This is a genomic window from Caulobacter sp. FWC2 (genome assembly GCF_002742625.1).
Lineage (GTDB): Bacteria > Pseudomonadota > Alphaproteobacteria > Caulobacterales > Caulobacteraceae > Caulobacter.
In genome coordinates, this window is record NZ_PEBF01000001.1 from 5,057,971 (window position 1) to 5,113,748 (window position 55,778).

General features: G+C 67.9%; 52 protein-coding genes and 1 tRNA gene (1 of these 53 running past the window's edge). 19 read left to right on the forward strand and 34 right to left on the reverse strand.

Going from position 1 to position 55,778, the window contains the following annotated elements; genetic code table 11:
• The 5 genes from CSW62_RS23835 to CSW62_RS23855 form a co-directional block, all read left to right on the forward strand.
• Positions 1 to 99: the 3' portion of an acyl-CoA dehydrogenase family protein gene (locus CSW62_RS23835; RefSeq protein WP_099581951.1), read on the forward strand. Its footprint begins 1,065 nt before the window's first position; 99 of the gene's 1,164 nt are visible here — the last part of the coding sequence; its start codon lies beyond the left edge, outside the window; it ends in the stop codon at positions 97 to 99.
• Positions 96 to 473, forward strand: coding sequence for a hypothetical protein (locus CSW62_RS23840; RefSeq protein WP_099581952.1), 378 nt, complete (start codon positions 96 to 98; stop codon positions 471 to 473). The genes CSW62_RS23835 and CSW62_RS23840 overlap by 4 nt, the downstream gene beginning before the upstream one ends.
• 64 nt (positions 474 to 537) lie before the next feature.
• Complete coding sequence (locus CSW62_RS23845) at positions 538 to 1,743, forward strand: acetyl-CoA C-acetyltransferase (RefSeq protein WP_099581953.1); 1,206 nt, start codon at positions 538 to 540, stop codon at positions 1,741 to 1,743.
• 20 nt (positions 1,744 to 1,763) lie between these two features.
• The gene (locus CSW62_RS23850) at positions 1,764 to 3,962 is read left to right on the forward strand and encodes a 3-hydroxyacyl-CoA dehydrogenase NAD-binding domain-containing protein (protein WP_099581954.1); all 2,199 of its coding nucleotides are present in this window, start codon (positions 1,764 to 1,766) and stop codon (positions 3,960 to 3,962) included.
• Between the two features lie 131 nt (positions 3,963 to 4,093).
• Positions 4,094 to 4,744, forward strand: coding sequence for a hypothetical protein (locus tag CSW62_RS23855; RefSeq protein WP_099581955.1), 651 nt, complete (start codon positions 4,094 to 4,096; stop codon positions 4,742 to 4,744).
• Between the two features lie 107 nt (positions 4,745 to 4,851).
• Here CSW62_RS23855 and CSW62_RS23860 read toward each other — a convergent pair whose 3' ends face one another.
• From CSW62_RS23860 to hemC, 6 genes are all read right to left on the reverse strand, one after another.
• Positions 4,852 to 5,151, reverse strand: coding sequence for a hypothetical protein (locus CSW62_RS23860; protein WP_099581956.1), 300 nt, complete (start codon positions 5,149 to 5,151; stop codon positions 4,852 to 4,854).
• Positions 5,152 to 5,224: 73 nt separating this feature from the next.
• A tRNA-Thr gene (locus CSW62_RS23865) sits at positions 5,225 to 5,300 on the reverse strand.
• A 39-nt stretch (positions 5,301 to 5,339) separates the two neighbouring features.
• Positions 5,340 to 6,884, reverse strand: coding sequence for a heme biosynthesis protein HemY (locus tag CSW62_RS23870; protein WP_099581957.1), 1,545 nt, complete (start codon positions 6,882 to 6,884; stop codon positions 5,340 to 5,342).
• Complete coding sequence (locus CSW62_RS23875; RefSeq protein ID WP_099582444.1) at positions 6,881 to 7,774, reverse strand: COG4223 family protein; 894 nt, start codon at positions 7,772 to 7,774, stop codon at positions 6,881 to 6,883. Before CSW62_RS23875 ends, CSW62_RS23870 begins: the two co-directional genes overlap by 4 nt.
• 45 nt (positions 7,775 to 7,819) lie before the next feature.
• Positions 7,820 to 8,506: a uroporphyrinogen-III synthase gene (locus tag CSW62_RS23880; protein ID WP_099581958.1), complete on the reverse strand. Its 687-nt coding sequence runs from the start codon at positions 8,504 to 8,506 to the stop codon at positions 7,820 to 7,822.
• A 3-nt stretch (positions 8,507 to 8,509) separates the two neighbouring features.
• Positions 8,510 to 9,478: a hydroxymethylbilane synthase gene (gene hemC, locus CSW62_RS23885; RefSeq protein ID WP_099581959.1), complete on the reverse strand. Its 969-nt coding sequence runs from the start codon at positions 9,476 to 9,478 to the stop codon at positions 8,510 to 8,512.
• A 71-nt stretch (positions 9,479 to 9,549) separates the two neighbouring features.
• Here hemC and tsaD point away from each other — a divergent pair, with 71 nt between their 5' ends.
• From tsaD to CSW62_RS23920, 7 genes are all read left to right on the forward strand, one after another.
• Positions 9,550 to 10,653: a tRNA (adenosine(37)-N6)-threonylcarbamoyltransferase complex transferase subunit TsaD gene (gene tsaD / locus CSW62_RS23890; RefSeq protein ID WP_099581960.1), complete on the forward strand. Its 1,104-nt coding sequence runs from the start codon at positions 9,550 to 9,552 to the stop codon at positions 10,651 to 10,653.
• The gene (locus CSW62_RS23895; RefSeq protein WP_099581961.1) at positions 10,650 to 11,645 is read left to right on the forward strand and encodes an NAD(P)H-dependent glycerol-3-phosphate dehydrogenase; all 996 of its coding nucleotides are present in this window, start codon (positions 10,650 to 10,652) and stop codon (positions 11,643 to 11,645) included. Before tsaD ends, CSW62_RS23895 begins: the two co-directional genes overlap by 4 nt.
• A 17-nt stretch (positions 11,646 to 11,662) precedes the next feature.
• Positions 11,663 to 11,947: a YciI family protein gene (locus CSW62_RS23900; protein WP_099581962.1), complete on the forward strand. Its 285-nt coding sequence runs from the start codon at positions 11,663 to 11,665 to the stop codon at positions 11,945 to 11,947.
• Positions 11,917 to 12,315, forward strand: coding sequence for a Rieske (2Fe-2S) protein (locus tag CSW62_RS23905; protein ID WP_369827534.1), 399 nt, complete (start codon positions 11,917 to 11,919; stop codon positions 12,313 to 12,315). The genes CSW62_RS23900 and CSW62_RS23905 overlap by 31 nt, the downstream gene beginning before the upstream one ends.
• 51 nt (positions 12,316 to 12,366) lie before the next feature.
• On the forward strand, positions 12,367 to 12,933 hold the full coding sequence (locus tag CSW62_RS23910) for a type VI secretion system tube protein Hcp (RefSeq protein ID WP_099581964.1): 567 nt from the start codon (positions 12,367 to 12,369) through the stop codon (positions 12,931 to 12,933).
• A 57-nt stretch (positions 12,934 to 12,990) separates the two neighbouring features.
• The gene (locus tag CSW62_RS23915) at positions 12,991 to 13,767 is read left to right on the forward strand and encodes a class I SAM-dependent methyltransferase (RefSeq protein ID WP_199170683.1); all 777 of its coding nucleotides are present in this window, start codon (positions 12,991 to 12,993) and stop codon (positions 13,765 to 13,767) included.
• A 127-nt stretch (positions 13,768 to 13,894) separates the two neighbouring features.
• Positions 13,895 to 15,691: a HAMP domain-containing methyl-accepting chemotaxis protein gene (locus CSW62_RS23920; RefSeq protein WP_099581965.1), complete on the forward strand. Its 1,797-nt coding sequence runs from the start codon at positions 13,895 to 13,897 to the stop codon at positions 15,689 to 15,691.
• Positions 15,692 to 15,808: 117 nt separating this feature from the next.
• Here the strand turns inward: CSW62_RS23920 and moaC are convergent, their stop codons facing one another.
• Genes moaC through moaA form a run of 5 tightly spaced genes read right to left on the reverse strand, consistent with a single transcriptional unit; the run spans position 15,809 to position 18,584 of the window.
• On the reverse strand, positions 15,809 to 16,279 hold the full coding sequence (gene moaC / locus CSW62_RS23925) for a cyclic pyranopterin monophosphate synthase MoaC (RefSeq protein WP_099581966.1): 471 nt from the start codon (positions 16,277 to 16,279) through the stop codon (positions 15,809 to 15,811).
• A gap of 13 nt (positions 16,280 to 16,292) precedes the next feature.
• On the reverse strand, positions 16,293 to 16,844 hold the full coding sequence (gene moaB / locus CSW62_RS23930) for a molybdenum cofactor biosynthesis protein B (protein ID WP_099581967.1): 552 nt from the start codon (positions 16,842 to 16,844) through the stop codon (positions 16,293 to 16,295).
• Between the two features lie 10 nt (positions 16,845 to 16,854).
• On the reverse strand, positions 16,855 to 17,301 hold the full coding sequence (locus CSW62_RS23935; RefSeq protein ID WP_099581968.1) for a molybdenum cofactor biosynthesis protein MoaE: 447 nt from the start codon (positions 17,299 to 17,301) through the stop codon (positions 16,855 to 16,857).
• Complete coding sequence (locus CSW62_RS23940; RefSeq protein ID WP_099581969.1) at positions 17,298 to 17,537, reverse strand: MoaD/ThiS family protein; 240 nt, start codon at positions 17,535 to 17,537, stop codon at positions 17,298 to 17,300. The genes CSW62_RS23935 and CSW62_RS23940 overlap by 4 nt, the downstream gene beginning before the upstream one ends.
• Before the next feature lie 3 nt (positions 17,538 to 17,540).
• Positions 17,541 to 18,584: a GTP 3',8-cyclase MoaA gene (gene moaA / locus CSW62_RS23945; protein WP_099581970.1), complete on the reverse strand. Its 1,044-nt coding sequence runs from the start codon at positions 18,582 to 18,584 to the stop codon at positions 17,541 to 17,543.
• 29 nt (positions 18,585 to 18,613) lie between these two features.
• Between moaA and CSW62_RS23950 the strand changes: the two genes are divergently transcribed.
• Positions 18,614 to 19,234 carry an NTP transferase domain-containing protein gene (locus tag CSW62_RS23950; protein ID WP_099581971.1) on the forward strand — a complete coding sequence of 207 codons (621 nt, stop codon included), beginning with the start codon at positions 18,614 to 18,616 and terminating at the stop codon, positions 19,232 to 19,234.
• A 47-nt stretch (positions 19,235 to 19,281) separates the two neighbouring features.
• Here CSW62_RS23950 and CSW62_RS23955 read toward each other — a convergent pair whose 3' ends face one another.
• From CSW62_RS23955 to CSW62_RS23975, 5 genes are all read right to left on the reverse strand, one after another.
• Positions 19,282 to 19,506, reverse strand: a complete 225-nt coding sequence (locus CSW62_RS23955; protein WP_099581972.1) for a hypothetical protein — start codon at positions 19,504 to 19,506, stop codon at positions 19,282 to 19,284.
• Positions 19,484 to 19,921 (reverse strand): hypothetical protein, encoded by a 438-nt coding sequence (locus CSW62_RS23960; protein ID WP_099581973.1) that lies wholly within the window; start codon positions 19,919 to 19,921, stop codon positions 19,484 to 19,486. Before CSW62_RS23960 ends, CSW62_RS23955 begins: the two co-directional genes overlap by 23 nt.
• 155 nt (positions 19,922 to 20,076) lie before the next feature.
• Positions 20,077 to 20,592 (reverse strand): helix-turn-helix transcriptional regulator, encoded by a 516-nt coding sequence (locus CSW62_RS23965; protein ID WP_099581974.1) that lies wholly within the window; start codon positions 20,590 to 20,592, stop codon positions 20,077 to 20,079.
• A gap of 62 nt (positions 20,593 to 20,654) precedes the next feature.
• The gene (locus CSW62_RS23970; protein WP_099581975.1) at positions 20,655 to 22,844 is read right to left on the reverse strand and encodes a xanthine dehydrogenase family protein molybdopterin-binding subunit; all 2,190 of its coding nucleotides are present in this window, start codon (positions 22,842 to 22,844) and stop codon (positions 20,655 to 20,657) included.
• Positions 22,841 to 23,371 (reverse strand): (2Fe-2S)-binding protein, encoded by a 531-nt coding sequence (locus CSW62_RS23975; protein WP_099582446.1) that lies wholly within the window; start codon positions 23,369 to 23,371, stop codon positions 22,841 to 22,843. Before CSW62_RS23975 ends, CSW62_RS23970 begins: the two co-directional genes overlap by 4 nt.
• 153 nt (positions 23,372 to 23,524) lie before the next feature.
• Between CSW62_RS23975 and CSW62_RS23980 the strand changes: the two genes are divergently transcribed.
• Together CSW62_RS23980 and CSW62_RS23985 are read left to right on the forward strand one after the other, a co-directional pair.
• Entirely contained in the window at positions 23,525 to 23,839 is a 315-nt protein-coding gene (locus CSW62_RS23980) for an MliC family protein (RefSeq protein ID WP_369827535.1), read from the forward strand.
• Positions 23,840 to 23,867: 28 nt separating this feature from the next.
• Positions 23,868 to 24,761: an NAD(P)-dependent oxidoreductase gene (locus CSW62_RS23985; RefSeq protein WP_099581977.1), complete on the forward strand. Its 894-nt coding sequence runs from the start codon at positions 23,868 to 23,870 to the stop codon at positions 24,759 to 24,761.
• A 97-nt stretch (positions 24,762 to 24,858) separates the two neighbouring features.
• Here the strand turns inward: CSW62_RS23985 and CSW62_RS23990 are convergent, their stop codons facing one another.
• The 4 genes from CSW62_RS23990 to CSW62_RS24005 form a co-directional block, all read right to left on the reverse strand.
• Positions 24,859 to 26,499, reverse strand: coding sequence for an MFS transporter (locus CSW62_RS23990; RefSeq protein WP_099581978.1), 1,641 nt, complete (start codon positions 26,497 to 26,499; stop codon positions 24,859 to 24,861).
• A gap of 74 nt (positions 26,500 to 26,573) precedes the next feature.
• On the reverse strand, positions 26,574 to 29,282 hold the full coding sequence (locus CSW62_RS23995) for a PAS domain-containing sensor histidine kinase (RefSeq protein ID WP_099581979.1): 2,709 nt from the start codon (positions 29,280 to 29,282) through the stop codon (positions 26,574 to 26,576).
• Between the two features lie 102 nt (positions 29,283 to 29,384).
• Positions 29,385 to 30,068: a Fe2+-dependent dioxygenase gene (locus tag CSW62_RS24000; RefSeq protein ID WP_099582447.1), complete on the reverse strand. Its 684-nt coding sequence runs from the start codon at positions 30,066 to 30,068 to the stop codon at positions 29,385 to 29,387.
• Positions 30,069 to 30,209: 141 nt separating this feature from the next.
• Positions 30,210 to 32,552 carry a TonB-dependent siderophore receptor gene (locus tag CSW62_RS24005; RefSeq protein ID WP_099581980.1) on the reverse strand — a complete coding sequence of 781 codons (2,343 nt, stop codon included), beginning with the start codon at positions 32,550 to 32,552 and terminating at the stop codon, positions 30,210 to 30,212.
• A 210-nt stretch (positions 32,553 to 32,762) separates the two neighbouring features.
• Between CSW62_RS24005 and CSW62_RS24010 the strand changes: the two genes are divergently transcribed.
• Positions 32,763 to 33,395, forward strand: coding sequence for a LysE family translocator (locus tag CSW62_RS24010; RefSeq protein ID WP_099582448.1), 633 nt, complete (start codon positions 32,763 to 32,765; stop codon positions 33,393 to 33,395).
• A 72-nt stretch (positions 33,396 to 33,467) separates the two neighbouring features.
• The gene (locus CSW62_RS24015) at positions 33,468 to 34,166 is read left to right on the forward strand and encodes a ribonuclease T2 (protein WP_099581981.1); all 699 of its coding nucleotides are present in this window, start codon (positions 33,468 to 33,470) and stop codon (positions 34,164 to 34,166) included.
• 73 nt (positions 34,167 to 34,239) lie between these two features.
• On the opposite strand, the gene CSW62_RS24020 is transcribed toward CSW62_RS24015, so the two are convergent.
• The 10 genes from CSW62_RS24020 to mutS all read right to left on the reverse strand — a co-directional run bounded on the left by CSW62_RS24020 (position 34,240) and on the right by mutS (position 46,368).
• Positions 34,240 to 35,076, reverse strand: coding sequence for an alpha/beta fold hydrolase (locus tag CSW62_RS24020; RefSeq protein ID WP_099581982.1), 837 nt, complete (start codon positions 35,074 to 35,076; stop codon positions 34,240 to 34,242).
• Positions 35,077 to 35,201: 125 nt separating this feature from the next.
• Positions 35,202 to 35,465 carry a hypothetical protein gene (locus CSW62_RS24025; protein WP_099581983.1) on the reverse strand — a complete coding sequence of 88 codons (264 nt, stop codon included), beginning with the start codon at positions 35,463 to 35,465 and terminating at the stop codon, positions 35,202 to 35,204.
• A gap of 126 nt (positions 35,466 to 35,591) precedes the next feature.
• On the reverse strand, positions 35,592 to 37,730 hold the full coding sequence (gene pnp / locus CSW62_RS24030; RefSeq protein ID WP_099581984.1) for a polyribonucleotide nucleotidyltransferase: 2,139 nt from the start codon (positions 37,728 to 37,730) through the stop codon (positions 35,592 to 35,594).
• 312 nt (positions 37,731 to 38,042) lie between these two features.
• Complete coding sequence (gene rpsO / locus CSW62_RS24035; RefSeq protein ID WP_099581985.1) at positions 38,043 to 38,312, reverse strand: 30S ribosomal protein S15; 270 nt, start codon at positions 38,310 to 38,312, stop codon at positions 38,043 to 38,045.
• 14 nt (positions 38,313 to 38,326) lie between these two features.
• Positions 38,327 to 39,259 carry a tRNA pseudouridine(55) synthase TruB gene (gene truB / locus CSW62_RS24040; RefSeq protein ID WP_099581986.1) on the reverse strand — a complete coding sequence of 311 codons (933 nt, stop codon included), beginning with the start codon at positions 39,257 to 39,259 and terminating at the stop codon, positions 38,327 to 38,329.
• Between the two features lie 2 nt (positions 39,260 to 39,261).
• The gene (gene rbfA, locus CSW62_RS24045; protein ID WP_099581987.1) at positions 39,262 to 39,756 is read right to left on the reverse strand and encodes a 30S ribosome-binding factor RbfA; all 495 of its coding nucleotides are present in this window, start codon (positions 39,754 to 39,756) and stop codon (positions 39,262 to 39,264) included.
• Positions 39,757 to 39,905: 149 nt separating this feature from the next.
• Positions 39,906 to 40,442: a hypothetical protein gene (locus CSW62_RS24050; RefSeq protein WP_143324450.1), complete on the reverse strand. Its 537-nt coding sequence runs from the start codon at positions 40,440 to 40,442 to the stop codon at positions 39,906 to 39,908.
• 79 nt (positions 40,443 to 40,521) lie between these two features.
• Positions 40,522 to 40,689 (reverse strand): hypothetical protein, encoded by a 168-nt coding sequence (locus tag CSW62_RS26675; protein ID WP_199170684.1) that lies wholly within the window; start codon positions 40,687 to 40,689, stop codon positions 40,522 to 40,524.
• Positions 40,690 to 40,748: 59 nt separating this feature from the next.
• Positions 40,749 to 43,571 (reverse strand): [protein-PII] uridylyltransferase, encoded by a 2,823-nt coding sequence (locus CSW62_RS24055; RefSeq protein ID WP_099581989.1) that lies wholly within the window; start codon positions 43,569 to 43,571, stop codon positions 40,749 to 40,751.
• 79 nt (positions 43,572 to 43,650) lie between these two features.
• Entirely contained in the window at positions 43,651 to 46,368 is a 2,718-nt protein-coding gene (gene mutS / locus CSW62_RS24060; protein ID WP_099581990.1) for a DNA mismatch repair protein MutS, read from the reverse strand.
• 130 nt (positions 46,369 to 46,498) lie between these two features.
• On the opposite strand from mutS, the gene CSW62_RS24065 reads away from it, so the two are divergent.
• Positions 46,499 to 46,981: an energy transducer TonB gene (locus tag CSW62_RS24065; protein WP_099581991.1), complete on the forward strand. Its 483-nt coding sequence runs from the start codon at positions 46,499 to 46,501 to the stop codon at positions 46,979 to 46,981.
• On the opposite strand, the gene dnaJ is transcribed toward CSW62_RS24065, so the two are convergent.
• From dnaJ to CSW62_RS24080, 3 genes are all read right to left on the reverse strand, one after another.
• Complete coding sequence (gene dnaJ / locus CSW62_RS24070) at positions 46,978 to 48,135, reverse strand: molecular chaperone DnaJ (RefSeq protein WP_099581992.1); 1,158 nt, start codon at positions 48,133 to 48,135, stop codon at positions 46,978 to 46,980. The genes CSW62_RS24065 and dnaJ overlap by 4 nt on opposite strands.
• Before the next feature lie 160 nt (positions 48,136 to 48,295).
• Positions 48,296 to 50,194, reverse strand: coding sequence for a molecular chaperone DnaK (gene dnaK, locus CSW62_RS24075; protein WP_099581993.1), 1,899 nt, complete (start codon positions 50,192 to 50,194; stop codon positions 48,296 to 48,298).
• Positions 50,195 to 50,523: 329 nt separating this feature from the next.
• Complete coding sequence (locus CSW62_RS24080; RefSeq protein ID WP_099581994.1) at positions 50,524 to 53,211, reverse strand: M1 family metallopeptidase; 2,688 nt, start codon at positions 53,209 to 53,211, stop codon at positions 50,524 to 50,526.
• Between the two features lie 92 nt (positions 53,212 to 53,303).
• Here CSW62_RS24080 and CSW62_RS24085 point away from each other — a divergent pair, with 92 nt between their 5' ends.
• A complete protein-coding gene (locus CSW62_RS24085) occupies positions 53,304 to 53,915 on the forward strand; it encodes an alpha-ketoglutarate-dependent dioxygenase AlkB (protein WP_099581995.1) in 612 nt (203 codons plus the stop codon).
• Positions 53,916 to 53,986: 71 nt separating this feature from the next.
• Here the strand turns inward: CSW62_RS24085 and dnaA are convergent, their stop codons facing one another.
• A complete protein-coding gene (dnaA, locus tag CSW62_RS24090) occupies positions 53,987 to 55,471 on the reverse strand; it encodes a chromosomal replication initiator protein DnaA (protein ID WP_099581996.1) in 1,485 nt (494 codons plus the stop codon).
• Positions 55,472 to 55,778 lie beyond the last annotated feature (307 nt).

Sequence of the window (55,778 nt, forward strand, 5' to 3'; positions counted from 1 at the left end):
GAGTACCCGATCGCGCGCATGTACAAGGACAGCCGCATCCAGCGCATCTACGGCGGCACGAACGAGATCATGAAACTCCTGATCGCGAGGACGCTGTGATCGTACCGCTCATCCTGCTGCTGGCCGGCCCAGCCGCGGCTCAACCCGTTCCGGACGCCCGCGCGGCCGTGGTCTGCGTGCGCGCCGCGCCCGGTCCGCGCCCGCTGACCTTCTCCGGCGAACTGGTTGGCAAGCGCCCGCAACCCGGCGCGTTCAAGCTGCCGCTGACGCCGCCCGGCAAGGACGTCTGCAACACGCTGCTGCGCTCCAAGATCGCCACGTGGAAGCTGGAGGTCACGACCTCGGGCTTCACCGCCTGCTCGCTGCCACCGCCCGACTTCGGACAGCGTACGTATTACCGCGCCAAGGCCGCCGCCAGCGGCCTGAAGTGCGAGCCCATCGGCAAGTACCCGATCGGCAACTGGAAACCATAAGGCCGGCCCCCAAGGACCGCGCTTTCAACGACACGAACACCACTTCTCGGGAAGGAGCCATTCCATGGCTGACGCTTACATCTTCGACGCCGTGCGCACCCCGCGCGGCAAGGGCAAGAAGGACGGGTCTCTGCACGAGATCACCGCCCTGTCGCTGGCCACCCAGGTCCTGGAAGCCCTCCGCGACCGCAACAACCTCGACACCAAGTACGTGGACGACGTCGTCCTGGGCTGCGTCGCCCCCGTCGGCGAGCAGGGTTCGGACATCGCCCGCACCGCCGTCCTGACCGCCGACTACGCCGAAAGCGTCGCCGGCGTGCAGATCAACCGCTTCTGCGCCTCGGGCCTGGAAGCCGTGAACATGGCCGCGGCCAAGGTCGCCTCGGGCGAAGCCAGCCTCGCCATCGGCGGCGGCGTCGAGAGCATGAGCCGCGTGCCCATGGGCAGCGACGGCGGCGCCTGGCCGACCGACCCGTCGTCGGCCTTCAAGACCTATTTCGCCCCGCAAGGCGTCTCGGCCGACCTGATCGCCTCGCTGTACGGCTTCTCGCGCGATGACGTCGACGCCTATGCCGTCGAGAGCCAGAAGCGCGCCGCCGCCTCGTGGGCCGACGGTCGCTTCAAGAAGTCCGTCATCGGCGTGAAGGACCAGCTTGGGATCACCATCCTGGACCACGACGAGACCGTGCGCGGCTCGACCACCATGCAGACCCTGGCCTCGCTGAACCCGTCGTTCACGGGCATGGGCGAGATGGCGTTCGACGCCGTCGTCACCCAGCGCTATCCGCAGGTCGAGAAGATCAACCACGTCCACCACGCCGGCAACAGCTCGGGCATCGTCGACGGCGCCGCCGGCGTCCTGATCGGCACCAAGGAAATGGGCGAGGCTCTTGGCCTGAAGGCGCGCGGCCGCATCAAGGGCGCGGCCTCGATCGGCTCGGAGCCCTCGATCATGCTGACCGGCCCCTCGCTGGTCACCGAGAAGCTGCTCAAGAAGCTGAAGATGGAGGTCTCCGACATCGACCTCTATGAGCTGAACGAAGCCTTCGCCGCCGTCGTCCTGCGCATGATGCAGGCGCTGGACATCCCGCACGACAAGATGAACGTGAACGGCGGCGCCATCGCCATGGGCCACCCGCTGGGCGCCACCGGCGCGATGATCCTGGGCACCATGCTCGACGAGCTGGAACGCTCGGACAAGGAAACCGCCCTGATCACCCTGTGCGTCGGCGCCGGCATGGGCACCGCCACCGTCATCGAACGCGTCTAAGACTCAAGGACCTGACACCTATGGAAAACTTCAAGATCGAGGTCGATTCCGACGGCGTGGCCCTGGTCACCTTCGACGTGCCCGGCCGCTCGATGAACACCCTGACCGCTTCGGTCATCAAGGAGATCGGCGACGTCGTCGACCGCATCAAGAGCGACGAGGCCATCAAGGGCGCCGTCATCACCTCGGGCAAGACGACCGGCTTCTGCGCCGGCGCCGACCTCGGCGAACTGGGCGGCAGCGGCGGCCTGGGCGGCGGCAAGCCGGGCGAAGAGGGCCTGAAGGCCGCCTTCGAAGCCGGCTTCGCGCTGAACAAGGCGTTCCGCGCCCTGGAGACCTGCGGCAAGCCGGTGGCCGCGGCCATCAACGGCCTGGCCATGGGCGGCGGTCTCGAGATAACCCTGGCCTGCCACTACCGCGTGGTCGCCGACAATCCGAAGATCCAGCTGGCCCTACCGGAAGCCAAGGTCGGCCTGCTGCCGGGCGCCGGCGGCACCCAGCGTCTGCCGCGCCTGATGGGCGTGATGGCTGCAGCGCCCTACCTGCTGGAAGGCAAGTCGATGAAGCCGGCCGAGGCCCTGGCCAACAAGGTCGTGCACGAAGTCGTCCCGGCCGATCAGGTGGTCGAGGCCGCCAAGACCTGGGTCAAGACCAAGGGCGACCCCGTCGCTCTGTGGGACAAGAAGGAGTTCAAGCTCCCGGGCGGCGGTCCCTACACCCCGACCGGCAGCCAGGTCTTCGTCATGGGCAACGCCATGCTGCGCAAGCAGACCTACGGCAACTACCCGGCCCAGCTGAACATCATGAAGGCGGTCTATGAAGGCACCCAGGTGCCGTTCGACGCCGCCCTGCGGATCGAGACCCGCTACTTCCTGAAGACCATGATGACGCCCCAGGCCAAGGGCATGATCCGCACCCTGTTCCTCTCCCTGCAGGAGCTGGGCAAGGGTTCGGGCCGTCCGGCCAATGTCCCGCACTATGACGTCAAGAAGGTCGCCGTCCTGGGCGCCGGCATGATGGGCGCGGGCATCGCCTATGTCCAAGCCATGGCCGGCATCGAGAGCGTGCTGATCGACCAGACGCAGGAAGCCGCCGACAAGGGCAAGTCCTACGCCGAGGGTCTGGTCAAGAAGGCCGTCTCGCGCGGCAAGATGACCGCCGAGAAGGGCGAGGCCATTCTGGCCCTGATCACCCCGACCACCGACTACAGCCTGGTCAAGGGCTCGGACCTGGTCGTGGAAGCCGTGTTCGAGAACCGCGACGTGAAGGCCGAAGTGACCAAGAAGGCCGAGGCCGAACTGGCCGAGACCGCCATCTTCGGCTCCAACACCTCGACCCTGCCGATCACCGGCCTGTCGAAGGCCAGCGTCCGCCCGGCCTCGTTCATCGGCATCCACTTCTTCTCGCCGGTCGACAAGATGGGTCTGGTCGAGATCATCATGGGCGAGCAGACCAGCCAGGAAGCCCTGGCCAAGTCGATCGACTACGTCCTGAAGATCAAGAAGACCCCGATCGTCGTCAATGACAGCCGCGGCTTCTACACCAGCCGCTGCTTCGGCACCTTCGTGCAGGAAGGCCTGGAAATGCTGGCCGACGGCATCGCGCCGGCCATCATCGACAATGTCGGCCGCGCCACGGGCATGCCGCGTGGTCCGCTGGAGATGAACGACGACGTCGCGCTGGACCTCGGCTACAAGGTCACCCAGCAGACCAAGAAAGACCTCGGCGACAAGTTCGAGGACCGTCCGTTCGCCCCGATCATCGAGAAGATGGTGGTCGAACTGCAGCGCTTCGGCCGCAAGAACGGCAAGGGCTTCTACGACTATCCGGAGAACGGCCCGAAGGTCCTGTGGAAGGGCCTTTCCGACCTCGCCCCGGTGAAGATCGCCGACGCCGACCAGGCGCTGATCCACGAGATCCGCACCCGCCTGCTCTACCGCCAGGCCGTCGAAGCCGCCCGTTGCTTCGAGGAAGGCGTCATCGTCGACCCGCGCGAGGCCGATGTCGGCGCCATCCTGGGCTGGGGCTTCGCGCCCTGGACCGGCGGCCCGATCAGCCTGATCGACGGCGTCGGCGCCAAGGCCTTCGTCGAGACCTGCGACGCCCTCGCCCAGAAGTACGGCAAGCGCTTCGCGCCGCCGGCCCTGCTGCGCGAGATGGCCGAAAAGGGCGAGACCTTCTACGGCCGCTTCGGCGTCAAGGCGCAGGCGGCGGCGTAAGCTTCCAATCGCATCGCTGAAACAAGGAAAGGCCCGGTGGAAACATCGGGCCTTTTTCTCGTCCCGTAGGGCCACGCTCGCGCCGCATCGCGCCCATACCCATATCCAGCGCCGCAGCGCCTGGAGACATCATGAGTACGGCGATCGCCATCGGAACCTGGCGGCGCCCCTCACGGCGGGATCTGCGGCGCAACCTCACAGCCTTGGGCCTCGTTCTGGCCGCCCACGTCCTGGTGCTGCTGGCCCTGGTCTCCGGCGCGCGCTGGCTGCCGCAACTGGTCGAACCGCAAGTCATCGAGGCGCAGCTGCTCGACGCGCCGTCCCGCCCCGCCGATACGCCCGCCCCTGCCCCGGTTACGCCGGAGCAGATCCATCGAAGCCCTGTCCCGCCCGCGCTGCCCTCGCCGACGATCACTCCGGCCCCGCCCACGGCGGCCAAGCCCTCGGGCCCGCCAGCGATCGTCGCCCCGCCTGGCTTTACGGCCCGCAAGCTGGTCGAGCAGAGCGACCAGACCCGCGACAGCCTGCGCGAAAGCCTGGGTTGCCGGCACGAGAAGACCGTCGCCCTGAACCGCGACCAGAAGGCCGCCTGCGCCGAGGCCGACGGCCAGCGCTCGCGCACCGCCCCGATATACGCCGCCATCGACCCGGACAAGAAAGCCGCCTTCGACGGCGACTGCGCCAAGGACGACGACTGGTGCCTCTATCGCGTCGGCAAGGGGCCGTATCCGGGGATCTTCGCCCTGGGCAAGAAGAAGAAGCGCAAGGGCTGGGACGACTGAAGGCCCGCTAGAGCGTTTTCCGACGAAGTGGGTATCGGTTCGTCGTCAGAAAACGCGTTAAACAAAGGGCTAGAGCATTTCGCCGATCCAGTTGGATCGAAAATGCTCTAGGACTTGCTGACGTCCATGCCCAGGGTCGGGCCGATGCCATCGGGATGGTCGCCGAAATAGTGGCTCCCGCCTCGCTTTTTCGCCAGCGCTTCCAGACGGCCCCGCAAGCCGTCGTCCAGCTGCAAGGTCGGCCCGTCGGCCGGATCCTCGCCCTCATCCAACGGAATCGCCGCCGCGATCACCTGCCTGAGCCGCTCGCCAAACCGCGCATCGTCGGCGCTGCCCTCTTCGGGCGGGGCGTCGAGAAAGCCCATGACTTCCTCGAGGGCGGTATCGTCGTCGACGCGATCGGACATGCGGAACTCCTTCGAGACACGAACGGAGCCGTCGTGGCGAGAGTTCCGGATTTCAGAGGGGAAAGAAGAAAAGTGGTGCCGCCTAGGTGACTCGAACACCTGACCTACGCATTACGAATGCGTCGCTCTACCGGCTGAGCTAAGGCGGCCCACGGACGCTTGGGGGGAAACCCGAAGCGAAGGAGGGCCTACTTAGCGGGACGCGAGCCACTTGCCAAGCGCCGTCTTGCACCAGAATTGCGACGGGGCGCTGGGCCGCCTTCCGGAGGGTCGGAAATCGGCGGCGCGTCGAACACGCCGGGGTCGTCCGGGATGGGCATCAGGGCGCCGCCGGTCTCGGCTGCGCGGATGAACGGCGTCGACGCCGCGTAGTCCGGATAGGCCGAGGGCAGCTCGGGCAGGTCGTTCATCGTCCGCTCGCGACGCTCGTGTCGCGGATGGATCAGCTGGCCGGTCTCGCCGTAGCTGCCAACCAGACGGGCCCAATCCTCGCGGCGATAGGCGAAGGCGCGGCCTTCGGGGTCGAGGTCGGACCAGTCAGGCTCCTGGGGGGCCTCGATACCCCGGGCGATCCAGGCGCGGGCCTCGTCGGCCTCGCTGTTGGCGGCGGCGACGCGAGCCATCAGGCCGGCGAAGCGGGCCGTGGGCGCCTCCGCGTCTAGCAGGCGGGCAGCGGCGCGGGCGGCGACGGGATCGCCGCCGATCAGGGCGCTCTCGACCCGCAGGATGCGGCTCTCGCGAGACTCGGGCTTCATGGCGGCGAGAGAGGCCAAGCGCTGGGCGCGGGCCTTGGGGGTCTCGTTGGTCTTCAGGTCGCGATAGGCCAGCCACAAGGCCGGGTGCGGCTCGGCCTTCCAGGCGGTCTCGATCAGCTGGCCAGCCTTGGCGACCTTGCCGTCGTCGGCCAGAAGGCGGGCGGCCATCACTACTCCGGGGGCGAAGTCGGGCTTCAGCTTCACCGACTGGATCGCGAAGTCGAGCGCCTGTCCGCGGACCTTGGGCTCGACGCTATTTTCCAGGCTGGCGGCCGAAGCGGCCAGAAGCGCGGCGCGGCTACGGTCGGCGACGACCGGCGAGACGATCTTGCGCTCCAGGGCGCCCTGGACGAGGTCCAGCGCCGAGGACCAGTCGCCGAACTCCAGCCGGGCCTCCAGCAGGGCGCGCCAGGCCCAGCGAGCTGTGCGGGCCAGGCCGTAGGCAGTCTCGGCGTGACGGATGGCGGTCGGGCGGTCGCCCTCGGCCTGCGCCGCCTGCATCAGCCCACGCAGGCCGGCCAGACGCATCTCGGGGAAGCCGAGCATCGCGTTGTAGGCGCTCTTGGCAGCGCCCATGTCGCCGGCCGCCTCGGCCGCCTGGGCGGCCAGCACGCGCACCAGAGCCGGAGCGTCCTCGGAGAGTTCAGCGGACTTCTGGGCCAGGCGGCGGGCCTCGGAACCGTCGCCGGCGGCGACCGCGAGGAAGCCGCGCGACAGGGCCTCGATCGCCGACTTGCGTTTGGCCTCGGCGCGGGCCCGGGCGGCGCGGCGCGGGGCCTCGACGATCCAGATGACGCCCCGCCAGAGCAGGGTGAACAGCAGAGCGGACAACAGGGTCAGCAGGGCCGCCGCCGCTGCAGTCATCTCGATGCGCCAGCCCATCCAGTCCAAAGCCGCGCGGCCGGGCTCGCCGGTCAGGGCCAGGACCGTGACCGCGACGGCGGCGACAAGGAAAAGGGCGAAGGCGACGCGGGTCATGGCTGCCCCTGGGCGCCGGTCCGCGCGACGCGAGACAGGTCGGTCAAAGCGTCGGCGCGGATGGCCGCCACGTGGCGGTCGATCTCGATGCGGCGGTTGGCGGCGTTGATCCACGGCGCCAGCACCACGCGGGCGGCGTCGGGCAGCGGGTCCAGAGCCTCAACCGCGCCCTCGACATCGCCGTCGTCCAGCAGGATCTGGGCGCGGGCCAGCATGGCGTCCGGCGTCGAGCCGGTGGTCGAACCGACGTGGCGGATCGAGACGATGCTGGAGAGGGCGTAGCGGATCCGCGAGAATAGGTCGGCGTCCGGGCCAGGATTGCGCGAGGCGCTGGCGGCGCGGCCAGCGAGCGCGCCGAACTGCACGGCCAGGCCGGCGCGAGTCGGGGCGCCCTTGGTCGCCAGTTCGCTCAGCGCGCGAAGGTCGGGCGAAGGCGGCAGCACGCGCTGCAGACCGGCCAGTTCCTGGCCGAACGGGCGCGAGGTCTCGGTGGCTTCCGCGAGCGCGGAGACCGCCAGGGCGGCGGTCGCGGCGTCGGTCACGCTTTTCTGGCTGGATTCCAAAGCAGCGATTCGGCCGTCCAGGCGCTCGAAATCGGCGGCCGGCGGCGCCACGGCGCTGGTCCCGGCGTCGACCGGCAGGGCCGAGCCCGTGGCGACGCGGTCGGCGACGGCGTGCGGGCTGGGTTCGGCGGAGACCGCGCCATCGGCCGGAGCGGGCCTGGCCTTGAACAGAGTCGGGCCGTAGTGCGCGACGCCCGCGCCCAGGGCGACGCACAGCACGCAGAGGATCAGCCAGATCCACACGCCGGGGCCCATGACGCGGCGACGGGCGTACAGCGCCGGATCGCTGGGGGCGACGATTTCAGCAGGATCGGGAGCGGCGTTCATGAGGTCCATTCGTGCCCCAGGCGGCGACGCTTCGCAACGTCGTGCTTAGCTATTGAGCAGCTCCAGGAGGGCGGATTCGTCCGGACGCGGCGCGAAGGTCACAGACCCGGGTTCGGCGATGCCGCGCAGAGGGGCGGCGACGGCCTCGGAAAGGCAGAGGAAGCGCAGCGCGGACGCGGGCCGTTCGCGCAGGATCGCCGCCAGGGCCCGGGCCGCGCGGGGCGAATGCAGCAGCGCGGTGGCGGGCGCCTTCAGCCGCGCGAGGGTCTCGTCGGACGGGGCGCGCTCGAGGGTTTCGTAGACCGCCACACCCTTGGCCATCACCCCCCGGCCGCGCAGCATGCCGACGAGGTCGCCGGCCGGCTCCCGAGCCCCCGCCCAAAGCACCGGCCCAGAGGCCCCGCCGGCGATCAGTTCGCAGAGATCCTCGACATCGCCGTCCGCGCTGGAGACGGACGCGAAGCCCTCCGCTTGCGCCGCCTTGGCCGTGGCCCGGCCGACCGCGAACACTGGCACGCCGCGAGCGTCCGACAATCGCGCGAAGGCCTCGACGCCATTGGCGCTGGTGAAGGCCAAGGCGGTGACGTGGGAGAGATCGAGTTCGGCCTGCAGCGCCTCGACCGCCAGCAGGGGGTCGACGAGGGCCTCAAAGCCCAGGCCCCGCACGCGCTCGGCGGTGGCCAGGGCGCCGGGACGGGCGCGGGTGATCCAGACCGGCGCGCCCGCGCTCATGCCCTACTCCGGCAGCAGGATGGCGTCGCCGCCTTCGAGTCGGACCTGGGCGCCCAGGTCCAAGCCCAGGGCGCGGGCCTCGGTGATGTCATCCGCGCCCGACAGGATCGTCTCACCCTGGCGGCGGAAGCGCTGAGCGCCGTCCGGGGTCAGGGCCTCGACGATCAGGGTCAGGCGCGAACCGTCGAGCACGGCGCGGGCGCCGATGGCCGTCCGGCACGAGCCTTCCAGCGCGTAGAGCGCGCCGCGTTCAGCGGCGACGGCAAGGGTGGTTTCGCGGCAGCTAACGGCCTGCAGCCAGGGCGCATGGGCGTCTTCCAGGCGGGTCTCGATGACCAGGGCGCCCTGGCCCGGCGCCGGCGGGGCGGCGTCGGGGTCGAGCCAGCTCTTGGTGATGTGACCCAACCCCAGGCGGTTCAGGCCCGACTGGGCCAGCAGGATGGCGTCGGCCTCGCCGCGCTCCAGCTTGGCCAGGCGGGTGTCGACATTGCCGCGCAGCATGACGATCTCGAGATCGGGCCGCACGTGCAGGGCCTGGGCTTGGCGACGCAGGGAGGCGGTGCCCAGGCGCGCGCCCTTCGGCAGGTCTTCCAGCCGCTCGCAGATATTGCTGATGAAGGCGTCACGCGGGTCTTCACGCTCGGGCGTGGCGGCCAGGATCAGGCCCGGCGGCAGCTCGGCCGGCATGTCCTTCAGCGAGTGGACGGCGCAGTCGATGCGGCCGTCCAGCAGGGCTTCCTCGATTTCCTTGGTGAAGAGACCCTTGCCGCCGATCTCCATCAGGCGGCGATCCTGGATGCGGTCGCCGCTGGTGACGATCGGGATCAGCGGAGCGGCCGCCTCGATTTCTTCCTGGGAAGCGTCGAACGGAACGCCCAGCGCATGCGCGATCCGCGCCTGCATCAGCCCCGACTGGGCCAGGGAGAGCTTGGAGCCACGCGCCCCGATACGGATGGGAGGTTGCCGGGACACGGTCGGAACGTTACCTGCGGAGACAAGATTTCATCTTCGCTGCTACAGGAGCGGCGGGAAGCCCGCAACGAATGACTATCCTTACGGATTCTGCACTCACCATCCTCGGCCTGGAGACCAGCTGCGACGAGACCGCGGCCTCGGTCGTGCGCCGGGAGGCGGACGGTACGGTGACGGTGCTGTCGTCCGTAATCGGCACCCAGTTCGAACAGCACGCGCCGTTCGGCGGCGTGGTGCCCGAGATCGCCGCTCGCGCCCATGTGGAGTCGATCGACGCCATCGCCGCCGAGGCCATGCGCGCCTCGGGTCTGGGCTTCGATCAACTGGACGGCGTCGCCGCCACGGCTGGTCCCGGCCTGGTCGGCGGGGTCATGGTCGGCTTGGCGTTCGGCAAGGCCGTGTCGCTGGCGCGCGGCGTGCCGCTAGTCGCGGTCAATCACCTGGAAGGCCACGCGGTCTCGGCGCGCCTGGGCGCCGACATCGCCTATCCGTTCCTGCTGTTGCTAGTCTCCGGCGGCCATTGTCAGTTGCTGGAAGTCTCCGGCGTGGGAGCCTGCAAGCGCCGGGGCACCACGATCGACGACGCGGCCGGCGAGGCCTTCGACAAGATCGCCAAGAGCCTTGGCCTGCCCTATCCCGGCGGTCCGGCGCTGGAAAAGCTGGCGGTCGGCGGCGACGCGGCGCGCTATGCCCTGCCCCGCGCCCTGCTGGGCCGCAAGGATTGCGACTTCTCGTTCTCGGGCCTGAAGACGGCCGCCGCGCGGATCGCCGAGACCCTGACCACCGACGACGAGCGCCGCGATTTGGCCGCCGCCGTCCAGGCCGCCATCGCCCGCCAGCTGTCCGAGCGGGTCGACCGGGCCATGAAGCTCTACAAGGAAGGCCACGGGCCGGAAGACCTGCGCTTCGTCGTCGCCGGCGGCGTGGCCGCCAATGGCGCGGTGCGCGCGGTCCTGCTGGCCGACTGCGGGAAGAACGGCTTTTCGTTCGCCGCCCCGCCGCTGGCCTATTGCACCGACAACGCCGCCATGATCGCCCTGGCCGGGGCCGAGCGGCTGGCGCTGGGGATTTCCGACGACCTCGACGCCGTGGCCCGTCCGCGCTGGCCGCTGGACGAAGCCGCGGCGCTGGCCAACCCCGCCAACGCCTACGGACGCAAGGGAGCCAAGGCATGACCTTCCACCATGTAGGCGTCATCGGCGCCGGCGCCTGGGGCACGGCCCTGGCCCAGGTCTGCGCTCGCGCCGGTCTCCAGGTCACCTTGCAGGCCCGGGAGCCCGAGGTCGTGACGGCCGTCAACGAACGCCATGAGAACGCGGTGTTTCTTCCAGGCATCGCGCTGGAGCCATCGATCAGGGCGGTCACCGACCTGGCCGGCCTCGCCGACTGCGATCTGATCCTGGCCGTGGCCCCCGCTCAGCACCTGCGCGCGGCCCTCACCGCCTTCGCCCCCCACCACAAGGCCGGGGCGCCGATCCTGCTATGCTCCAAAGGCGTCGAGCAGGGCTCGCTGAAGCTGATGACCGAGGTGGCGGCCGAGGTCCTGCCCGGCGCGCCGATCGCGGTGCTTTCAGGGCCCAGCTTCGCTGGCGAAGTGGCGCGGAACCTGCCCGCCGCCGTCACCCTGGCCTGCGAGGACGAGGCCTTGGGCCGCGCCATCGCCGAGGCCATCGCCATCCCGACCTTCCGCCCCTACACGGCCAACGACCTGATCGGGGCCGAGGCCGGCGGAGCGGTGAAGAACGTCCTGGCCATCGCCTGCGGCATCGTCGAGGGCAAGGGCCTGGGCCGCAACGCCCACGCCACGGTGATCACCCGCGGGTTCGCCGAACTGACCCGCCTGGCCGTAACTCTCGGGGCCAAGCCCGAAACCGTCGCTGGCCTCTGCGGCTTGGGCGACCTCGTCTTGACCTGTTCCAGCCCGCAGTCGCGCAACATGAGCGTCGGCCTGGCCCTGGGCCAAGGCCTGACCCTGGAACAGGCCCTGGCCGGCAAGGTCTCGGTCGCTGAAGGGGTCGCCTCCGCCCCGGCCGTCCGCGCCCTGGCCCGCAAGGTCGGGGTCGAGGTTCCGATCTGCGAAGCCGTCGCCGCCATCCTGGCCGGCGAGGTCGAGGTCGACGCCGCCATCGCGGGCCTGCTCTCGCGACCGCTCAAATCCGAAGCCTGAACAAAAAGGATCGCCGCATGGCCCTCTTCGTCGTCTACTGCAAGGACAAGCCCGGCGCCCTCGAGACGCGCATGGCCACACGCCCGACCCATCTCGACTATCTGAACGGCGCGGGCCTGGTGAAGGCCGCCGGCCCGCTTCTGGACGACGCCGGTTCGCCCATCGGCTCGATGCTGATCGTCGAGGCCGAGGACCGCGCCGCCGCTCAGACCTTCGTCGACAACGACCCCTACACCCTGGCCGGCCTGTTCGAGAGCGTCGAGATCCAGGGATGGCGCGTGGGCGTCGGCTCGATCGGCTGAGGTTGCGCACCGACCCGGAAAACCCCGCCCGCCCCGCGCCGGGGACGGTGCTTTGCGCGCTGGACGAGATCGCCTCGCCCGGCTCGAAGGGCTTCCGCTGGCGCGAGGGCGACGCGATGTTCGCCGGCTTCGTGGTGCGTAAGGACGAACTGGTGGTCGGCTATCTCGACAGCTGTCCGCACGCCGGCTGGCCGCTGGCGGGCTTCGCCGGCCGCTACCTGACCCGCGAGAACGATCTGATCCTGTGCGCTGGCCACGCGGCCCTATTCAAGATCGAGGACGGGGCCTGCGTGGCGGGACCCTGTCCTGGCGACAAGCTGTTCCCCTGGCCCGTCCAGGTCCGCGACGGCCAGATCATCGTCGCCTGATACTCGCCAATAGGCTTAAGGTAAGGGACAAACAACCGCGAGGCTCGAACCATGGATCTGATTCTGCTAGAGCCCGGCGATCAGAGCCTGTTCAGTAGCCTTAGCGGACCCGACTGGAGCCAGGGCGAATCGCTGATCGATCCAGGCTGGGAGTTGGCCAATATCGGTCAATGCATCGAACTGGTGTCCATGCACCAGGGCATGAAGCAGCAGATCAGCACTGATGTCTCGGCCAACGCCAGGGTCTCGGGCCGGCCGATCATCACTGAGTTCACCTGCGTCAAGTACGTCGACAAGACCTCGGTCAAACTCTACGAACACTGCCTCAGCGCCAAGCCCATAGGGATCGGCGCCGGACAGCCCACCAAGCTCTACGTCGCGCGAAATTCCGGCGACAAGACCGCGAACATCATCACCGTGTCCCTTCGCGACGCAATCGTCAGCGAGATCCAGCTTCAGTCGCACCCCGACGACATGCCAACCGAGCAGTTCAAGCTGAATTTCACCGAGATCCTCTGGACCTATACGATCCAGAATACCGACCTAGCGGCGGCGGGGACTATCTCGGCCGGCTGGAGCCTGACCAGGAACAGGCCGATCACGGCGTTCACCGACTGAGCCCTTCCTTAAGACCTTCCGGCGCAAATTCCCCGCAACCGATTGTAGGGAACGACCATGGCCGCCGCCGACATGCACTTCGACGCCGAGACCGTCACCCACCGCGCCGGTCTGGCGAAGCTGCGCTCGTTGACCAAAATCAATCCGCGCCTGGCCACTACCCTGGCCAGGACCATGCTGGGCGGCCAGCGCGATCCGGCCGTGGTCGACGCGTTCAACGCCCATGCCGAACAGGCCGGCTTCGAGTTCACCTCCACCTGGGCCAGCAACAACATCCCGTTCGTGGCCCCGTTGCTGCGCGACTTCGCCGGCAAGCGTCCGGCCGGCGAAAGGATCCGCTACATGGAGATCGGCGCCTATGAGGGCCGCAACCTGGCCTTCATGGACTGGCTGCTGCCCGAACGCCTGGCCGTCACGGTCATTGATCCCTGGTTCGACGAGGCCCTGAACCCGGAGGAGAAGTACCACGCGGTCGAACCGCGCTTCCGTCGCAACATGGCCAAGTGCGGCTTTAAGAGCCTGGACACCCACAAGGGTTTCTCGACCTACGTCCTGCCCCAGATGCTGGAGCGGAACGAACAGTTCGACCTCATCTATGTCGACGGCAGCCACACGGCCCTGGCCGTGCTGATCGACCTGTGCTTCTGCGCCAGCCTGCTGAGCGTGGGCGGCATGATGGTGCTGGACGACTACTGGCACGATATCAGCGAGATCGGCGGGCCGGGCGTGAAGCAGGCCGTCGACCAGTTCCACGCCGCTTTCGGCCGATACTTCGAGGTCGCCGCCGTCTACAGGCAGGTCGCGCTCGTCAAGACCGCCGAGATCCCGCGCTAGGGCGACCATTGATCGCCGAACGCGACGTTATGTCGCCGTTACGACACAGCGACTGTTAACACCCGTTAGACATGTCGTCCCGCATTCTTTCCCGCGAGATTTGCGATGCGTCGCGGGGAGATACCACATGGCGTCATTGGCTCAGAAGGTCATTGGAGCAGCGGCCGGCGCCGCGCTGCTTTGCGCGGCCACCGCCGGGACGGGCCTGTGGGTGGCGATGCGCCTGGACTCGGCCCTGACCCGGTCCGAGGCCTCGGCGAAGATCCTCAGGCTGCACATGCACGCCGACATGATGCACGACGCCCTGCGCGCCGACGTCATGGGCGGGATCATGTCGTCCGATCCGGACCTGGGCGTCGACCTCAAGGCCGTCCGCGCCGACCTGACCGAACACGTTCAGGCCTTCAAGGCCGACATCGCCACCAGCGACAAGCTGGCCGAGGACCCGGCCGTGAAGGCCGCGCTCGCCGATGTCGCGGCCCCGCTGGCGACCTATATCGCTTCGGCCAGCGAGATCGTCGGCCAAGTCGACACGGACGCGGCCGCCGCCCGAGCCAAGCTTCCCGGCTTCGCCAAGCAGTTCTCGGCGCTTGAAACCAAGATGGAGGAGGCCTCGGCCAAGATCGAGGCCGCCGCGACCGGCGACGCGAATGCGGCCAAGTCGATGAGCCTGCTAGGCCAGATCGTGATGGGCGCGCTGCTGCTGATCGCCGCCGCCTTCGCCGCCGTTCTGATGATCGCCGCCCAGAGAGGCCTGGTCGCGCCGCTGACGCAGATCACCAGCGCCCTGCGCCGCCTGGCGGCCGGCGACCTCTCCGTCGCGCTGCCCCGGGCGCACAGCAAGGACGAGATCGGCCAGATGACCGACGCCCTGCGGACCTTCCACGACACCATCGAGGCCCGCCGCAAGGAGCTGGAGGCCGCCGACGTCCGCGACACGCTGGAGATCGAGCGCCGCGACGCCGAGAAGCGCCGGGATGAGGCCGAGGCCACTCAGAAGGCCGTTGTCGACAGCCTTGGTCGGGCGCTGAAGCACATGTCCGAGGGCGACCTCTCACACCGGATCGACCAGACCTTCCCGGCCGGCTACGAGAAGCTGCGCGTGGACTTCAACATCGCTGTCGAGACGCTGTCGGGCGTCATCGCCGCCTCTCTGGGCGCGGTGAAAGCGATCCATCGCGGAACCGCCGAGATCACCGCTGCGGCCGACGAACTGTCGGGCCGCACCGAGAACCAGGCCGCCAGCCTCGAAGAAGCCGTCGCCGCCCTCGACGAGATCACCAGCACCGTGCGCCTCACCGCCGAGGGCGCCAGCCGCGCGCGCAAGGTGGTCGAACGGGCCCGCAGCGCCGCCGACGCCTCGGGCTCGATCGTCACCCAGGCGATCGAGGCGATGGGCGCGATCGAGAAGTCTTCGGCCCAGATTGGTCAGATCATCGGGGTGATCGACGAGATCGCCTTCCAGACCAACCTCCTGGCTCTGAACGCGGGCGTCGAGGCCGCGCGGGCCGGTGAAGCCGGTCGCGGCTTCGCGGTCGTGGCCCAGGAAGTCCGCGCCCTGGCTCAGCGCTCGGCCGACGCCGCTCGGGAGATCAAGTCCCTGATCAGCGCCAGCACGGTCGAGGTCGGACAGGGCGTGGAATATGTCGGCAAGGCCGGCGAGGCCCTGCGCGCCATCGCCGACGAGGTGGATCAGATCGACAGCTTGGTAGGCGACATGGCCGCCTCGACCCAGGAACAGGCTCGCGGCCTGGCCGAGGTCAACACCACGATGAACCAGATGGACCAGGTCACCCAGCGCAACGCGGCGATGGTGGAAGAGACGACGGCGGCCAGCCATGCCCTGGCGGAGGAGGCGACGCGGTTGGCCCAGCGGATGGGCGAACTGCGGATCGCGGGTGAGGGGCAGCGGCGAGCGGCTTAGGTCGGCGGACCGCTGCGAGAGCATTTTCCGACGAAGTGGACACCGGTTCGTCGTCAGAAAATGCGTTGAAACAAAAGGCTAGAGCATTTCGCCGATCCAGTGGGATCGGAAAATGCTCTAGTCCGCCTTCCACTCCCCCGACTTGCCCCCTGTCTTCTCGATCAACCGCACGGCCTCGATGACCATGCCCTTCTCGGCCGCCTTCAGCATGTCGTAGATCGTGAGGCAGGCGACCGAAACCGCCGTCAGGGCCTCCATCTCGACGCCGGTCGGTCCCGTGGTCTTGACCCGCGCGGTTACCGACATTCCGCCGTCCGCCGGCTCGACCTCCACCACCACCTTCGACAAAGCCAGCGGGTGGCACAGCGGGATGAGGTTTGATGTCTGCTTGGCGGCCATGACGCCGGCCAGCTCGGCCACGGCGCGGACATCGCCCTTGCGGCCCGAACCCGACGCCGCCAGGGCCAGGGTCTGGGCGCTCATCCGCACGAAGCCCATCGCCACCGCCTCGCGCGCCGTCGCCGGCTTGTCGGAGACGTCGACCATGCGGGCGCGGCCTTGCGCGTCGATATGGGTGAGCCGGCTCACGGTGCGACGCGCCTCATTGTTCCAGAAGTCGCGGCATCAGCTCGACCATGTTGCAGGGCTTGTGGCGGCTGTCCAACTGCGCGGAAATGACCTTGTCCCAGCCGTCGCGCACGGCCCCGTTGCTGCCCGGCAGGCAGAAGACGAAGACGCCGTCGATCAGCCCGGCCGTGGCGCGCGACTGCAGGGTCGAGAGGCCCACCGAGGCGTAGCTGACCAGGTGGAAGATCACCGAGAAGCCATCGATCTTCTTGTCGAACAACGGTTCCAGGGCTTGAGGGGTCACGTCGCGGCCGGTGAGGCCCGTGCCGCCCGTGGTGACGATGGCATCGACGGCCTTGGCGTCTATCCAGTCGCGAACCTGCTGGCGAATCTGCTCGACGTCATCGCGGACCACCGCCCGACCGCCCAGCTCGTGGCCGGCGGCCTTGACGCGGTCGACCAGGATCTGGCCCGAGGTGTCGCTTTCCTCGTCGCGGGTGTCGGAGATGGTCAGCACGGCCACGCGGACTGACTTGAACGGAAGGTCCGGCTTGATCCCGCCGCCCGGCTTCAGCGCTTCGGTCATTGCGTCTCTCCTATCCGTCCCAACGTTCGGCGTCGGTCCTATCGCGGTCCGTCGGCTCGATCCAGCGCGCGCCGTCCGGCCCGTGCTCCTTCTTCCAGAAGGGCGCGCGGCTCTTGAGGTAGTCCATCAGGAAATCGCAGGCCTCGAAGGCCTCGCGGCGATGGCCGGCGGCGGTGGCCACGAAGACGATGGCCTCGCCCGGCCCGACGCGCCCGGTGCGGTGGACGATATGGACGTCCTGTAGCTTGAACCTTTCGACCGCGACCTGGGCGATCTCGCCGATCGCCGCGTCGGTGAAGCCAGGATAGGCCTCCAGCTCCAGCGCCGCCGCCGCCCCCTGCTCGGCGCGGGCCAGGCCGACGAAGGTGGCCACGGCGCCGGTCTCCTGGCGATCAGCGCAGAAGGCGGTGACGAGCCCTCCGGGCTCGAAGGGTTTGTCGGTCAGGGTGACGATCATCCGCCGCTCATGGGCGGCAGGAAGGCGACCTCGGTGGCGGCGGTCAGGATCGCGTCGCCGCGCACGATGGTCTTGTCGACGGCGACCTGGACGCCGGGGCCGGAAAGCGCCTCGCCGAGTTCGGGATCGTCGGATGTCAGCATCGCGCGCAGGGCGGCAAGATCGCCGGCCTCGACCACGCGGTCGCGCCAGCCCGCCTGGTCGGCCAGGCGTCCGAACAACAGAACCCGAGCCATCGCCTAACCGCCTGTCGTCGACATGTGGCGCGCCACGGCCGGCCGGGCGATCTGGAAGTCGTGACCTTTCGGCTTGGACCCAATCGCGGCGAAGATCGCCTCGCGCAGCTCCGCGTCGGTCGCCCCGCTGCGCATCACCGCGCGCAGGTCACTGGCGTCGTCGCGGCCCAGGCACGTGTGCAGTGTGCCGGTGCAGGTCAGGCGCACCCGGTTGCAGGTGTCGCAGAAATGGTTGCTGAGCGGCGTGATCAGCCCCAGCCGCCCGCCGGTTTCGGCCACCCGGACATAGCGAGCCGGACCCCCGGTGGCGTGGGGGATGTCCTCCAGCGTCCAGAACGACGACAGGTCACGGCGCACATCCTGCAGCGACAGATATTGATCGGTGCGGTCCTGGTCGACCTCGCCCATCGGCATGGTCTCGATCAGGGTGATGTCGCAGCCGCGCGCATGGGCCCATTGGATCAGGTCGGGCAGCTCGGCGGCGTTGTCGGCCTTCAGGGCGACGGCGTTGATCTTCACCGCGATCCCGGCGGCCAGGGCAGCGTCGACGCCGGCGACTACGCGGGCAAGGTCGCCGCCCCGGGTCAGCGTGCGGAAAAGGTCGGGCTTCAGCGTGTCCAGCGACACGTTGATCCGCCGCACGCCATGGCGCGCGAGGTCGGCGGCGTAGCCTTCCAGCTGGGTGCCGTTGGTGGTCAGGGTCAGCTCGTCCAGCGCCCCCGACCGCAGGTGGCGTGAGAGGCCGGCGACCAGGGTCATGAAGCCCTTGCGCACCAGTGGCTCGCCGCCGGTCAAACGCAGCTTGCGCACGCCCAGGCCGACAAAGGTCGAGGCCAGTCGATCAAGCTCCTCAAGCGTCAGCACTTCGGCCTTCGGCAGGAAGGTCATGTGCTCGGACATGCAATAGAGGCAACGCAGGTCGCAGCGGTCGGTGACCGAGACGCGCAGATAGGTGACGGCGCGGCCGAACCCATCGATCAAAGTCGGGCTTGGCGACGGGGCGATCGCGTGAACCGCTTGCGCGGGGCTGTCGTCATAGGGCGTCATGTCTGACTCTAAGGTAGGCGCTGGAGCCCATGACGCAAAGCGATACGAAGGGGTTAGACGCGATCGTGCTGGCGGCGGGCCGCGGCGTGCGCTTCGGCGGCGGCAAACTGCTGGCCATGCTGGACGGCGCGCCGCTGGTGGCCCACGCCTTGCGCACCGCCTTGCTGTCGCCCGTGCGGCGGGTATTCGTGGCGGTCGCCGACCCTGCGGTTCGCGCGGCGGCCGAGGCGACGGCCCAACGGCTCAAGGCCTCGGCTCGGCTGGTGGTGGTCACAGTCGAGAACGCCGAGGAGGGCATGGCCGCGTCGCTGCGGGCGGCGGTGGCGGCCCTGCCCGACGACACGACAGGCGTCTTCGTGTTCCTGGGCGACATGCCGGCCGTCGATCCGGCGACGCCGGCCCGGCTGGCCGAGGCCCTGGAGAGTGAGCACCAGATCGTCGCGCCGCTGTATCTGGGCCGTCGAGGCCATCCGGTGCTGTTCGGCGCAACATGGTTGCCAGCGCTGCGGGCGCTGTCCGGAGACGAAGGCGCCCGCGCCCTCCTGGAGAGCGCGGGCGCACGGCTGGCGCGGATTCCCGTGCAAGATCCTGGGATCCACCTCGACGTGGATCGACCAGAAGATCTTGCCCGCGCCATCGAAGGCCGCTGAAGCCGGGCTCTCCCCCGAGGCCCGCCCACGACCTTCGCCCGCAAGGTTCAGTGCGGCGGCTGCTCCTCGCCGATGACGATGCGCTTGATCTCCGCGATCAGCCGCAGGGCGGCCGCGCAGTCGCCGCGCTCTTGCAGGGCGGCAAGCTTGGGAAGCAGCACCTGCAGGATCCGGCGATGGTCGGCATTGACGCCGACCAGGTTGCGCTTGAACTCGGCGGTGTCCTCGCCGTCGGCGATCGCGTCGAGGTCAGGATCGAACTGCTCCCTCATTGGCCCGTCTCTGGGCGCGGATGGCCATCACCGTGGCGACAACCAGCGTCAGCATCTGGAACACTACGATGACGTTGTTGGAGGCCTGATAGGCATACCGGATGATCGAGCTGTCGAAATAGGCGGTGACGCGCACGACGAGGACCAGGATCATCAGGGCCGCGAAAACCAGCGACCACAGGCGCCGCCAACGCAGCGACACCCAGATCAGAATCAGCGCCGCGTTGGTGTCGATGATCGCCACCGGCGTATCCCAGCCCGACCGCGTCACGTGACTCACCGCCGGCGTGAGCATCCAGCCGATGATGAACACGCCGGCGGACCAGCGCAGAGGCGGGTCCTTCTGCAGCAGCGCGACGCCGCAGATCACCAGCGAGATCAGATAGCCGATGTAGGGCACCAGGATTTCGAACACGTTCTGATCTCGCCAACGCCGAGGGTCCGCCCAGGGAGTAAGACGTATCGTCGGCCGGCGCCAAGGGAAGGCATGATCTGTTCATGCAAAGCGGGTCCTGTCGCGCGGCGTGCGCCGGGCGTTCGGTGGTACTGGTTAGGGGGAAGCCCGCGGACCTAGGGGCGAACGATACCCTGGATCGCCAGCATGTATTCGTGGACGCCAATGGCGATGGCCGCCAGGAGGACGGCGATCAGCGCCGTCGTTCCCAGAAGCAGGCCGAGCCACTGCAGGGGGCTCAGCTCATGGCGCCAGCCTTGCCGGGAAAGCGGTCGCCCGCGAACGGCGCTCCTCGCAGGCTCCAAGGTCGTGTCTCTACGCTGCTCATCACCGTGTCCGATCTCCCGCTGAGAAGGCGGCAGGTCGGCAAGCGCGGCCAGACTGCCTGGCTGCTTACGGTAGTCATTACCGGGGTCGCCACCCTCCCAGGCCACAAAGGCCAGGGCGGCGTCGCGGCGGCTCATGCCCGACAGGCGCCGGCGGGCGCTGAGCACATGCATCTCGACGGTCTTGGGCGACAAGCCCAGCGCGCGGGCGATCTCCTTGGATTGGAGATGGCCGGCGATGAGCCGCAGGATCTCCCGCTCGCGCGGAGTAAGCCTTTCGAACGCGGTACTGACGCCCTGAACCATGAGTCCAAGATGATCGGCGAAATTGTTCCCGTCTAGCGAGCGGAACGAGAAGTTTCAGACGATCAGGCTTCCGAGCGCACGAACGGCAGGCGCGTGGTCGCTGTCTTGTTCAGGGCGAACAAGGCGTTAGCCACGGCCGGGCCGATCACCGGCGTGCCGGGTTCGCCGACCCCGCTGGGCGGATTGCCCGATGGCACGATATTGGTCTCGACCAACGGCGCCTCGTTTATCCGTAGCACGCGGTAACGGTCGAAATTCGTCTGGCCCACCTGACCGTCGGTCAGGGTCACCTCGCCGAACAACGCCGCCGACAGGCCGTAGCAGGTCCCACCCTCCATCTGGGCGGCGATCTGGTCGGGCGAGATGGCGACGCCGCAGTCGATGGCGGTGACCACCCGCCCGACGCGCGGGACGCCGTCCTCGAGCTTGACCTCGGCGACCTGGGCGACGACCGAACCAAAGCTCTCGTGCACCGCGACGCCGCGCGTCCAGCCCACTGTCGGGGCCGAGGCCTTTTCGACCGCGAGGTTCAGGGTCGCCAGGTGCCGGTCGGCCCCGGCCTTGGTGTAAAGGGCCCGGCGGTACTCGATCGGGTCCTTGCCGGCCTTGGCGGCCAATTGGTCGATCGTGTGTTCCATGACGAAGGCGGTGTGGGTCGCGCCGACCGAGCGCCACCACAGCACCGGCACGCCAACGTCCGGCAGGGCGACCTGGGCGTCGACGATCGGCGTGGCCTTCAGGTAGGGCGAGCCCGCCGTGCCCTCGATCGCCGTCTGGTCGGGACCCTTGCCGGCCGGCATGGGCGAGCCCTTCATGATCGACTGGCTGACGATGCGGTGGCGCCAGGCGGCGGGATAGCCGTCCTTGTCCAGCTGCACCTTCACCGCGTGGATGGTCAGCGGGCGGAAATAGCCGGCCTGCATGTCGTCCTCGCGGGTCCAGACCAGCTTCACCGGCCGGCCCTTGCCGACCTTCTTGGCGATGTGGACGCACTCGGCGACATAGTCGGACTGGAAGTTGGCGCGCCGGCCGAACGAGCCGCCGGCGAACAGGGTCTCGATCTCGACCGAGCCCGGCAGGCAGCCGACGATCTTGGCGGCGGCCAGCTGGTCCAGGGTCTGGCCCTGCGAGCCGAAGGTCAGCTTGACCTTGCTGCCGTCCACGGCCGCGACGCAGTTCATCGGCTCCATGGTCGCGTGAGCCAGATAGGGGAACTCGTAGGTGGTCTCGAAGACGTCGGCGCCCTTGGCGGACGCGAGCGTCGTTGCGTCGCCGCGCTGATCGAAGGCCTCCCACTTGGTCTCGGTGTTCTTGCCGGCCGCGACGTCCTTGAAGAGCTGAGCGATGGCGGCCGAGCCGCGCTTCTCGGCCTTGTCCTCGTCCCACTCGACCTTCAGCGCCTCGCGACCCATGCGGGCGGCATAGGTGTTTTGGGCCACCACGGCGACCCCGGTGGGGATCTCGAAGACGTCGACCACGCCCGGGACCTTCTTGGCCTCGGCGACGTCGAGGCTCTTCAGCTTGGCCCCAAAGCGGGGGGCGTGGGCGACCACCGCCGTCAGCATGTCGGGCAGGCGGACGTCCTGGGTGTAGCGGGCCGTGCCGTCGCTCTTGGCCTGCGAGTCCTTGCGGCGAACCCGGGCAGTGCCGATCAGGGTGAAGGTCTTGGGGTCCTTCAGCTTGACATCGGTCGCGGCCGGGACCTTGGCGGCGTCGGCCAGCAGCTCACCGAAGCCGGCGGTCTTGCCCGAGGTGTGGGTGACGACGCTGTCCTTGACCGTGATCTCGCCGACCGCGACGTTCCACTTATTAGCGGCAGCCTGGACGAACATGGCTCGCGCGCCAGCCCCGGCCTTGCGCAGTTGCTCCCACGAGTTGGAGATCGCCGACGAGCCGCCCGTCAGCTGCGCGCCCAGAGCGCCGTTGGCGTAGAGCTTGGCGTTGGCCGGCGCCTGCTCGACCTGGACCTTGGTCCAGTCGGCGTCCAGCTCCTCGGCCACGATGGCCGCGAGACCGGCGTGATTGCCCTGGCCGAACTCGATGTGCTTGGAAATCACCGTCACCACGCCGTCCGGCGCGATCTTGATGAACGGCCCGAAGGCCCCGACCTCGACCTTGGAGCCCGCGCTCATGATGTCGGCCGGCGAGCAGCCGACCAGCAGCGTCCCGCCGACCAGCGCCGAGGCGACGACCACGTCGCGACGGCTGGGCTGGGCTTGCGCCAGGTCCTTGGGATTGACGGGCGCGTTCATCGGCCGGCTCCGCGGTTGGTGGCGCCCGAGGCGGCGACGATGGCCTCGTCGATGTCGGCGTGCTTGTCGCCCTGCGGCGGGCCGAAGTCGGCCGCGTCCTTGATCGCCGCGCGGATCCGCTGATAGGCGCCGCAGCGGCAGATGTTGCCAGCCATGGCGTTGTCGATGTCCTCGTCCGAGGGCTTCGGCTTCTGAGCCAGAAGGGCGCAGGCCGACATGATCTGACCCGACTGGCAGTAGCCGCACTGCGGCACGTCATGACGCACCCAGGCCTGCTGCACCGGATGCTGGCCGCCGAGCCCCTCGATCGTGGTGATCTTGGCCGGTCCGACCGCCGCGATCGGCGTCACGCACGAGCGGATTGGCTGACCGTCCAGGTGGACCGTGCAGGCCCCGCACTGAGCCATGCCGCAGCCGAACTTCGTGCCGGTCATGCCCAGCTCGTCGCGCAGGACCCACAGCAATGGTGTCTCCGGCGCGGCCTGGATCGTGGTCGGCTTGCCATTGATGTCTAGCGTCACGGCCATGCGCATGTGTCTCCTGCCTTGCTGGAAACCTAACACTGTTCAGTCGCGTGGGAACAGCCAGCCGCCGAAAAACGCTTCCGCGGACGCGAAGGCAGGCGGGCGCCGTCTTCGAAACCCGCTATGCTTTGGCCGTATCGTCTGGAGGTTCCTGTCTTGCGCCGCTTTATCGTCGCCTTCGCCGTGCTGGCCGTCACTCTCGCCGGTTGCGCCACCGTCGCGCCGATGGACTCCACCGATGCGCCGATCCGCTACAGCTGCAAGGCCGGCAAGCGATTCACCAGCGCCTACGCCCTGCACGGCAGGAAGGTCGTGGTCACTGCAGGCGGCGCAAGCAAGACCCTGAAGCTGGCCCGCTCGGCTTCCGGCGCGCGCTACACCGCCGGCGACGCCGAGCTGTGGAGCAAGGGCGCGGACGCCATGCTCAAGGGCTTCCCCGGCGGTCCTTACGCCGATTGCCGCTCCCAATAGATTTTGGCGCAATAGTTCGAGGTTCCCGTTGGATTCCTTCCCCGCCTACTTCCCCCTGACCGGCCGCAAGGTGGTGATCGCCGGTTCAGGCGACGCGGCCGACGCCAAGGCGCGTCTGTTCGAGGGCTCGCCCGCCACGATCATTCGCCTGGACGGCCACGAGGCCTATCTGCCGGGCGCCTATACCGGCGCGATCCTGGCCTTCATCGCCAGCCAGGACGAGGTCTTCGTGCAAGCCGCCGCCGGGGCGGCGCGGGCGGCGCGGGTGCTGGTCAATGTCGTCGACCGGCCCGAGCTCTGCGACTTCAACACCCCCGCCGTGATCGACCGCGGCGAGGTGGTGGCGGCCGTCGGCACCGGCGGCTCAGCCCCGGTGCTGGCCACCATGCTGCGCAACGATATCGAAGCCCAGGTCCCCGAAGGCACGGGCCGCGTCGCCGCCCTGCTGAAAAAGTTCCAGAGCGAGGTGCGCGGGGCGTTGCCGGCGCTGCACGAGCGTCGGGCATTCCTGCGCGACGCGGTGCTGGGCGAGGCGGCCCAGGCCGCCCGCGACGGCGACATGGAAAAAGCCGGCCAGCTGTTCCGCGAGGCCCTGGCCAAGGGGACGGCCCGCAAGGGCGTGGTGCGCTTCATAGCCGGCAAGGGTCCGGCCGATCTGCTGACCCTGCGCGCCAGCCGGGCCCTGGGCGCGGCCGACGTCCTGGTCCTGGACGGCGACGCCGAGCCGGAGGTCGTGAGGATGGCCCGTCGCGATGTCGAGCGGCTCGATCCCGCGCAGGCCGACGCCGATCACCTGGTGCAGCTGGCGCGCGAAGGCCGCCAGATCGTCCGACTGATCACCCACGCCGTCGACCCGGCCCTGGTCCACGCCCTGACCCAGGCCGGCGTCGCGGTCGAGGTGCTGCCCGCCGCTTCGGCCTAGAGCATTTTCCGACGAAGTGGATGCCGGTTCGTCGTCAGAAAATGCGTTAAAACAACAGCCTAGAGCATTTTCCGATCCGATTTGATCGAAAAATGCTCTAGTCCAGCGACCGCCCCTTGGTTTCTGGCAGCAGGAACGCCGTGGTCAGCACACTGATCAGGGTGAAGGCGATCGGGTACCAGAGGCCGGCATAGATGTTGCCGACTGCGGTGACGATGGCGAAGGCGAAGAACGGCACGAAGCCGCCCACCCAGCCCGTGCCGATGTGATAGGGCAGCGACAGGGCCGTATAGCGCACGCGCGTCGGGAACAGCTCGACCAGGCAGGCCGCCAGCGGACCGAACAGGGCAGTCGCGCCGATCACGAACACGAACAGCACGCCCAGCATCAGCGGCTTGTTCATCCGGGCGGGGTCAGCCTTGGCCGGATAGCCGGCCTGGGCCAGGGCAGCCTTGATCCGTGTCTCCACGCCGCTCTTCACCGCCTTGACCTCGGCCTTGGCCAGGCCCTTGGCGCTCTTGGAGACGATCTCGACGCCGCCGATCTTCATCACCGCAACCGAGCCGGCCGGCGCCGTCTGGTTGGCGTAGGAGACGCCGGCATTGGCCAAGGTGCTCTTGATGATGTCGCACGAGGTCACGAAGGCGGCCTTGCCGACGGGATCGAACTGCAGCGAGCAGTCCTTGGGATCGGCCACGACCACCACGGGCGACTTCGCCGAGGCCTCGGCCAGGGCCGGGTTGGCGGCCCTTTCAAGCAGGTGGAAGCCGGGGAAATAGAACAGCAGGGCCAGGGTCATGCCGCCCAGCATCACCGGCTTGCGGCCGATCCGGTCCGACAGCCAGCCAAACACGACATAGAACACCGCGCTGATCGCCGTGGCGGTCATCATCACGCCGTTGATCGTCGCCGCGTCGACCTTCAGGAACTTCTCCATGAAGGTCTGGACGTAGAAGAAGCTGGTGTACCAGACCGCTCCCTGCGCGCACATCATCGACAGGAAGGCCAGGATGACGAGCTTAAGGTTCTTCCACTGGCCGAACGCCTCGGCATAGGGCGCCTTGGAGGCCTGGCCCTCTTCCTTCATGGCGGCGAAGGCGGGGCTTTCGGTCAGCTTCATGCGCATCCAGACCGAGACGCCCAGCAGGCCGATGGAGACGGCGAACGGGATGCGCCAGCCCCAGGCGTCGAACGCTTCCGTACCGACGACCGCCCGCGTGCCCATGATCACCAGCAGGGCCCCGAACAGGCCAAAGGCGGCCGAGGTCTGCACCCAGGAGGTCGACCAGCCGCGCTGGTTCGGCGGCGAATGCTCGGCGACATAGATGGCCGCCCCGCCATACTCACCGCCCAAGGCGAAGCCCTGCACGCACCGCATCAGGATCAGCAGGATCGGCGAGATGACGCCGGCCTGCTGATAGGTCGGCAGGAAGGCGATGGCGAAGGTGGCGCCGCCCATCAGCAGCACCGTGGCCAGGAACGCGCCCTTGCGGCCGGCCTGGTCGCCGATCTTGCCGAACACCAGGGCGCCCAGCGGCCGGAACGCGAAGCCGACGCCGAACAAGGCCAGCGCCGCGATATAGCCGGCAGTGTCGTTGAGTCCGGCGAAGAAGGTCTTGGAAATGACCTGGGTCAGGCTGCCGAAGATAAAGAAGTCGTACCACTCGAAGGCCGTGCCGGCCGAAGAGGCCGCGACCACCGTGCGCATCGACGCGCGTTCCTGACCTGCTTCGGCCATCTCATTCCCCCGTTATTTGAGCCCTGCTTAGCGTGGTTCAGGGCTCGGGGAAAAGGGGCGAGGAAAGCGACCGGTCAGGCGACGGCGCCCTGGCTGTCGTCGCCGGCCCGCGACAAGCGCAGGATCTCGGCGACCAGGGCGGTGGGGGAGATCGGTTTGGCGGCCACGCCGTCCATGCCGGCGGCGCGATAGGACGCTCGCTGGTGGGCCATGACATTGGCGGTCAGGGCGATGATCGGCGCGCGCGCCTCGGGTCCCGGCAGGGCGCGGATACGGCGGGCGGCCTCCAGGCCGTCCATCCCGGGCATCTGAACATCCATCAGGATCAGATCGAAGGTTCCGTCGCGGGCGGCCTCGACGCCGGCCGCGCCGTCGTCGGCGACGCTGACCTCGGCGCCCAGCTGTTCCAGGATCCGGCGAGCGACCAGCTGGTTGGTCCGGTTGTCCTCGACGACCAGCACCTTCAGTCCGTCCAACAGGTCGTCGCAGGCCGGCTCGGCCGGACTGGGGGCCAGCGCCGGCGGGGCGGCGATGGTCAGGGTGAAGGTCGAACCCTCGCCCGGGGTCGAGCGGAACGCCACCTCGCCACCCAGCATCTGAGCCAGTTTGCGAGTGATGGCCAGGCCGAGGCCGGAGCCTCCGAAGCGACGGGTGGTGCTGGCGTCGGCCTGCTGGAAGCGTTCGAACAGGCTGCCTTGCGCTTCCAGCGGCACGCCGATGCCGGTGTCGATCACGTCAAAGACCAGGCGCTGGCCCTCCGCCGTCATCACCTTGCGGGCCCGGACGGTCACGGAGCCCTTGAGGGTGAACTTCACAGCGTTGCCGATGAGGTTGAACAGGGCCTGGCGCACGCGGGTGGGGTCGGTCTCGATCCAGCCTAGATCGTCGGCCAGGTCCAGTTCCAGCCGCAGGCCCTTGTGCGTCGCCTGACCGGCCAGCAGGCGGATCACGCCCCCGGCCAGTTCGCGCGGATCGACCGGCTCGCGATTGAGGTCCAGGCGCCCGGCCTCGATGCGCGAGATGTCGATCACGTCGTCCAGCAAGGTCGACAGCATTTGGCCCGCGGCCAGGGCCTCTCCCAAAAGGTCGGCGCTGTCGCCGGACGGCAGCTCACGGCGCAGTACGTGCATGACCCCCAACACCCCGTTCATCGGCGTGCGGATCTCATGGCTCATATTGGCCAGGAACTGGGCCTTGGCCTCGTTGGCGGCCTGGGCGGCGCGTTCGGCGGCCATCAGCGCCAGCTCGGCCCTTTTCTTCTCGTCGATGTCCAGGACGAGACCGACCGCCTTGCGCGCGACGCCGTGGGTGTTGCGGCGCACGTCGTGGAAAATCCGCACCCAGCGCGTATCGCCGCCAGGCGTCAGCACCCGCACGTCGTACTCTTGCGTTTCCACCAGGCCGTCGCGCCACCACTCGGCGGCGCCCTTGTAGAGATGGGCTAGATCGTCCGGATGGATCATCGGCCAGGCGGCCTCGCGCACATCGTCATAGGCAACGTGGCGGCCCATCATGCGGTGGAACTCCGGCGAGCCCCAGAAGCGCTCGGCCTCGTGGTCGATCTCGTAGACGCCGGCGCGCGCCGCGCCCAGCGCGACCTTCAGGCGACGGGCGTTGATCCGAGCCTCGCGCCGCGCCGCCGTCAGGGCGGTGACGTCGTCCATATAGGTGATGACGCCGACGATTTCGCCGGCCCCGTCCAGCCACGGCCGGGCCTCCCAGCGGAAGGCCCGCTCCACGCCTTCGGCGTCGAACAGGCGGTCCTCGCGGCGGGTGACGACCTCGCCGGACAGGGCCCGGGCGACCCCCGCCACGAAGCGGCGCCTGCCGCCATTGGTCAGCTCCGACAGGGTCTTGCCGATGACCTGGGCCTCGGTCGACCGGAAGATCTCCAGGAAGCGCGGGCTGACCAGGCGCAAGCGCATGTCCAGATCGTAGACCGCCACAGCGAACGGGGCGTCCTCGACCAGCTGACGGGCGCGGCGCTCGCTCCAGATCGCCTTGTCGCGGCTTCGAGCCACGTCGGTGATGTTCTGGGTGATGCCCTTGAGGGTGAACAGTTCGCCCCGTCGCTCGCCGGCGCGATAGGTGCTGCGGAAGGTCCGCCAGCAGCCGTCGTCGCCGAGCAGGCGGAACTCGACCGAGCCGCCCTCGCCTGTGCGGATAGCGTGGCCAAAGGCTTCCCGCACCACCTCGCGCTGGTCGTCTGACAGGCGGGCCAGGAACTGGTCGACCGTCGCGACATTCTCTGGCGACAGGCCAAGTCGCGCTAGAACATCGGGCGCCCAGTCGATGCCCCCGCCATCGGGCTCGTAGCTCCAGACGCCGATGCCGGCCTCCTCGGCCAGGATCTGTCGGGTGCGGCGGGCCGTCTCCAGTTCAGCCCGGCTCGCCACCTCGGCCGAGATGTCGTGCATCAGCCCGATCATCTCGCCGTTCGGACCCAGGCGCGACCGACCCTGCACCCAGATCACGCGGCCGTCCTTGCAGCGAATCTGCAGTTCGTTGATCGCCTCGCCGGTCGCGCGCATGCGATCGCCGCTCTGGATCAGTTCGGCCTGGCTTTCGGGGTGAGCGAACTTGAGAGTAGGCTGGCCGATCAGCTCCTCGGGGGTCCAGCCCGTCAGGGTGGTCCAGGCGCCGTTGACGCTGACGAAGCGGCCCTCGGGCGAGACCACGGCGAAGAGGTCGCTGGCGTTCTCGAACAGCCAGCGCGCGGCCTCGGCCTCGCCAAACGGCGACGGCGCTCCTACGACCCCTTCGTTATCTCGCCCCTGGGACATCAGGTCTCCGCAAAGTTGGGCGGATCGTGGGGCGCAACCGTAAACTTATGGTTCGCAAGACCGACCGATGTTCCGCGAACGTGCTCTCCCAGCCTCGATTTCCTACACCTCGGCCCATTGGCGCAGCAGGTTGTGATACACGCCGGTCAGCGACAGGACGCCCTCGTCGTCTGCCTCGACCTTGCGGGCCAGGCGCTGGATAGCGATGTCCATCTCCAGCAGCATCGTGCGCTTGGCGTCGTCGCGGATCAGGCTCTGGATCCAGAAGAAGCTGGCGGTGCGACGGCCGCGCGTCACCGGCGTGACATGATGCAGGCTGGAGCTGGGGTAAAGGATCATGTCCCCCGCCCCGAGCTTGACGACATGGTCGCCATAGAGGTCGTTCACCACCAGCTCGCCGCCGTCGTAGTTCTCGGGCTCCTCCAGGAAGAGCGTGGCCGAGAGATCCGTTCGCAGACGCCGGCCGCTCAGCGGGTCGCGGCGGATGGCGTTGTCGACATGGTCCCTGAAGCCCATGCCCTCGCCGTAGCGGTTGAACATCGGCGGCAGGATGACCTGCGGCAGGGCCGCCGAGACGAACAGCGGATTGGCCTCCAGCGCCTGGAGGATCGCCTCGCCGACGGTCCGGGCGGCCTCGCTGTCCTGCGGCAGCTGCTCGTTGGTCTTGGCGCGCGCGGCCTGAAATCCCGAGGTCAGGTTGCCGTCGACCCACGGACCGGCGTCGAGGATCGCGCGGCACTCGGCGACCTGCGCCTTGGTCAGCACCTCGGGAATCTGCAGCATCATCGGGACATCCTTGTTGCGACTCATTCCTAGCATGCCACAACGGGTCGTGTTTGATCCGGATCAGGCCGGGACGTAAAGCGCCCCGCCCGGCCCTGAAGAGGCCGGACGGGGCGCTGACGCGAAGCCGCTCGTCGGGGAGGACTAGTACTTCACGTTGACGGTCAGGATCGCCTGGCGGCCCGGCGCCGGATCGGCGTGGTGAACGCCGTTGGTGCGCGCGATGTAGCGTTCATCCGTCAGGTTCTGGACGTTCAGCTGCAGGTCGACCTTCGGGTTGATGCTCCACGAGGCGAAGGCGTCGTAGCGCGTGTAGGACGGCGCATAGACCCGGTTCGCGCCACCGCCGGCCCCGCCCTGGTTGCCGCCGAAGCTGGTCGACACGTAGTAGGCGCCGCCGCCCAGGGCGATCTGGCGGGTGATCTTGTACGTCGTGAAGGTCGAGAAGGTGTGCTTGGGCGTGTTGGCCAGCGGGTCGCCCTGGTTGACGCCGGTATAGGCGCCGCGGACCAGCTCGCTGTCCATGTAGGTGTAGCCGCCGAACACCTGCCACTTCGGCGTGACGTTGCCCGAGAAGCCGAGCTCGAAGCCCTTGACCTCCACCTCGCCGACCTGGGCGTAGGTGTTGGCGTCGATCTGGATCTGGGCGTTCTTGCGAGTGGTCTTGAACGCGGCCGCCGACAGGGCCAGCGTGTCGTGGAACACATTGGCCTTGGCGCCCAGCTCGAAGCTTTCGCTGTCTTCAGGCTCCAGCTGGACCGTGGCCAGGTTGCCCGTGCCGGTCGAGGTGTTGCTGTTCTGGTCGCCGCCCGAGATGCCGGGAGGCGTCGACGAGGTGCCGTACGAGACATAGAGGCTGGAGCTTGCGGTCGGCTTGTAGACCAGGCCGGCCTGGTAGTTCGTGAAGTCCCACGAACCGCCGCGCGGCGTGTAGGTCACGGAGGTGACGACGCCGTTGGCGCTGGTCGAGGACGCGTCGACGCCACGGCTCTCGTAGCTGTCATGACGCAGGCCCAGGTTCAGCAGGATCTTGTCGCCGAACTTGATGGTGTCGAAGCCGTAGATCGCGGCCGTCTTGGTCAGGTTGCGCGTAAGCGGCCCCTTGTTCAGTGTGCCGACCCAGACGTCGTTGGCGTTAGGCTTGTAAACGAGCGTGCAGTCGCCGCCGCCGACGCTGGCCAAGGTAGCCGCCGCGATCACGAAGCCGGTCGGGCAGGCCGAGGTGGTCGTGCCGTAGGGCAGGTAGCTGGCGTTGCGATTTTCTTCGCGGCTCAGCTCGATGCCGATGTCGAAGCTGTGCTCCAGGCCGGCGAAGGTCTTCTTGCCGTGCAGGTCGGTGACGGCGGCCACCGTCTCGGTCGGGTTCCAGCGGCTCTTGGTGCCGCGCTTCATCCACCACTGCCCCTGGACGAACTGGGCCGCGCCGCCGTCGCCGGGGTTGGTGACCAGGTAGTCGTTCACGCTCTTCGAATAGCGAACCACCTGCCGGACGTTCAGGTCGTCATCAATCTTGTGGTCGATGGCGAAGGTGGCGATGTCCGACTGGGTCTTCTGGAAGTCGCGGCTCTTGATGCCGTAGAAGCTGCGACGGTCGACGTTCAGGATGCCCGAGGCCGTGCGCGGCTCGATCGTCTTGGTCAGCAACGGGATGCCGTAGTCGGGCGTCTGGTTGGTGTCGAGGTGATAGTAGGCCACGGTGATCTGGGTGTCGCCGTTCAGGCCGATGGCCAGCGACGGCGCGACACCCCAGCGGTCGAAGTCGACGGCCTTGCGGCCGGGAGTATTTCCCTGCGTACCCAGCACGTTCAGGCGCACCGCGACGCTGTCATTGATCGCGTAGTTCAGGTCGGCGGTGGCGCGGACATAGGCGTCCGTACCCATGCCGACCGAGCCGCGCGCGAAGGTGTCGGCCTTAGGGGTCTTGGACGACAGGTTGATGCTGCCGCCGCCCGAACCGCGGCCGCTATAGGCGCTGTCCGGGCCTTTCACGACCTCGACCTGCTCGAGATTGAAGATCTCGCGGGTCTGGCCGCCGCTGTCGCGGACGCCGTCGACGAAGATATTGTTGGCCGAGCTGGAGCCGCGGATGAACGGACGGTCGGCCAGCGGCTGGCCGCCTTCCCCAGCGCCGAAGGTGATGCCCGGTGAGGTGCGCAGGATGTCGGTCAGCGAAGTGGCGGCGGTCTGCTCGATGATCTTCGAGGTGATGACCGTCACGGACTTCGGGGTGTCGACCAGCGGCGCGGTGAACTTGCTCGACGACGGGTCGGCGACGCGGCGGGCGTCGATCTTGACGGTCGAGACCTCGGTATTGTCGTCGGCGGTCGGGACGGCGGCGGCCGGGGCGGTCGCGATCGGCGCGGCGGCGTCCGCCTCGCCCGCGACGGCGGCATGGGCCAGGCCCAGGCCCGCAAGGCCGGCGACGGCGGCAGCGCCCAGGGCGCGACGAGGCCGGCTTACAACGCCGACAGAGTTCGGATTACGCATGATCGTCCTTATTCCCCGAGGGCTCGCCGTAGGGCCCCTCCTGAAATTGCGACGCGTTCTTAGCGTTCCTGCAAAGCAGTCGCAATGATAATCGTTCTCAGTTGCGCGACGTGGCGGAAAGGCGACGCTTTGGACGCGGGGCGGTTCGCGCTGCCCGCGCCCGAGCGCGTCATGCTAGAGCTTGGGCCGCACGAATACGGAGCCTGCGCCATGCCCGACGCCAAGACCTGGATCGCCTTCACCTTGGTGTGCCTGGGGATGGCCCTGACCCCCGGACCGAACATGCTTTATCTGGTCAGCCGCTCGATCTGCCAGGGCCGCTGGGCGGGGATCGTGTCGCTGATCGGCACCGCGGCCGGCTTCGTGGTCTACCTGCTCTGCGCGGCGCTGGGCATCACAGCCCTACTGATGGCCGCCCCGATCGCCTATGACGTCCTGCGGTTCGGCGGCGCCCTCTATCTGGCGTGGCTGGCCTGGCAGGCGATCAAGCCCGGCGGCGCCTCGCCGTTCCAGGTTCGCGAGCTGCCCAAGGACAGTCCAGTCAAGCTGATCACGATGGGTTTCGTGACCAACATCCTGAACCCCAAGGCGGCGATGCTTTATCTGTCGCTGCTGCCGCAGTTCATCAGGCCCGAGCACGGCGGGGTCTTCACCCAGTCCCTGACCCTGGGCCTGTCCCAGATCGCCGTCAGCTTGACGGTGAACGGCGCGATCTGCCTGGCCGCCGGGACCATCGCCACCTTCCTGGCCACCCGGCCGAGCTTCGCCCTGATCCAACGCTGGCTGATGGCGACCGTGCTGGGCGGCCTGGCCGTACGGATGGCCACCGAGGCGCGGCGCTAGGCATCAGCAAAGGGTTTCTTGACGCCGACGACGGCGCGGGTCCCTATCCGCGCCGCTGTTCCGGAGTTCATGATGAAGACCGCCCTCGCCACCGCTTTCGCCGTCCTCACGCTCGCGACCGGCGCCCAGGCCGCAAACCTGAAGGCCTGCGCGGTTCCGCCCGTTGTGACCCCCGCACCGGCCGAGATCCCGCCGGCCGACGAAATCCACACCGACGTGCCGATCGCCGCCTATCTGCTGGCGCTGTTCTGGTCGCCCGAGGCCTGCCGCGCGGGCATCCCGGAGTCGGACAAGGTCATCCAGTGCCAGAACAATCATTTCGGCTTCACGGTGCACGGTCTGTGGCCGAACGGGCCGGACCGGATCCACCCGCGCTACTGCAAGCCCAGTCCGCCGATGAACCCGGCGACCGTGAAGGCCAATCTCTGCATGACCCCCTCGCCCTGGCTGCTGCAGCACGAGTGGCAGGCGCACGGCACGTGCAACTGGGACAGCCCCGAAGCCTATTTCAAGAAGGCCCAGAAGGTCCGCAAGGGCCTGAACGTGCCGGACCTTGCTCCCGCCGGCGACACCATTACCGCCGGCCAGATCCGCGACGCCTTCCTCAAGCACAACAAGGGCGTGACCCGCGACGGCCTCAATGTCCGCGTCAAGGACGGACGCCTGACCGAGGTCTGGGTCTGCCTGGATCTGAAGTTCAAGCCCGCCGCCTGCAGAGGTGGCAATGGCGCGCCTGACGCGGCGCAGGTGCGGGTGACGCCGAAGGGGTAATTTTCTTTCTTCGTGCAGACAAACGTCATCCCGCGCCTGAAACGCGGGATGACGGGTGTTGATCGCTGGGAGACTAGCCTTCGATGAAGGCCAGCAGGTCCTTGTTGATCGTCTCGGCCTCAGTGGTGGCCATGCCGTGCGGGAAGCCCGGATAGGTGATCAGCGTGCCGTTCTTCAGCAGCTTGATCGCCTGGCGGGCCGAGGCGTCGATCGGAACGACCTGGTCGTCCTCGCCATGCAGCACCAGAACCGGCACGTCGATGACCTTCAGGTCTTGCGTGAAGTCGGTCTCGGAGAAGGCCGCCACGCAGTCGTACAGCGCCTTGACGCCGGCCATCATACCCTGGCGCCACCAGTTGTCGATCACGCCTTGGCTGACCTGCGCGCCTTCGCGGTTGAAACCGTAGAAAGGACCGGCGGCAACGTCGCGGAAGAATTGGGCGCGGTTATAGGCCGTGCCGTTCCGGAAGCCGTCGAACACCTCCAGCGGCAGGCCGCCAGGATTGGCCTCGGTCTTCAGCATCAGCGGCGTCACGGCGCCGACCAGCACGGCCTTGGCGACACGGCCAGGCTCAGCCCGGGCCACATAATGAGCGACTTCGCCGCCGCCGGTCGAGTGACCAATGTGGATGGCGTTCTTCAGGTCGAGATGCTTGGCCAGAGCGATGACGTCGGCGGCATAGGTGTCCATCTCATTGCCGGTGTCGGTCTGGCTGGACCGGCCGTGGCCGCGGCGGTCATGGGCGATGACGCGATAGCCCTTGGCCAGGAAGAACATCATCTGCGCATCCCAATCGTCCGACGACAGGGGCCAGCCATGGTGGAAGACGATCGGCTGGGCGGTCTTGGAACCCCAGTCCTTGAAGAAGATCTGGGCGCCGTCGTTGGTGGTGAGATAGCCGCTGCTCATGTCCGTTTTCCCTCTGGCTGGGAGGCCGTCTGGCCCGTCCCGTTGTTCCGATGAGGAGAGAATGAACGCGGACGATCAGCGCGGATATGGAAACTATGGAAATCCATTGTTTCCAATTTCAACCTTTATCCGCCGACGCCCTTCAACACCCAGTCGTAGCGCTGAGCCGGCTGGTAACCGACGATCGGACTGGCGCGGACGATCTCCCGCAGGTTCTCGTCGAGATCGCGCATAACGACGTCGATCAGAGAACTGCGCGCCACTCGGATCGCCTCGTCCCTGGGCGCGGTCCTGGCGCAGGCCGGACAGCGCGCGGCAAAGCCATCGCCCTCTCGCACAACCTGGACATCGACCCGGCACGCTCCGCACTGAACGACATGGTCGGCCATCGCTCACCTCCTGCTCCGCAACCCAGAATGGAACAAAAAGTGAACAATGGGAAGCCCAAACGCAAAACGGGCGGCCCCTTTCGGAGCCGCCCGCCTGATCGCGTCCAGAAAGGGGACGGAAGGGGCTTACGCCTCTTCGGTCGCGCCTTCCTTCTTGGTCAGGTCTTCGCCGGTCTCTTGGTCGACGACCTTCATCGACAGCTTGGTCTTGCCGCGATCGTCGAAGCCCAGGAGCTTCACCTTGACGATCTGGCCTTCCTTCAGCACGTCCGACGGCTTGGCGACGCGTTCGTTGCTGATCTGGCTGACGTGGACGAGGCCGTCCTTGGCGCCGAAGAAGTTCACGAAGGCGCCGAAGTCGACGACCTTCACGACCTTGCCGTCGTAGATCTTGCCCACTTCAGCTTCGTCGGTGATCGACTTGATCCAGTCGATCGCGGCCTTGATCTTGGCGCCGTCCGAGGCCGAGACCTTCACGGTGCCTTCGTCGTTGATGTCGACCTTGGCGCCGGTGGTGGCGACGATCTCGCGGATCACCTTGCCGCCCGAACCGATCACTTCACGGATCTTGTCGGTCGGGATGGTGATGGTCTCGATCTTCGGAGCGTAGTCGCCAACGTCGTCACGCGGGGCGTCCATGGCCTTGTTCATCTCGCCCAGGATGTGGGCGCGACCTTCGTGAGCCTGGGCCAGGGCCTGCTTCATGATCTCCGGGGTGATGCCGGCGATCTTGATGTCCATCTGCAGCGAGGTCAGGCCTTCGCTGGTGCCTGCGACCTTGAAGTCCATGTCGCCCAGGTGATCTTCGTCACCCAGGATGTCCGACAGAACCGCGAAGCCGTCCTTTTCCAGGATCAGGCCCATGGCGATGCCCGAGACCGGACGGATCAGCGGCACGCCGGCGTCCATCATGGCCAGCGACGAACCGCAGACCGTGGCCATCGAGGACGAGCCGTTCGACTCGGTGATCTCCGAGACCAGGCGGATCGTGTAGGGGAAGTCTTCCTTGGCCGGCAGCATCGGACGCAGGGCGCGCCAGGCCAGCTTGCCGTGGCCGATTTCGCGGCGGCCCGGGCTGCCCATACGGCCGGTTTCACCGACGCTGTAGGGAGGGAAGTTGTAGTGCAGCAGGAAGGATTCCTTGTAGGTGCCTTCCAGGGCGTCGATGAACTGCTCGTCGTCGCCGGTGCCCAGGGTGGCGACCACGATCGCCTGGGTCTCGCCGCGGGTGAACAGGGCCGAGCCGTGGGTGCGCGGCAGGATGCCGACTTCACCCAGGATCGGACGGACGGTGCGGACGTCGCGGCCGTCGATGCGGATGCCGGTGTCGAGGATCGAGCGACGGACGATGTCCGCTTCCAGTTCCTTGAAGACCGAAACCAGCTTCAGCGGGTCGATGCCGGCCGGGTTGGTGTCGCTCTTGGCGAAGGTCTCGATGGCCTTGGTCTTGGCGGCGCCCAGGGCGGCGACGCGTTCGGCCTTGCCACGGATGGTGTAGGCGTCGGCCAGGTCCTTGCCGACGGCCTTCTTCACTTCGGCCTTCAGGGCGTCGGTGTCTTCCGGTTGGAAGTCGAAGGGCTCCTTGGCGGCGTGCTCGGCCAGGTCGATGATCGCGTCGATCACCGTCTGCATTTCCTTGTGGGCGAAGTTGACGCCGCCCAGCACGATCTCTTCCGAGAGCTCTTGGATTTCCGATTCAACCATCATCACGGCGTCGGCGGTGCCGGCCACGACGAGGTCCATCTTGCTTTCCTTCAGCTCGTCGAGCGTCGGGTTCAGCACGTAGCCGCCATCGACGTAACCGACGCGCGCGGCGCCGATCGGGCCCATGAACGGAGCGCCCGACAGGACCAGGGCGGCCGAGGCGGCGACCATGCCCAGGATGTCGGGATCGTTCTCGAGGTCGTGCTGCAGCACGGTGACGACGACCTGGACTTCGTTCTTGAAGCCCTTGACGAACAGCGGACGGATCGGACGGTCGATCAGGCGGGAGACCAGGGTCTCCTTTTCCGACGGACGGCCTTCGCGCTTGAAGAAGCCGCCCGGGATCTTGCCGGCCGCGAAGGTCTTTTCTTGATAGTTGACCGTCAGCGGGAAGAAATCTTGACCGGGCTTCGCCTTCTTGGCGAACACGGCGGTGGCCAGGACGACGGTTTCGCCCATGGTGGCCAGAACGGCGCCGTCGGCTTGACGGGCGATGCGACCGGTTTCGAGGACCAGCGTCTTGCCGCCCCACTCGATCGTCTTGCGCTTGATATCGAACATTTTTGCTTCTTTCGGTTCCGAAGGACCCATTTCCTTCAGGACGGACAGGGGCGGGCGGCCGAAGGGCGGTCCCGAGATTTCCTCATCCAGTTCGACAGGCGTCCGAAGATCGTGATCCCCGGTTTACGTGTTCGGATCGCGCATACAGCGGACCCGCGGCAACCTTTCGTTTCGGCCTGTCTCGAAACGAAGGCTTAGACTTGTCGCGTGACGAATATCGAAGCCGGAAGCCACTTTCGGCAAACCAGTTCGACCGACACGCTCCAAAAAGCATTCGGCCGCTCTACGAAAGCAGAGCGGCCGAATTGTGCCTTAGCGACGCAGACCCAGCTTTTCGATCAGGGCCTGATAGCGACCGGCGTCGGACTTCTTCAGGTGGTCGAGAAGCCGGCGACGCTGGGAAACCAGCTTCAGCAGGCCACGACGGCTGTGGTTGTCCTTCTTGTGCGTCTTGAAGTGCTCGGTCAGGTTCGAGATGCGTTCCGAGAGGATCGCGACCTGGACTTCAGCGCTGCCGGTGTCGCCAGTGGTGCGGGCGTGTTCGGCGATGAGAGCGGCTTTGCGCTCGATGGTGATCGACATCGGGTTGTCTCCGCTCAGGTGAGTTGGAAGACCCGCACCGGATTGAGCTTTCCGGCGCGCATCTCGCACAGGGCCACCAACCTGTCGCCGGAGATGGCGGAAACGGTGCGATCGCCGGGCGTGAGCTCGGCTTTCAGCGTTTCTACCTGCCTCGGGAGCAGGACGATGGCGCGTCCCTGTGCAAGCCGGAAGGCGTCTTCGTCGGTCACGGCCAACGCCGGGATGTCGTCCAGCGCGGTCTCGACCGGAAGCAATGCCTCCGACAGCCGGGCCTCATAGCTCAAATTCTCAAGGGTTTCCAGCGATATCGAGGTCGCCTCGGCAAACCCGCCCACCCGTGTCCGGCGCAGGTCGGCGACGTGACCGCAGGTTCCCAGCGCCTTGGCCAGGTCCCGGACCACGGCCCGGACATAGGTGCCCTTGCCGCATTCCATCTCCAGGGTGACGTGGTCGGCGTCGGCCTGCTCGACAACCTTCAGGTCGAAGATGTTGACCTTGCGGGTCGGCAGTTCGAATTCCACGCCGTCACGGGCCAGGTCATAGGCGCGCTCGCCGTCGACCTTGATGGCCGAGAAGTTCGGCGGGATCTGGTCGACCTCGCCGATGAAGGCCGGCAAGGCGGCCTCGACCTGCTCCCGGGTCGGACGCACGTCGGAGGTTCCCGTCGTCTCGCCCTCGCGATCCAGGGTCGTGGTGTCGCGGCCCCAGGCGATGGTGAAGCGATAGGCCTTGTCGGCGTCCATCAGGAACGGAACGGTCTTGGTCGCCTCGCCCAGGGCGATGGGCAAGATCCCCGTGGCCAGAGGGTCCAGCGTGCCGGCGTGGCCGCCCTTCTGGGCGTTGAAGGCGCGACGCACCCGGCTGACGGCCGAGGTCGAGGTAAGGTCATAGGGCTTGTCCAGGCAGATCCAGCCCGAGACGGCGTCGCCCTTCTTGCGGCGCGCCATGCCTAGGCCTCGTCCCCTTGGTCGTCATCGTCGCCCTGGACGTCCGCCAGGGTGCGCACGTCCTGCTGCACGCGCGGATCGTCGAACAGGCGGTCCATATAGGCCGCCGCGCCGAAGCTTTCGTCGTGGATGAACTTGAGGTCCGGCGTGAACTTCATGTCGATCACCTTGCCCAGGCGCCCGCGCAGGAAGCTAGCCCCCCGGTTCAGGGCCTTCATGACCTCTTTGATGTCCTCATCCCCGCGGCCAGCCTCGCCCTTCAAGCCGGCGCCCAGGGGTTCGACGAAGCAGACGGCGTGCCGCAGGTCGGGGCTCATCCGCACTTCCGACACCGTGAAAGAGACGTTGACCAGCACCGGGTCGGCCAGGCCTTCCTCGCGGAAGACATCGACCAGGGCGTGGCGGATCAGTTCGCCGGCGCGGAGCTGGCGTTGCGAAGGGCCCGTCGGGGAGGCCTTCTTGGTTTCGGCCTTTTTGGGGCCCGATAGGCGCTTCATGGCGCGGAATCCTTGTGGCCCGGCCGGCGGATCGAACGCCGGTCGCGGGGAAAATCGGAAGGCGGGGTGTCTAGGCTTCCAAACGCTAGAAGTCCAGTCCGGTCTCCTTCTCCCGCCCAAGCCCCGCGGGGTGTTCCTGCCGAGCCCCCCTACTCCTCCCGCAACTCCAGCGCCGTGAACGGCGCCTGGCCGCGTTCGATGCGGATCAGGTCCAGAACCCCGACGATCTGGCGTGAGCGCCATTGACCTTGAAGGTAGGAGATCGGACCCAGGGTGACGCCCGCCGCGACCTGGATCGCCACGGTGCTGTGCTGACGAATGAAGCTCAGCATGCTGTCGCCCGCCAGGTCCGCCATGATGGCCGCGATGGTCAACGGTACGGTCAGGTAGAAGACCACCACCGCCCGCACCATCTGGTCGTGACGACGGGCGTTGAGGCTGGCCAGGGCCGAGAGGGCGTCGAACGTGGCGTCGTCGATCCCGTCCAGCAGCGCGAAGGCCTTTACCGTCGAAGGGTTCTTGCGAAAGCCGTTGAGGAAGTCGACGCCCATGTAGCCCCAGGCGCCGGGCGTATAGAACGCCTCCAGGAACAGGTTCCAGGCCGGGAACAGGCGCTTTAGCTTGTCCCAAAGCGCCCAGGCCTCGGCGGCCTCGCCCCTCGCCGTCACCGTAGTACCCTTCGCCATACCGCCCCCGCACTCAACCTTTAGGAAAGGTCTAAGCAGCCGGCCCGGCGATGTCGATCCGCGTCCATCCGGAATTGGCTCAGGACTTCGACGACAGGTCCGGGCGCGAGGCCAGGAAGGCAGCCTTTTCTGCGGGCGTCAGCACCTTGGCGGTCTGACGCCGCGCCACCTTCGGCGTGGGTCGGGCATAGGTCTCGGCGGTCGACGCGGGCTTGAGGTCGGCCAGACGCTTGATGGGCGGCTTCATGTCGTTCCTCGTTTGCGGGGCGAGTCTAGACGGTGATCCATGACGCCCGCAAGACGCCCTTACCGCGCCACGCTGGCCCGCGCGCGCTTCAGGCCCAGGCGGGAGCCCGGCGCGGAGGCCTCGTTCTCCTCCAGGGCCGCCAGAAGGTCGGCCTTGACGGCCGTGACCTTGCGGGCCTCGGTCAGCTTTCCGCCCTCCTGCGTCTGGACGTAGAAGGCGTCGACCGCCCGCTCGCCATAGCCGTCGATATGGGCCGACTGGATGGAGAGGCCGTTGTCGGCCAGGGTCTTGGCCAGGGCGTGCAGCAGGCCGGGCCGGTCGCGGCCCGAGGCCTCGACCACCGTGGCGTCGTTGGAGGCCTCGTTGTCGACCGTCACGGTCGGCGCGATCGAGAAGGCGGCGGCGCGGGACTGCTCGGAGCCCCGGCGCGGCTCGACGCCCAGCGGCTCGCCCTTGCCGGCCGCTTCCAGCGCGTCGGCCAGGCGGCGCAGGGCGCGGGGGTTCTCGCAGCCGAACGGCGCGCCAGTCACGTCCTGGACGTAGAAGACGTCTAGCGCCTGGCCCTGACGGGAAGTGAAGACCCGAGCCCCGACGACATTGCCGCCCAGGGCCGAGATGGCCATGGCGAGGTCGGCGAACAGGCCGCGACGGTCCTTGGCCGCGACCACGATCTCGGCGGCGTTCTGGCCCTGCTGCACCCGGCCCTCGGCGGCGGCCCCGCCCTGGATGGCTGCGCGGCGGGCCAGGGCGGCGTGCTCGAACAGCTCGTCCTGCGGGAAGGCGCTGAAATAGGCGTTTTCCATCGCCGACACCCAGCCCTTGGCGGCCGGATCGATCTCCAGCAGCGTGGCGCGGGCGGCCTCGGCCAGGCTTTCCTGGTGGCGCAGGACGTTAGCGGCGGCGTCACTGCCGCGCCCACCCCGGAAAACGGCTTCGGTGGCGTTGTAGAGCTCGCGCAGCAGTTGGCCCTTCCAGCCGTTCCAGACCCCCGGCCCGACGGCGCGGATGTCGGCGACAGTGATAACCAGCAGCAGGCGCAGGCGCTCGGGGTTCTCGACGATGCGCGCGAAGGCGGCGACGGTGCCGGGGTCGGCGACGTCGCGCTTCTGGGCGAAGTCGCTCATGACCAGGTGGTTCTCGACCAGCCAAGCGACCAGCTCGACCTTGGTGCGGTCCACGCCCATCCGCTCGCAGGCGCTGCGGGCGGCGCGGGCGCCGGCCTTCTCCTGGCCGCCGACCCCGCCCTTGCCGGTGTCGTGCAGCAGCATGGCCAGGAACAGGGCCTCGCGGTCCTCGATCAGCGGCATGATCGAGACGGCCAGCGGATGGTCGTCGACCAGCCGGCCGGCGGCCATGTCGCCGATCAGCCCGACGGCCCGCAGGGTGTGCTCATCCACCGTGTACGAGTGGTACATGTTGAACTGCATCTGGGCCACGATCCGGCCGAACTCCGGCACGAAGCGGCCCAGGACCCCGGCGTCGTTCATCAGGGTCAGGGTGCGATAGCTGCGCTTGCCCCGCGCCAGCAGGTCCAGGAACGCGCGGCAGGCCTCGGGGGCGCGACGCACCTTGGAGGTGATCAGCGACAGACTCCGGGTCACCGCTGTGAAGGCGTCCGGATGCAGGTCGAGGTCGCGCTCGTCGGCGATCTTGAACAGGCGGATCAGGTTGACGGGATCGGCCTCGAAGACCGCCAGCCCGTCGATGTTCAGGCGACCGTTGTCCTCGAAGAAGCCCTCGACGTCCAAGGCCTTGCGCTTGGGACGGCCGCCCGGCAGGAACCGCGAGATGCCCTTGGGCTCGTTCTTGAAATGCTCGGCTTCCAGCTTGGCCGAGAAGGCGCGGGTCAAGGCCCCGACCTCCTTGGCGATCAGGAAGTAGCGGCGCATGAAGCGCTCGACCGCCGGCGCGTCGCCCCGGTCCCCATAGCCCATGCGGCGGGCGATTTCCGGCTGCAGATCGAAGGTCAGCCGCTCCTCGGGCCGGCCCGTCGTGAAGTGCAGGTGGGCGCGCACCGCGTGCAGGAAATCGAAGGCGCGGATGAAGGCCTTGGTCTCGCGCGTCGAGAACACCTCCATCTTGAAGACGTCCTCCGGACGGTCGACCGGGTGCAGATATTCGGCGATCCACATCAGGGTGTGGAGGTCGCGCAGGCCGCCCTTACCTTCCTTGACGTTGGGCTCGACCATGTAGCGGCTGGTCCCGGCCCGGGCCTGGCGGTCGTCGCGTTCCTTGAGCTTGGCGGCGACGAACTGGGCGCCCGTGCCCTTCATCACGTCGTCGCGGTAACGGCGCTTGAGCTCAGCGGCCAGGCGCTCGTCGCCGGTCAGGCGGCGGGCCTCCAGGATCGAGGTGCGGATCGTAAAGTCTTCCTTCGAGAGACGCACGCACTCCTCGATGGTCCGCGAGGCGTGGCCGACCTTGAAGCCCAGGTCCCACAGCGCATAGAGCATGAACTCGATCACGCTCTCGGCGTGCGGCGTCTGCTTGTAGGGCCGCAGGAACAACAGATCGATGTCGCTGAACGGGGCAAGGGTGCCCCGGCCATAGCCGCCGACGGCCAGCAGGCACAGGCGCTCGCCCTCGGTCGGGTTGCGGGCCCGGAAGACGTGCACCGTCGTGAAGTCATAGAGGGCGGTGATCACCTCGTCGGTGACGCCGCTGATCAGACGGGCGGTCTCGACGCCGCTGGCGCCGTTCTCCAGCCGCTCCTTGGCGATCATCCGGCCGCGAAACAGCGCCTGCTTAAGGATGTCGATGGCCCGGGCGCGCTGTTCGGCCTCGTTGCCGATGGCGTCCAGGGCGGCGGCGGACAGACGCGCACGCAGGGCATGCCCGTCGACGACGTGTTCCAGGCGGGTGGGGCGAAGGCGACGAGGCATGATGGAGATATGGTTACCACAGCGTGACAGCCAAAAGTGGAAGCCGGTTTTGGCGACCGTCACGCTGCCACTAAAGACTCTAGGCCCTGAGCAGACCCTTAAGACGATAGAGGGCTTCCAGGGCCTCGCGCGGACTCATTCCGTCAACATCGAGGTCGGCCAGAGAGTCCTCGACGACGCTCGGCGCCGCTTTGGCGGGCGCCCCCATGGACGTCGAGACGACTGCCTGACTCACCGCGAACAGCGGCAGGTCGTCCAGCTTGGCCGGCGACTGGTCCTTGCTCTCCAGGCGGTCCAGCACCTCGCGGGCGCGGATCACCACCGGGGTCGGCACGCCGGCCAGCTTGGCCACCTGCACGCCGTAAGAGCGGTCAGCTGGCCCCGGCGCGGCCTCGTGCAGGAAGACAAGGTCGCCGTTCCACTCCTTGGCCCGCAGGGAGAGGTTGGAGACGTGCGCCATCCGCTCTTCCAGGGTCGCCAGCTCGTGATAGTGCGTGGCGAACAAGGCGCGGCTCTTGTTGGTGTCGTGCAGGGCCTCGGCGCAGGCCCAGGCGATGGCCAGGCCGTCATAGGTGGCCGTGCCCCGGCCGATCTCGTCCAGGATCACCAGGCTGCGCGGCCCGGCCTGGGTCAGGATGGCGGCGGTCTCGACCATCTCCATCATGAAGGTCGAGCGGCCGCGTGCCAGGTCGTCGCCCGCGCCGACGCGGCTGAACAGCCGGTCGACGACGCCCAGACGGAAGCTGGCGGCGGGCACGTAGCAGCCGGACTGGGCCAGGATCGCCAGCAGGGCGTTCTGGCGCAGGAAGGTCGACTTACCGGCCATGTTCGGGCCGGTGACGATCGACAGCCGCGCGCCGGTCTCGCCCGAGGCGTCCAGGCAGCAGTCGTTGGGGGTGTAGGGGTCGCCGGCCCGCTTGACGGCGGCTTCCACCACCGGGTGGCGGGCGCCCTTGGCGTCAAAGGCGTAGGACATATCGACGATCGGCCGCACCGCGCCGGAGTCCTCGGCCCATTCGGCGAGGCTGGAGGCCACGTCCAGGCGCGCCAGGGCCTCGGCGGCGATCTGGATGGCGTCGGCGTGGGCGCGGGCCTGTTCGCGCCAGTCCTCGAAGGCGGCGACCTCCATGGCCAGGGCCCGCTCGGCGGCCTGGGCGATGCGGGCGTCAAGGTCGGCCAGCTCCACCGTCGTGAAGCGCACCTGGTTGGCCAGGGTCTGGCGGTGGATGAAGGTCGCGTTCAGCGGCGGCTGGAACAGCGGATCGGCCTTGCCGGCCGTGGCCTCGACGAAGTAGCCCAGCACGCCGTTGTGGCGAATCTTCAGCGGCACGCCGCTCTCAGCCATCAGCTGGGCTTCCAGGGCGATGATCACCTTGCGGCTGTCGTCGCGCAGGCCGCGCGCCTGGTCCAGCTCCGGCCGGATGCCCGCAGCGACGAAGCCGCCGTCGCGGGCCAGGGCCGGCAGATCAGGGCCCAGGCCCTGCTCCAGCGTGTTCAGGAATTGCGACAGGCCCTCGTGCAGCGAGGGGGTCAGCGCCTTGAAGGCGTGCTCCAGCTCGAACGGCGGCGGCGACAGCGGATCGGGAGCCCCGCCCGCCATACCGGCCAGGCGCTCGCCGCACTTCAGGGTGTCGCGCAGGCACCCCAGATCGCGCGGCCCGCCTCGGCCCAGCGCCAGACGAGACAGCGCGCGGGCCATGTCGCCCGACCCTTTCAGCACCTCCCGCAGGCGCTGGCGCAGAGGGCGATGCTCGACGAACCAAGCCACGGCGTCCAGGCGCTGGTCGATGGCGGCGACGTCCAGCAGCGGCCGAGCCAGGCGCGAGGCCAGCATCCGGGCCCCGCCCGAGGTCACGGTGCGGTCAATCACCGCCAGCAGCGAGCCGTCACGGCCGCCCGTCTGGGTGCGGTCGATCTCCAGACTACCGCGCGTGGCCGGGTCGATGGCCATCACGTCCGCTTCCGCCGCGCGACGCGGCGCCCGCAGGGCCGGCAGCTTGCCGGCCTGGGTCATTTCCAGGTGGGCGGCGATCAGGCCCAGCGCCCCGATCTCGGCCGGGGTCAGCCCGCCAAAGCCGTCCAGGGTGTCGACGCCGTAGAGGCGCTTGACCCGCGCTTCCGAAGCCTGCGGCTCCGACAGCGCCGAGGGCATCGGCTGCACAAGGCCGCCGCAGATCTTCAGGGTCTGAGACAGGGCGTCGTCGGACAGCAGGCGGTCGGCGACCAGGGTCTCGGACGGGGCCAGGGCCGCCAGGATCGGGGCGACGGCCTCATTGGCCACGGCGAACACCTCGACCTCGCCGGTCGACAGCTCGACCGAGGCCACCGCCGCCTGGCCCGCGCGGATCGCGACGGCGGCCAGGCGGTTGGCGCCGCGCGCGTCCAGCAGGCCGTCCTCGGTCAGGGTGCCCGGCGTCACCACCCGGACGATGTCCCGGCGGACCACCGACTTGGAGCCGCGCTTCTTGGCCTCGGCCGGGTCTTCCATCTGCTCGCAGACGGCGACCTTGAAGCCCATGCGGATCAGCTTGGACAGATAGGCCTCGGCCGCGTGTTGCGGCACGCCGGCCATCGGGATCGGCTGGCCGTTGTGGGTTCCCCGGAACGTCTGGCTGATGCCCAGAGCGGCGGCGGCCTTGTAGGCGTCATCGAAGAACAGCTCATAGAAATCGCCCATGCGGAAGAAGATCAACGCATCGGGCTGCCGCGCCTTCATCTCGAAGAACTGCTGCATCACCGGCGTCGCGCCAGTGGGGTCGAGCAGGTGGGCAGGGGTCGGCGTCGCGTGGGCGTTCATGGCGCCGGAAAGTACAGAGCGTCGCGCCTCGCGTTAAGAGTCGGCGTTAAGGAAATCGGGGGACGAAACACTGTGCGGCCAACTTCCGAAGCCGCTTGACGGGCTATCGACGCCCGGTTGAGCTTGCCGCATGATCACAGTCTCGCCACCACCCCCCGCCGGCACGATCATCCACCGGCCCGACTGGCTGGTGAAGCCCTCCGGCCAGGATTTGGCCGAGTACTATCCAGCGCGCGCGGCGCGGCACGACATCTCCGGCAAGGCGACGATCAGGTGCGACGTAATGGTCGACGGGCGGCTAGACGGCTGCATGGTCCTGGAGGAATCGCCGACCGGCGAGCACTTCGGCGACGCGGCGCTGAAGATGGCGTCGAAGTTCCAGATGACCAAGCCCGATCTCAACGGGCCGCCGGCCTCTGTGACGATCCCACTCGTTTTCCGCCCCCCGGAGACGCGCGCGATGATCCTGCCGGACAAGGAGGCCATGCAGTTCATGATGGGCGCGGCGGCTGGCGTCGCCGCCATCGCACTCACCCTGCTGCTGGTGTTGATCTGGGGCTTGGATCGCTACAACACCCGCGCGGCGGAAAGGCGTCCGAAGGGAAAACCCTAGTTCCCCGTGACCTCTTCCCAGAACCTCTTGGCCTTGCCGACGAAGTTGGCGGACTTGGGGTTCTGTTTTTCGCCGCATAGGCCGGCCAGTTCGCGGATCAGTTCCTTCTGACGGGCGGACAGGTGGGTCGGGGTTTCGACGAACAGTTCGACCACCAGGTCGCCGCGCTGGCGGCTGCGCAGGGACGGCATGCCCTTGCCCTTGAGGCGGACGGTCTTGCCGGTCTGCGAGCCTTCAGGAACGGTGACGGTGATCTTGCACTCACCGTCGCAGGTCTCGCCGCCCAGCAGGCAGGGGGCCTCGATCTCGCCGCCCAGGGCGGCCGTGGTCATCGGCACCGGCACGGTGCAGAGCAGGTCCAGACCGTCTCGCTCGAACAGCTCGTGCGGTATCACCGACAGGAAGATGTAGAGGTCGCCGCGCGGACCGCCGCGCGCGCCAGCGTCGCCTTCGCCCGCCAGGCGGATCCGGGCGCCGTCGTCGACGCCAGCGGGGATGCGGACCGACAGGATGCGCTCGCGGCGCACCTGGCCGTGGCCGTGGCAGTTGGTGCAAGGATCCAGGACCAGACGGCCCGAGCCGCCGCAGCGCGGGCAGCCGCGCTCGACCGCGAAGAAGCCTTGGGTGGCGCGGACCCGGCCGGCGCCGCCGCAGGTGCCGCAGACGGTGGGGTTGGTGCCGGGCTTGGCGCCCGAGCCCTCGCAGACCTCGCAGGTCATGGCGGCGGGCACCTTGATCTCGACCTCGGCGCCGGCATAGGCCTGCTCGAGAGCGATCTCCAGGTCGTAGCGCAGGTCCTGGCCGCGCTGGGGCCCGTTCGACTGGCGACGACCGCCGCCGAACATCTCGCCGAACACGTCCCCGAAGACGTCGTTAAAGATGTCGCCGGCGTCGAAGCCCTGGCCGCCGAAGCCGCCAGCGCCGCCGCCCTGTCCGTTGACGCCGGCATGGCCGAAGCGGTCATAGGCTGCGCGCTTCTGCGGATCGGAGAGGACCGAATAGGCCTCGTTGATTTCCTTGAAGCGCCCGGTGGCTTGCTCGCAGCCGCCATTGCGGTCGGGGTGGTGTTCCATCGCCAGTTTGCGGAACGCGGACTTCAGACCAGCGTCATCGATGGTCTTGGTCACGCCGAGGATTTCGTAATAGTCGCGCATCGTCAGCGTCTGGCGCCCAAAAGGCCCACGAAAGTGGCGTTGATGAAGGAAGAGGTGGGAGTGCGCGCGGCCCGGCGCAAGGCGGTCTCGGGCGGAGCGGCAAGAGGTCGCGGCCGCGGAACAGACTTCAGCAGAATGTCCCGCAGCGCGCGCATGGCGGTTAGTTCGCCGGCTTGTTGTCGTCGACTTCTTCGAACTCGGCGTCGACGACGCCATCGTCCGCGGCCTCGGCGCCGTCAGCGCCTTCGGCCCCTTGCTGCGAGGCGTACATGGCTTCGCCCAGCTTCATCGAAGCCTGGATCAGCGCCTGGGTCTTGGCCTGGATGGCCTCGACGTCTTCGCCTTCCAGGGCGGTCTTCAGCTCGGTGATGCCGGTCTCGATCGCGGTCTTTTCAGGCGCGCCGACCTTGTCGCCGTGCTCGGCCAGGGCCTTCTCGGTCGAGTGCAGGATCGCCTCGCCCTGGTTCTTGGCCTCGACCAGCTTCTTCTTGGTTTCGTCCGCAGCCTTGTTGGCCTCGGCTTCCTTGACCATGCGCTCGATGTCCGCGTCGCTCAGGCCGCCATTGGCCTGGATACGGATCGAGTGCTCCTTGTTGGTCGCCTTGTCCTTGGCGTGGACCTGCACGATGCCGTTGGCGTCGATATCGAAGGTGACCTCGATTTGCGGGATGCCGCGCGGCGCCGGCGGAATGCCGACCAGGTCGAACTGACCCAGGACCTTGTTGTCGACGGCCATCGGGCGTTCGCCCTGGAACACGCGGATCGTCACGGCCGACTGGTTGTCGTCGGCGGTGGAGAAGGTCTGCGAGCGCTTGGTCGGGATCGTGGTGTTGCGTTCGATCAGCGGCGTGAACACGCCGCCCAGGGTCTCGATGCCCAGGGTCAGCGGGGTCACGTCCAGCAGCAGCACGTCCTTGACGTCGCCTTGCAGCACGCCGGCCTGGACGGCCGCGCCCAGCGCCACGACTTCATCGGGGTTCACGCCCTTGTGCGGCTCGCGACCGAAGAAGTCCTGCACCGCCTGCTGGACCTTGGGCATGCGGCTCATGCCGCCGACCAGGATCACTTCGTCGATGTCGCTCTTCTTCAGGCCGGCGTCCTTGAGGGCCTGTTCGCACGGACCGATGGTGCGGGCGATCAGGTCGTCGACGAGGGCTTCCAGCTTGGCGCGCGACAGCTTGATGTTCAGGTGCAGCGGACCCGAGGCGTTCATGCTGATGAAGGGCAGGTTGACCTCGTACTGAGCCGTCGAGGACAGCTCCTTCTTGGCCTTTTCCGCTTCTTCGCGCAGGCGCTGGAGGGCCAGCTTGTCCTTGCGCAGGTCGACGCCCTGCTCCTTCTTGAACTCGTCGGCCAGGTAGTCGACGATCCGCAGGTCGAAGTCTTCACCGCCCAGGAAGGTGTCGCCGTTGGTCGACTTCACCTCGAAGACGCCGTCGCCGATTTCCAGAATCGAGACGTCGAAGGTGCCGCCGCCGAGGTCATAGACGGCGATCTTCTTGCCGTCGTTCTTGTCCAGGCCGTAGGCCAGGGCCGCGGCGGTCGGCTCGTTGATGATGCGCAGGACTTCCAGGCCGGCGATCTTGCCGGCGTCCTTGGTCGCCTGACGCTGGGCGTCGTTGAAATAGGCCGGGACGGTGATGACCGCCTTGGTCACGGGCTCACCGAGGTGAGCTTCGGCGGCTTCCTTCATCTTCTGCAGGATGAAGGCCGACACTTCCTGCGGGCTGTAATCCTTGCCCTGAGCCTTGACCCAGGCGTCGCCGGTCGGGCCCTTGACGATCTCGTAGGGCACCATGCCCTTGTCCTTCTCGACCACCGGGTCGCTGGCGGAGCGGCCGATCAGGCGCTTGATCGCGAACAGCGTGTTGGTCGGGTTGGTCACGGCCTGGCGTTTGGCCGGCTGGCCAACCAGGCGTTCGCCATCTTCCATGAAGGCGACGACCGACGGAGTCGTACGAGCGCCTTCGGCGTTCTCGATCACCTTCGGGTTCTTGCCGTCCATGATGGCCACGCACGAGTTCGTGGTGCCCAGGTCGATGCCGATAATCTTGCTCATTTTGGTACCTGTTCGCTCCTTTAGGCGGACGGTGGTGACGAGGGCCTTCTCGGAAGCGCCCCGGTTTTTCTCGTTCCCGTCCCCGATGGGTTCGTACGCTCTACGGTTGGTTCCACATCCCGTCCCGCCGACGAAAACCGAGGGGGCGAAATGCGTTGTGCGAAGTTGACGAGCCCGTCAACCCCGCTTCGAAGCCGGATATGGGGGATAGGGGACAGGGCGCAAGGCCATAACCCCATGCGGCGAGGGGGAATCTGGCGTTTTGGGCAAGAAAAATGGCCGCACCCCCTTCCGAGTGCGGCCAAGAAATATAACGCGTTATCCGGCGTTTAGCCGTTCTTGCCGACCCAGGCGGTGATGGCCGGCAGGCGCTGCTCGCGGATCTTGGCGCGGTTAAGCACCGAGGCGGCGGCCTTGTCGGCTTCCTTGCGCGATCCCTCGGCCAGATTGGCCGCGGCCCAGGCCTTGATCTTCTCCGCCATGGCCGGGTTCGACGAGCTGGCGCCCAGACCGGGGATAAACCGGGTGCGCGAGGTGGAATCGACCTTGGCGTTGACCGCGTCCTTGTGGGCTACAGCCCAGTCGAAGGTCATGTCCGGGTGACCGCCCGCCACCCGCGAGATCATCGAACTGGACAGGGTCTCGCCTGGTTCCGGCGTCAGGGCCAGCTCCAGCGCCTTCTTGGCGAGGGCCTCATCCTCGGCCGAGGCCAGCAGCGAGAACAGCTGGGCGCGGATCAGCGGGGTCTTCTCGGCCAGGGCCTGGGCGTGGATGGCGTCCCAGGTGGCGGCGTCGGCGTGACGGGCCACGACGCTGAGGATGGTCTTGCGCAGCGGACCGGGGATGGCCGACGGGTCGGTCTTGTCGGCGTTGAACCGACGCGTGGCCTCGGCCACGACCTCCGGATCGCCCAGGCCGCCCAGAGTGCCGATCAACTCGCCGCGCAGGATGGCGATGCGGTCGGGCTCGCCGGCCTTGGCCGTCCAGCCGACCTTGGCGAGCAGCGGGCGCAGCTTGGCCACGGCCAGCTTGCGGAACGCGGCGCGCTCGGCCGGCATGCCTTCGTAGTAGTTGTCGATGCCCGAATAGACGCCGGCGATCTTCGAAAACACCTGCGGGTCGGCGTCGGCCGGCGTGGCCTTGGCCAGGTCGAGGAAGTCGGTGGCGGGCTGGTAGCCGGCCAGGCCCATCGACCAGGCGTCGCTCATCACGCCCAACTGGTCGATCGCCGGCAGCTTGGCGAAGCTCTGAACGATGCCGCCGAAACGCTCGGCGCCATACTGGGTGCGGAAGTAGCCGTTCTGGCCGGCATTGACCACGACCGGGCCGCAGCCATCGACCGTGACCGAGCCCTTGCCGCCGGTGACCAGGGTCTTGGCTTCGCCGCCGCCCACAGCCTGAACGGTGACCGGAACACGCCACAGCAGCGGCTTCTTGTCCGGGACGTCCTTGCTGAACTCGGACTGGCTGAGCGTCAGGGTCGTCTTGCCGGCCGCGCAGGTCGCCGCATCGACAGTGATCAGAGGCACGCCCGGCTGCAGGGTGAAGTCATGGGCGATGGCCAGGATCGGCTTCTTGGCCGCGCCCTCGACCGACGACCACAGGTCGTCGCTGACCGTATTGCCGTGGGCGTGCTTCTTCATGTAAGCGCGCACGCCGTCGCGCCAGGCGTCGTGACCCACATAGCTTTCCAGCATACGGATGACGGCCTCGCCCTTCTGGTACGTGATGCCGTCGAAGGCTTGGCTGGCCTGCTCGACGGTGGTCACGTGCTGCACCACCGGGTGCGTGGTCGACAGCGCGTCCAGGCTCATGGCGTACTCACGACCGCCAACCGACCCCAGAGCGGAGTTCCATTCGGGGTGGAAGTGCTCGGTCGCGCGGCCTTCCATCCACGAGGCGAAGCCCTCGTTCAGCCACAGGTCGTCCCACCAGGCCATGGTGACCAGGTCGCCGAACCACTGGTGCGCCATTTCGTGGGCCACGGTGGTGAAGACGGTCTGCTTGTCGCTCTCGGTCGAGATCTTCGGATCGAGATTCATGGCGTATTCGAAATAGAAGATCGCCCCCCAGTTCTCCATGGCGCTGAAGAACTGGCTGCGGCCGGGGGCGGCGATGTTGTCCAGCACCGGCAGCGGGTATGGCGTGCCGAAATAGTCGTTGTACCAAGGCAGGATATCGGCGGCAGCCTTGAGTGCGAACGCGGCCTTGGGCGTGTCGCCCTTCTTGGTGACCACGCCGACATCGACGCCGGCGGCCTTGACCGAGGCGCGGTCGAACTCGCCCAGGCCGAAGAACAGCAGGTAGGTCGACATCTTCGGCGAGGTCGCGAACTTCACCAGGGTCTTGCCGCCGCCGAGGTCCTTCGAGGACGCGATCGGCATGTTGCCCAGCGCCATCTGACCGGTCGGGATCGTCGCCTCGACGGTGTAGGTGGCCTTGTAGAACGGCTCGTCCCACGACGGGATGAAGCGGCGGGCGTCGGAGTTCTCGAACTGGGTGTAGATCGCGCGCTTCTTGCCGGTCTCGGTCTCGTAGTCCAGCGCGAACAGGCCGGCGGCCTGGGTGTAGATCTTGCCCGTATAGTCGAGGGCCAGGACGTACTTGCCCTTCGGAAGGACCTTGGCGAACGTGAAGCTGGCGGTCTGGGCGTCGTCGTCGACCTTGACCTTGCCAGTCATTGAGGCCGCGCCGACCCCGGCGATCTCGGCCTTGGAGAACGCCAGGTCTGCCGCCTGCAGGGTCACGGTCGCGGTCGGCTCGACGACCTCGATGGCGATCTTCACGCTGGCGGAGAAGGCCATCTTGTCGGCGTCGGGCGTGAAGGACAGGTCATAGTGCGTGGGCCGGACAGCGCGCGGGAGCTGGGTCGTCACCGAGGCGAAGGTCGCGCCCTTGCTGCCGGCCTGGACGGCGGCGGTAGGCTTGGCTGGGGCCTTGGCGGCGGTCGCGGCGGACACCGCGCCAGAGGCGAACAAAATCACGGCGACGGCCGCGGAGGACATAAGACGACGCATGTACGGTCCTGATATGGAAAAATAGTCCGGCCCCCTCGCCGGAGGCGCAAACCAACACCTTCCGTCCCTATGGCGCGTCTTAAATTTCAGTAATGTTTCAGCCCCTCACCGTCGTTCCCGGTTTCGACCTCTGGCCCGGCCTGCTGGACCTTCCGGCCCAGCGCGCGCTGGTCGACGCGGTGATGGCCGCCGCCGAAGCCGCGCCGTTCGCCCACTACAACACCGCCTATGGAAAGGCGATGAGCGTGGCCATGACCGCCTTCGGACCGCTGGGCTGGACCAGCGACAAGACCGGATACCGCTATGCTGAACGCCATCCGGGCACGGACCAGGTCTGGCCGGCCATGCCGCCCGCGCTACTGGAACTCTGGAGCGCGCTGGGCGATCCCGACACCCCGCCGGACTCGTGCCTGGTGAACCTCTATCGCGGCGAGGCCCGCATGGGTCTTCACCAGGATCGCGACGAGGCCGACACGGCCTTTCCGGTGCTGTCGATCTCGCTGGGCGACACGGCGGTGTTCCGGATCGGCGGGACCTCGCGCAAGGACCCGACGCGGAGCCTGCGGCTGGGCTCCGGCGATGTCTGCCGACTCTCCGGACCGGCGCGCCTGGCCTTCCACGGCGTCGACCGTATCCTGGCGGGTTCGTCGAGCCTGGTACCCGGCGGTGGCCGGATCAACCTGACGCTTAGACGCGCCCTGTAGAGCCTCGCCCACAACGAAAAAGGCCGCCCCTTTCGGAGCGGCCTTCTTGTCGGCGACGATCTGAAGTCGGATCAGCCGCGCAGCTTACGCGTGATCACTTCCAGGTCGTGGTTCAGGGTGCTGTCCTCGGCGCGCAGGGCCTCGATACGGCGCACGGCGTGGAGCACCGTGGTGTGGTCGCGACCGCCGAAGCGACGGCCGATGTCCGGCAGCGAACGGGTGGTCAGCTGTTTGGCCAGCCACATGGCGGCCTGACGCGGACGGGCGATGGCGCGGTTGCGGCGCTCCGACAGCAGATCGGCCTGCTTCATGCCGTAGTGCTCGGACGTCGCCTTCTGGATGTCGTCGATGGTGATGCGCTTCTCGCCCGACCGCAGGTGCGGACGCAGGATCGCCTGGACCTCGTCCAGCGTCATGCGCGACAGGCCTTCGCCGGCGCGGGCCGACAGGGTGTTCAGCGCGCCTTCCAGCTCGCGGACGCTGTCGGTGAAACGGTCGGCCAGGAACTGCAGCACGTCCGGACGCATGGTCGGCTCGAAGCCGTGGGCCACGGCCAGGGTCTGAATCTTACGTTCCAGGATGCCCAGGCGCAGATTGCGGTCAGCCGGCTCCAGGCCGCAGACCAGGCCCGCGGAAAGGTGCGAGCGCAGGTGAGCGTCCATCTCGGTCATGGCCGACGGCGGGCGGTCCGCCGAGAACACGACGCGGCCGCCTTCGCCGACCAGGGCGGTCAGGGTGTGGAACAGCTCTTCCTGGGTCGACTGCTTGCCGGCGATGAAATGCACGTCGTCGATGATCAGCAGGTCGGCGGCGCGCAGCTCTTCCTTGAAGGCCGCCGTCTGGCGATCCATCAGGGCGCGCACGAAGGTCGACAGGAAGCGCTCGGCGGTCAGATAGACCACGCGCTTTTCCGGCGCGTTGCGCATGGCTTCCCAGGCCAGGGCGTTCAGCAGGTGGGTCTTGCCGAACCCATAGGGGCCGTGGAACAGCACGGGATTGAAGTGGCCGTCGGCCCAGTTGGCGATCCGGCGCGCCACGGCGTGGGCGAACTCGTTGGCGGGACCCGGGACGAAGGTCTCGAAGGTGAAGCGCTCTTGCAGACCCTGGGTGCGGGTCGACTTGGTGATGGGCGCCATGATCGCCGGGGCGTCGGTCGACACCGGCAGGACGATCTCGATGGGTTCGGCGACCACGGCCTTCGGGGCGGCCTCGACATAGGCGCCGCCGTTGCCAACCAGCGCCGCTTCGAACTCAAGGCGCGACTTCAGGTCGATGCGACGCCCGGTCGGGTCGTTGGCGGCCCACAGCTCGCCAATGCGACGCCAGGCGCTACGACGGATCCAGTCACGGGCGATGCCCGTCGACGTGACCAGGACGACATCGCCGGCCGCGGCCTCGCGCAGAGCCGCAGGGGCGATCCATGACCCGAAGGCCGCATCGCCGAGCTCGCGTTTCAAAGCCACGCAAACCTTCAACCACACGCTCGTCGCCGGCTCTACCGCCGCCGCGATCGCTGTCGAGAAGTCCTGGCTGGCCACCCCGCCCTTCATCGTCATTCGTCCACCGCCTCGCACAAAAACAACCGCCGCTACCATTCCTGCCGCCCGCCCCCCATGGCGTACGGCCGGTTCACTCAACGCACACAGGTTCTTACCCGGCGAACGCAATGGGTCCGCCGCCGCCTCGTTTTTTCCAAGACTGGAGAAGCGCTGAGACGCTTAAACTAGCTACCGGAGGGGGCCGGTCAAACGGAAAACTTGCGTCCGAGTTCGGATATTTCTGTTGACTCGCGAGAGCCCCTCGCCCGGCAAGGGAATAGCTAAGACAGCTGCTCAGATCACAGATTGCTACGGCAGGAATAGA

Coding starts and splice junctions, on each gene's coding strand:
- CSW62_RS23940 (WP_099581969.1), bottom strand. CDS start 17,537: ATGGCTCGGGTTCTGTTGTTCGGACGCCTGGCCGACCAGGCGGGCTGG.
- dnaJ (WP_099581992.1), bottom strand. CDS start 48,135: ATGCGCGACTATTACGAAATCCTCGGCGTGACCAAGACCATCGATGAC.
- CSW62_RS23995 (WP_099581979.1), bottom strand. CDS start 29,282: ATGTCCCAGGGGCGAGATAACGAAGGGGTCGTAGGAGCGCCGTCGCCG.
- mutS (WP_099581990.1), bottom strand. CDS start 46,368: ATGAACGCCCACGCGACGCCGACCCCTGCCCACCTGCTCGACCCCACT.
- truB (WP_099581986.1), bottom strand. CDS start 39,259: ATGGCGCGCCGCAAGAAGGGCGACGCCGTCTCGGGCTGGATCTGCCTG.
- moaB (WP_099581967.1), bottom strand. CDS start 16,844: ATGACCGAAGCGCTGAAGCCGGGCGGCGGGATCAAGCCGGACCTTCCG.
- CSW62_RS24080 (WP_099581994.1), bottom strand. CDS start 53,211: ATGCGTCGTCTTATGTCCTCCGCGGCCGTCGCCGTGATTTTGTTCGCC.
- CSW62_RS24005 (WP_099581980.1), bottom strand. CDS start 32,552: ATGCGTAATCCGAACTCTGTCGGCGTTGTAAGCCGGCCTCGTCGCGCC.
- rpsO (WP_099581985.1), bottom strand. CDS start 38,312: ATGTCGATCACCATCGAGCGCAAAGCCGCTCTCATCGCCGAACACGCC.
- CSW62_RS23895 (WP_099581961.1), top strand. CDS start 10,650: ATGACCTTCCACCATGTAGGCGTCATCGGCGCCGGCGCCTGGGGCACG.
- dnaA (WP_099581996.1), bottom strand. CDS start 55,471: ATGACGATGAAGGGCGGGGTGGCCAGCCAGGACTTCTCGACAGCGATC.
- CSW62_RS23935 (WP_099581968.1), bottom strand. CDS start 17,301: ATGATCGTCACCCTGACCGACAAACCCTTCGAGCCCGGAGGGCTCGTC.
- CSW62_RS24000 (WP_099582447.1), bottom strand. CDS start 30,068: ATGATGCTGCAGATTCCCGAGGTGCTGACCAAGGCGCAGGTCGCCGAG.
- CSW62_RS23900 (WP_099581962.1), top strand. CDS start 11,663: ATGGCCCTCTTCGTCGTCTACTGCAAGGACAAGCCCGGCGCCCTCGAG.
- CSW62_RS24010 (WP_099582448.1), top strand. CDS start 32,763: ATGCCCGACGCCAAGACCTGGATCGCCTTCACCTTGGTGTGCCTGGGG.
- CSW62_RS24065 (WP_099581991.1), top strand. CDS start 46,499: ATGATCACAGTCTCGCCACCACCCCCCGCCGGCACGATCATCCACCGG.
- CSW62_RS23990 (WP_099581978.1), bottom strand. CDS start 26,499: ATGGCCGAAGCAGGTCAGGAACGCGCGTCGATGCGCACGGTGGTCGCG.
- CSW62_RS23875 (WP_099582444.1), bottom strand. CDS start 7,774: ATGAACGCCGCTCCCGATCCTGCTGAAATCGTCGCCCCCAGCGATCCG.
- CSW62_RS23880 (WP_099581958.1), bottom strand. CDS start 8,506: ATGAGCGCGGGCGCGCCGGTCTGGATCACCCGCGCCCGTCCCGGCGCC.
- CSW62_RS24085 (WP_099581995.1), top strand. CDS start 53,304: ATGTTTCAGCCCCTCACCGTCGTTCCCGGTTTCGACCTCTGGCCCGGC.
- CSW62_RS23905 (WP_369827534.1), top strand. CDS start 11,917: ATGGCGCGTGGGCGTCGGCTCGATCGGCTGAGGTTGCGCACCGACCCG.
- CSW62_RS24055 (WP_099581989.1), bottom strand. CDS start 43,571: ATGCCTCGTCGCCTTCGCCCCACCCGCCTGGAACACGTCGTCGACGGG.
- tsaD (WP_099581960.1), top strand. CDS start 9,550: ATGACTATCCTTACGGATTCTGCACTCACCATCCTCGGCCTGGAGACC.
- CSW62_RS23850 (WP_099581954.1), top strand. CDS start 1,764: ATGGAAAACTTCAAGATCGAGGTCGATTCCGACGGCGTGGCCCTGGTC.
- CSW62_RS23950 (WP_099581971.1), top strand. CDS start 18,614: ATGACGCAAAGCGATACGAAGGGGTTAGACGCGATCGTGCTGGCGGCG.
- pnp (WP_099581984.1), bottom strand. CDS start 37,730: ATGTTCGATATCAAGCGCAAGACGATCGAGTGGGGCGGCAAGACGCTG.
- moaA (WP_099581970.1), bottom strand. CDS start 18,584: ATGACGCCCTATGACGACAGCCCCGCGCAAGCGGTTCACGCGATCGCC.
- CSW62_RS24015 (WP_099581981.1), top strand. CDS start 33,468: ATGAAGACCGCCCTCGCCACCGCTTTCGCCGTCCTCACGCTCGCGACC.
- CSW62_RS26675 (WP_199170684.1), bottom strand. CDS start 40,689: ATGAAGCCGCCCATCAAGCGTCTGGCCGACCTCAAGCCCGCGTCGACC.
- CSW62_RS23970 (WP_099581975.1), bottom strand. CDS start 22,844: ATGAACGCGCCCGTCAATCCCAAGGACCTGGCGCAAGCCCAGCCCAGC.
- CSW62_RS23855 (WP_099581955.1), top strand. CDS start 4,094: ATGAGTACGGCGATCGCCATCGGAACCTGGCGGCGCCCCTCACGGCGG.
- CSW62_RS23915 (WP_199170683.1), top strand. CDS start 12,991: ATGGCCGCCGCCGACATGCACTTCGACGCCGAGACCGTCACCCACCGC.
- CSW62_RS23870 (WP_099581957.1), bottom strand. CDS start 6,884: ATGACCCGCGTCGCCTTCGCCCTTTTCCTTGTCGCCGCCGTCGCGGTC.
- CSW62_RS23910 (WP_099581964.1), top strand. CDS start 12,367: ATGGATCTGATTCTGCTAGAGCCCGGCGATCAGAGCCTGTTCAGTAGC.
- rbfA (WP_099581987.1), bottom strand. CDS start 39,756: ATGAAGCGCCTATCGGGCCCCAAAAAGGCCGAAACCAAGAAGGCCTCC.
- CSW62_RS23965 (WP_099581974.1), bottom strand. CDS start 20,592: ATGGTTCAGGGCGTCAGTACCGCGTTCGAAAGGCTTACTCCGCGCGAG.
- dnaK (WP_099581993.1), bottom strand. CDS start 50,194: ATGAGCAAGATTATCGGCATCGACCTGGGCACCACGAACTCGTGCGTG.
- CSW62_RS24020 (WP_099581982.1), bottom strand. CDS start 35,076: ATGAGCAGCGGCTATCTCACCACCAACGACGGCGCCCAGATCTTCTTC.
- CSW62_RS23955 (WP_099581972.1), bottom strand. CDS start 19,506: ATGAGGGAGCAGTTCGATCCTGACCTCGACGCGATCGCCGACGGCGAG.
- CSW62_RS23860 (WP_099581956.1), bottom strand. CDS start 5,151: ATGTCCGATCGCGTCGACGACGATACCGCCCTCGAGGAAGTCATGGGC.
- CSW62_RS24050 (WP_143324450.1), bottom strand. CDS start 40,442: ATGGCGAAGGGTACTACGGTGACGGCGAGGGGCGAGGCCGCCGAGGCC.
- CSW62_RS23920 (WP_099581965.1), top strand. CDS start 13,895: ATGGCGTCATTGGCTCAGAAGGTCATTGGAGCAGCGGCCGGCGCCGCG.
- CSW62_RS23845 (WP_099581953.1), top strand. CDS start 538: ATGGCTGACGCTTACATCTTCGACGCCGTGCGCACCCCGCGCGGCAAG.
- CSW62_RS23975 (WP_099582446.1), bottom strand. CDS start 23,371: ATGGCCGTGACGCTAGACATCAATGGCAAGCCGACCACGATCCAGGCC.
- CSW62_RS24025 (WP_099581983.1), bottom strand. CDS start 35,465: ATGGCCGACCATGTCGTTCAGTGCGGAGCGTGCCGGGTCGATGTCCAG.